This is a genomic window from Streptomyces sp. NPDC002309 (genome assembly GCF_053593375.1).
This window is the reverse complement of the sequence record NZ_JBSFCI010000028.1, coordinates 54,833-110,925: the sequence shown is the minus strand read 5'-3', so window position 1 is coordinate 110,925 and position 56,093 is coordinate 54,833. Positions and strand designations below refer to the sequence as shown.

50 protein-coding genes, 2 tRNA genes and 1 riboswitch (1 of these 53 cut by a window edge) are annotated in these 56,093 nt (G+C 70.7%); of the genes, 32 read left to right on the top strand and 20 right to left on the bottom strand.

Annotation, left to right across the window (positions count from 1 at the left end; all coding sequences use genetic code 11):
- Nucleotides 1-77 precede the first annotated feature (77 nt).
- Complete coding sequence (locus ACWCPM_RS23665) at nt 78-287, top strand: hypothetical protein (RefSeq protein ID WP_450978230.1); 210 nt, start codon at nt 78-80, stop codon at nt 285-287.
- A 25-nt stretch (nt 288-312) separates the two neighbouring features.
- On the opposite strand, the gene ACWCPM_RS23660 is transcribed toward ACWCPM_RS23665, so the two are convergent.
- Nucleotides 313-1,698 carry an ABC1 kinase family protein gene (locus ACWCPM_RS23660; protein ID WP_450978229.1) on the bottom strand — a complete coding sequence of 462 codons (1,386 nt, stop codon included), beginning with the start codon at nt 1,696-1,698 and terminating at the stop codon, nt 313-315.
- A complete protein-coding gene (locus ACWCPM_RS23655) occupies nt 1,691-2,917 on the bottom strand; it encodes a TOMM precursor leader peptide-binding protein (RefSeq protein WP_450978228.1) in 1,227 nt (408 codons plus the stop codon). Before ACWCPM_RS23655 ends, ACWCPM_RS23660 begins: the two co-directional genes overlap by 8 nt.
- A gap of 253 nt (nt 2,918-3,170) precedes the next feature.
- On the opposite strand from ACWCPM_RS23655, the gene ACWCPM_RS23650 reads away from it, so the two are divergent.
- From ACWCPM_RS23650 to ACWCPM_RS23635, 4 genes are all read left to right on the top strand, one after another.
- Nucleotides 3,171-3,767 (top strand): M48 metallopeptidase family protein, encoded by a 597-nt coding sequence (locus ACWCPM_RS23650; RefSeq protein ID WP_450978227.1) that lies wholly within the window; start codon nt 3,171-3,173, stop codon nt 3,765-3,767.
- Between the two features lie 150 nt (nt 3,768-3,917).
- Nucleotides 3,918-5,645, top strand: coding sequence for a TerD family protein (locus ACWCPM_RS23645; RefSeq protein ID WP_450978226.1), 1,728 nt, complete (start codon nt 3,918-3,920; stop codon nt 5,643-5,645).
- 13 nt (nt 5,646-5,658) lie between these two features.
- Entirely contained in the window at nt 5,659-6,339 is a 681-nt protein-coding gene (locus ACWCPM_RS23640) for an AIM24 family protein (RefSeq protein ID WP_450978225.1), read from the top strand.
- A gap of 16 nt (nt 6,340-6,355) precedes the next feature.
- A complete protein-coding gene (locus ACWCPM_RS23635; RefSeq protein ID WP_450978224.1) occupies nt 6,356-7,111 on the top strand; it encodes an AIM24 family protein in 756 nt (251 codons plus the stop codon).
- A gap of 56 nt (nt 7,112-7,167) precedes the next feature.
- On the opposite strand, the gene ACWCPM_RS23630 is transcribed toward ACWCPM_RS23635, so the two are convergent.
- Nucleotides 7,168-7,683 carry an NUDIX hydrolase gene (locus tag ACWCPM_RS23630; RefSeq protein WP_450978223.1) on the bottom strand — a complete coding sequence of 172 codons (516 nt, stop codon included), beginning with the start codon at nt 7,681-7,683 and terminating at the stop codon, nt 7,168-7,170.
- A complete protein-coding gene (locus ACWCPM_RS23625; RefSeq protein ID WP_450978222.1) occupies nt 7,680-9,131 on the bottom strand; it encodes a zinc-dependent metalloprotease in 1,452 nt (483 codons plus the stop codon). Before ACWCPM_RS23625 ends, ACWCPM_RS23630 begins: the two co-directional genes overlap by 4 nt.
- Before the next feature lie 193 nt (nt 9,132-9,324).
- Here ACWCPM_RS23625 and ACWCPM_RS23620 point away from each other — a divergent pair, with 193 nt between their 5' ends.
- The 4 genes from ACWCPM_RS23620 to ACWCPM_RS23605 all read left to right on the top strand — a co-directional run bounded on the left by ACWCPM_RS23620 (nt 9,325) and on the right by ACWCPM_RS23605 (nt 12,477).
- The gene (locus ACWCPM_RS23620) at nt 9,325-10,434 is read left to right on the top strand and encodes an SDR family oxidoreductase (protein ID WP_450978221.1); all 1,110 of its coding nucleotides are present in this window, start codon (nt 9,325-9,327) and stop codon (nt 10,432-10,434) included.
- Nucleotides 10,435-10,588: 154 nt separating this feature from the next.
- Nucleotides 10,589-11,050 carry a molybdenum cofactor biosynthesis protein MoaE gene (locus ACWCPM_RS23615; protein ID WP_450978220.1) on the top strand — a complete coding sequence of 154 codons (462 nt, stop codon included), beginning with the start codon at nt 10,589-10,591 and terminating at the stop codon, nt 11,048-11,050.
- Nucleotides 11,051-11,142: 92 nt separating this feature from the next.
- Entirely contained in the window at nt 11,143-11,325 is a 183-nt protein-coding gene (locus tag ACWCPM_RS23610; protein ID WP_385376916.1) for a hypothetical protein, read from the top strand.
- 54 nt (nt 11,326-11,379) lie between these two features.
- On the top strand, nt 11,380-12,477 hold the full coding sequence (locus ACWCPM_RS23605; protein ID WP_450978219.1) for a YlbL family protein: 1,098 nt from the start codon (nt 11,380-11,382) through the stop codon (nt 12,475-12,477).
- 105 nt (nt 12,478-12,582) lie between these two features.
- Here ACWCPM_RS23605 and ACWCPM_RS23600 read toward each other — a convergent pair whose 3' ends face one another.
- Nucleotides 12,583-13,125 carry a PPA1309 family protein gene (locus tag ACWCPM_RS23600; RefSeq protein WP_450978218.1) on the bottom strand — a complete coding sequence of 181 codons (543 nt, stop codon included), beginning with the start codon at nt 13,123-13,125 and terminating at the stop codon, nt 12,583-12,585.
- A gap of 162 nt (nt 13,126-13,287) precedes the next feature.
- Here ACWCPM_RS23600 and ACWCPM_RS23595 point away from each other — a divergent pair, with 162 nt between their 5' ends.
- From ACWCPM_RS23595 to ACWCPM_RS23580, 4 genes are all read left to right on the top strand, one after another.
- Nucleotides 13,288-16,242: a UPF0182 family membrane protein gene (locus ACWCPM_RS23595; RefSeq protein WP_450978242.1), complete on the top strand. Its 2,955-nt coding sequence runs from the start codon at nt 13,288-13,290 to the stop codon at nt 16,240-16,242.
- 44 nt (nt 16,243-16,286) lie between these two features.
- Nucleotides 16,287-16,360 (top strand) — tRNA-Met (locus ACWCPM_RS23590).
- A 225-nt stretch (nt 16,361-16,585) separates the two neighbouring features.
- Nucleotides 16,586-18,538, top strand: a complete 1,953-nt coding sequence (locus ACWCPM_RS23585) for a tetratricopeptide repeat protein (RefSeq protein ID WP_450978217.1) — start codon at nt 16,586-16,588, stop codon at nt 18,536-18,538.
- 90 nt (nt 18,539-18,628) lie between these two features.
- Nucleotides 18,629-18,702: transfer RNA gene (locus tag ACWCPM_RS23580), tRNA-Met, on the top strand.
- A gap of 160 nt (nt 18,703-18,862) precedes the next feature.
- On the opposite strand, the gene ACWCPM_RS23575 is transcribed toward ACWCPM_RS23580, so the two are convergent.
- Nucleotides 18,863-19,279 (bottom strand): Fur family transcriptional regulator, encoded by a 417-nt coding sequence (locus ACWCPM_RS23575; protein WP_450978216.1) that lies wholly within the window; start codon nt 19,277-19,279, stop codon nt 18,863-18,865.
- Between the two features lie 163 nt (nt 19,280-19,442).
- On the opposite strand from ACWCPM_RS23575, the gene ACWCPM_RS23570 reads away from it, so the two are divergent.
- Complete coding sequence (locus tag ACWCPM_RS23570; protein WP_450978215.1) at nt 19,443-20,897, top strand: catalase; 1,455 nt, start codon at nt 19,443-19,445, stop codon at nt 20,895-20,897.
- A 122-nt stretch (nt 20,898-21,019) separates the two neighbouring features.
- On the opposite strand, the gene ACWCPM_RS23565 is transcribed toward ACWCPM_RS23570, so the two are convergent.
- Together ACWCPM_RS23565 and hisN are read right to left on the bottom strand one after the other, a co-directional pair.
- Nucleotides 21,020-21,412, bottom strand: a complete 393-nt coding sequence (locus ACWCPM_RS23565; protein ID WP_450978214.1) for a CBS domain-containing protein — start codon at nt 21,410-21,412, stop codon at nt 21,020-21,022.
- 111 nt (nt 21,413-21,523) lie between these two features.
- Nucleotides 21,524-22,324 carry a histidinol-phosphatase gene (gene hisN, locus ACWCPM_RS23560; protein WP_450978213.1) on the bottom strand — a complete coding sequence of 267 codons (801 nt, stop codon included), beginning with the start codon at nt 22,322-22,324 and terminating at the stop codon, nt 21,524-21,526.
- Between the two features lie 251 nt (nt 22,325-22,575).
- Between hisN and ACWCPM_RS23555 the strand changes: the two genes are divergently transcribed.
- Nucleotides 22,576-23,187 carry a TetR/AcrR family transcriptional regulator gene (locus tag ACWCPM_RS23555; protein WP_450978212.1) on the top strand — a complete coding sequence of 204 codons (612 nt, stop codon included), beginning with the start codon at nt 22,576-22,578 and terminating at the stop codon, nt 23,185-23,187.
- Between the two features lie 92 nt (nt 23,188-23,279).
- Here ACWCPM_RS23555 and ACWCPM_RS23550 read toward each other — a convergent pair whose 3' ends face one another.
- The 5 genes from ACWCPM_RS23550 to ACWCPM_RS23530 all read right to left on the bottom strand — a co-directional run bounded on the left by ACWCPM_RS23550 (nt 23,280) and on the right by ACWCPM_RS23530 (nt 30,384).
- Nucleotides 23,280-23,603 (bottom strand): DMT family transporter, encoded by a 324-nt coding sequence (locus ACWCPM_RS23550; RefSeq protein ID WP_450978211.1) that lies wholly within the window; start codon nt 23,601-23,603, stop codon nt 23,280-23,282.
- A 136-nt stretch (nt 23,604-23,739) separates the two neighbouring features.
- A complete protein-coding gene (gene rsgA, locus ACWCPM_RS23545) occupies nt 23,740-24,750 on the bottom strand; it encodes a ribosome small subunit-dependent GTPase A (RefSeq protein WP_450978210.1) in 1,011 nt (336 codons plus the stop codon).
- 10 nt (nt 24,751-24,760) lie between these two features.
- Nucleotides 24,761-26,077 carry a 3-phosphoshikimate 1-carboxyvinyltransferase gene (gene aroA / locus ACWCPM_RS23540; protein ID WP_450978209.1) on the bottom strand — a complete coding sequence of 439 codons (1,317 nt, stop codon included), beginning with the start codon at nt 26,075-26,077 and terminating at the stop codon, nt 24,761-24,763.
- Between the two features lie 85 nt (nt 26,078-26,162).
- Nucleotides 26,163-26,876, bottom strand: a complete 714-nt coding sequence (locus tag ACWCPM_RS23535; protein ID WP_450978208.1) for a M50 family metallopeptidase — start codon at nt 26,874-26,876, stop codon at nt 26,163-26,165.
- Between the two features lie 313 nt (nt 26,877-27,189).
- The gene (locus tag ACWCPM_RS23530; RefSeq protein ID WP_450978207.1) at nt 27,190-30,384 is read right to left on the bottom strand and encodes a helix-turn-helix transcriptional regulator; all 3,195 of its coding nucleotides are present in this window, start codon (nt 30,382-30,384) and stop codon (nt 27,190-27,192) included.
- Between the two features lie 265 nt (nt 30,385-30,649).
- Between ACWCPM_RS23530 and ACWCPM_RS23525 the strand changes: the two genes are divergently transcribed.
- From ACWCPM_RS23525 to ACWCPM_RS23470, 12 genes are all read left to right on the top strand, one after another.
- A complete protein-coding gene (locus ACWCPM_RS23525) occupies nt 30,650-31,300 on the top strand; it encodes a hypothetical protein (RefSeq protein ID WP_450978206.1) in 651 nt (216 codons plus the stop codon).
- Between the two features lie 47 nt (nt 31,301-31,347).
- Nucleotides 31,348-32,103: a dienelactone hydrolase family protein gene (locus ACWCPM_RS23520; protein ID WP_450978205.1), complete on the top strand. Its 756-nt coding sequence runs from the start codon at nt 31,348-31,350 to the stop codon at nt 32,101-32,103.
- A gap of 157 nt (nt 32,104-32,260) precedes the next feature.
- Nucleotides 32,261-33,076, top strand: coding sequence for an SOS response-associated peptidase (locus ACWCPM_RS23515; protein WP_450978204.1), 816 nt, complete (start codon nt 32,261-32,263; stop codon nt 33,074-33,076).
- Nucleotides 33,077-33,197: 121 nt separating this feature from the next.
- Complete coding sequence (locus ACWCPM_RS23510) at nt 33,198-33,881, top strand: alpha/beta hydrolase family protein (protein WP_450978203.1); 684 nt, start codon at nt 33,198-33,200, stop codon at nt 33,879-33,881.
- Between the two features lie 256 nt (nt 33,882-34,137).
- Complete coding sequence (gene sigR / locus ACWCPM_RS23505; protein WP_450978241.1) at nt 34,138-34,821, top strand: RNA polymerase sigma factor SigR; 684 nt, start codon at nt 34,138-34,140, stop codon at nt 34,819-34,821.
- Nucleotides 34,818-35,120, top strand: coding sequence for a mycothiol system anti-sigma-R factor (rsrA, locus tag ACWCPM_RS23500; protein WP_450978202.1), 303 nt, complete (start codon nt 34,818-34,820; stop codon nt 35,118-35,120). The genes sigR and rsrA overlap by 4 nt, the downstream gene beginning before the upstream one ends.
- Nucleotides 35,121-35,299: 179 nt before the next feature.
- Nucleotides 35,300-36,613 (top strand): HD-GYP domain-containing protein, encoded by a 1,314-nt coding sequence (locus tag ACWCPM_RS23495; protein WP_450978201.1) that lies wholly within the window; start codon nt 35,300-35,302, stop codon nt 36,611-36,613.
- Nucleotides 36,610-37,848: an HD-GYP domain-containing protein gene (locus ACWCPM_RS23490; RefSeq protein ID WP_450978200.1), complete on the top strand. Its 1,239-nt coding sequence runs from the start codon at nt 36,610-36,612 to the stop codon at nt 37,846-37,848. The genes ACWCPM_RS23495 and ACWCPM_RS23490 overlap by 4 nt, the downstream gene beginning before the upstream one ends.
- Before the next feature lie 105 nt (nt 37,849-37,953).
- Entirely contained in the window at nt 37,954-38,934 is a 981-nt protein-coding gene (locus tag ACWCPM_RS23485; RefSeq protein WP_450978240.1) for a tetratricopeptide repeat protein, read from the top strand.
- A gap of 125 nt (nt 38,935-39,059) precedes the next feature.
- Entirely contained in the window at nt 39,060-39,710 is a 651-nt protein-coding gene (gene def / locus ACWCPM_RS23480) for a peptide deformylase (protein ID WP_450978199.1), read from the top strand.
- Between the two features lie 280 nt (nt 39,711-39,990).
- Nucleotides 39,991-41,076 (top strand): epi-isozizaene synthase, encoded by a 1,086-nt coding sequence (cyc1, locus tag ACWCPM_RS23475; RefSeq protein WP_450978198.1) that lies wholly within the window; start codon nt 39,991-39,993, stop codon nt 41,074-41,076.
- On the top strand, nt 41,073-42,452 hold the full coding sequence (locus ACWCPM_RS23470) for a bifunctional albaflavenone monooxygenase/terpene synthase (RefSeq protein ID WP_450978197.1): 1,380 nt from the start codon (nt 41,073-41,075) through the stop codon (nt 42,450-42,452). Before cyc1 ends, ACWCPM_RS23470 begins: the two co-directional genes overlap by 4 nt.
- A 15-nt stretch (nt 42,453-42,467) precedes the next feature.
- Here ACWCPM_RS23470 and ACWCPM_RS23465 read toward each other — a convergent pair whose 3' ends face one another.
- On the bottom strand, nt 42,468-43,430 hold the full coding sequence (locus ACWCPM_RS23465) for a GlxA family transcriptional regulator (RefSeq protein ID WP_450978196.1): 963 nt from the start codon (nt 43,428-43,430) through the stop codon (nt 42,468-42,470).
- A gap of 93 nt (nt 43,431-43,523) precedes the next feature.
- Between ACWCPM_RS23465 and ACWCPM_RS23460 the strand changes: the two genes are divergently transcribed.
- Nucleotides 43,524-43,766 (top strand): hypothetical protein, encoded by a 243-nt coding sequence (locus tag ACWCPM_RS23460; protein ID WP_450978195.1) that lies wholly within the window; start codon nt 43,524-43,526, stop codon nt 43,764-43,766.
- Here ACWCPM_RS23460 and ACWCPM_RS23455 read toward each other — a convergent pair.
- From ACWCPM_RS23455 to ACWCPM_RS23430, 6 genes are all read right to left on the bottom strand, one after another.
- Nucleotides 43,679-44,692: a ribonucleotide-diphosphate reductase subunit beta gene (locus ACWCPM_RS23455; RefSeq protein ID WP_450978194.1), complete on the bottom strand. Its 1,014-nt coding sequence runs from the start codon at nt 44,690-44,692 to the stop codon at nt 43,679-43,681. The genes ACWCPM_RS23460 and ACWCPM_RS23455 overlap by 88 nt on opposite strands.
- Nucleotides 44,692-47,061 (bottom strand): ribonucleoside-diphosphate reductase subunit alpha, encoded by a 2,370-nt coding sequence (locus ACWCPM_RS23450; RefSeq protein WP_450978193.1) that lies wholly within the window; start codon nt 47,059-47,061, stop codon nt 44,692-44,694. Before ACWCPM_RS23450 ends, ACWCPM_RS23455 begins: the two co-directional genes overlap by 1 nt.
- 124 nt (nt 47,062-47,185) lie before the next feature.
- Nucleotides 47,186-47,362: riboswitch (cobalamin riboswitch) on the bottom strand.
- A gap of 16 nt (nt 47,363-47,378) precedes the next feature.
- Nucleotides 47,379-47,885: a GNAT family N-acetyltransferase gene (locus ACWCPM_RS23445; RefSeq protein ID WP_450978192.1), complete on the bottom strand. Its 507-nt coding sequence runs from the start codon at nt 47,883-47,885 to the stop codon at nt 47,379-47,381.
- Between the two features lie 285 nt (nt 47,886-48,170).
- Nucleotides 48,171-49,781: a monocarboxylate uptake permease MctP gene (mctP, locus tag ACWCPM_RS23440; RefSeq protein ID WP_450978191.1), complete on the bottom strand. Its 1,611-nt coding sequence runs from the start codon at nt 49,779-49,781 to the stop codon at nt 48,171-48,173.
- Nucleotides 49,778-50,041, bottom strand: coding sequence for a DUF3311 domain-containing protein (locus tag ACWCPM_RS23435; RefSeq protein WP_450978190.1), 264 nt, complete (start codon nt 50,039-50,041; stop codon nt 49,778-49,780). Before ACWCPM_RS23435 ends, mctP begins: the two co-directional genes overlap by 4 nt.
- Before the next feature lie 444 nt (nt 50,042-50,485).
- Nucleotides 50,486-51,250, bottom strand: coding sequence for a GntR family transcriptional regulator (locus ACWCPM_RS23430; protein ID WP_450978189.1), 765 nt, complete (start codon nt 51,248-51,250; stop codon nt 50,486-50,488).
- 394 nt (nt 51,251-51,644) lie between these two features.
- Between ACWCPM_RS23430 and ACWCPM_RS23425 the strand changes: the two genes are divergently transcribed.
- The 4 genes from ACWCPM_RS23425 to ACWCPM_RS23410 all read left to right on the top strand — a co-directional run.
- A complete protein-coding gene (locus tag ACWCPM_RS23425; protein WP_450978188.1) occupies nt 51,645-52,946 on the top strand; it encodes a sugar ABC transporter substrate-binding protein in 1,302 nt (433 codons plus the stop codon).
- A gap of 143 nt (nt 52,947-53,089) precedes the next feature.
- The gene (locus ACWCPM_RS23420) at nt 53,090-54,079 is read left to right on the top strand and encodes a carbohydrate ABC transporter permease (RefSeq protein WP_450978187.1); all 990 of its coding nucleotides are present in this window, start codon (nt 53,090-53,092) and stop codon (nt 54,077-54,079) included.
- Nucleotides 54,076-54,954 carry a carbohydrate ABC transporter permease gene (locus ACWCPM_RS23415; protein ID WP_450978186.1) on the top strand — a complete coding sequence of 293 codons (879 nt, stop codon included), beginning with the start codon at nt 54,076-54,078 and terminating at the stop codon, nt 54,952-54,954. The genes ACWCPM_RS23420 and ACWCPM_RS23415 overlap by 4 nt, the downstream gene beginning before the upstream one ends.
- Nucleotides 54,955-54,963: 9 nt before the next feature.
- Nucleotides 54,964-56,093: the 5' portion of a glycoside hydrolase family 3 protein gene (locus ACWCPM_RS23410; protein ID WP_450978185.1), read on the top strand. The gene runs 376 nt beyond the window's last position; the window shows 1,130 of its 1,506 coding nt (coding positions 1-1,130); the start codon lies at nt 54,964-54,966; its stop codon lies beyond the right edge, outside the window.

The following is a 56,093-nucleotide window of genomic DNA, read 5'->3' as shown; positions in this document are numbered from 1 at the left end:
CGGTCCGTCCGCACGGACCGGCCCCCGCGGTGCGTTGTATCCCGGGTTCAGCCGGTCACGGGGATATCGTCGGCGAGGTGACGAGTCCTCCCGGAGACAGCGACAGGGGCGGCTCCGCCCCGGAACCCCGCCCTTTCGTGTGCGCCCGCTGCGGCACCCAGGCCCGCACTCCCCAGCCGACCTGGACCTGCTCCGTGGAGAACAGCACGCGCCAGTACTTCTGCGAAGGCTGTTCCCGGCAGAACCTCCGCGCCATCGAGGGACGCCTGGACTCGGCGTGGTGGTGAGCGCCTTCCCCTGCGGGCGCTGACCTCACGCCTCGACCGCCGCCGGGTCCCCTTCCTCCAGGTCCGCCGGCAGGTCGTCCTCCAGCACGAAGCCCGGCAGCCACTCCTCCAGTTCCTCGCGCAGGCGGACCGTCGCGTTCAGCTGACACAGGACGCCGATGGTGCTCAGGGTCACCCGGTGTATCAAGAGGTAGGCGGGGGGAAGGTTGAGCTGCTTGCCGAGCTGGTAGGCGGGGGAGCGGATGTCGGCCACCCGGGCCGCCTGGCTGCGCATCCAGCCGCGGGTGAAGGTGAACTCCTCGACGCGGGCCGGCTCGATGATCGGCAGGAGGTAGTCGAGGACCGCGTCGGGGTCGAGCTCGATGGACTCCTTGACGAAGCCCTCGATGCGGAGCAGGTCGTAGACGGCCTGTGCCTCGCCGTCCAAGGTCATACGCAGGGAGTCGCCGATGGGGGTCGGCAGCCCGCCCGAGAGACGGTCGACCGTGCCGAAGTCCAGGACGCCGAGGCGCCAGTCGTCCCCCTCCTCCGGGTCGCCGGGCAGGAGGCGGAAGTTCCCGGGGTGCGGGTCGGCGTGCAGCAGTCCCGTGCGGGCGGGGCCGGAGAACAGGAAGCGGGCGAGGAGCTGGCCGGCGCGGTCGCGCTGCTCCTCGGTGCCGTCCGTGATGATCTCCGAGAGCGGGATGCCGTCGATCCACTCGGTGATCAGGATCTGGTCGCACTGGTGGATCACGGCGGGCACCAAGAAGTCCGGGTCGTCGGCGAACTCCTCGGCGTGCTCCTGCTGGGCCTGCGCCTCCAGTCCGTAGTCCAGCTCCTCAGAGACGCGGTCCTTCAGCTCCGCGATCAGGGGCTTGATGTCCATGCCGGGGATCAGCGGGCCCAACAGGCGTGCGAAACGGCTCAGCTGGTTGAGGTCGGAGAGCAGGGCCTCGCCGGCTCCCGGGTACTGCACCTTCACCGCCACCTCGCGGCCGTCGTGCCACACCCCGTGGTGCACCTGACCGATCGAGGCCGCGGCGGACGGCTTGTCCTCGAACTCCTGGAACAGCGTCCGCCAGTCCTTTCCGAGCCGCTCGGAGAGCACCTTGTGCACCGTGCGCGTCGGCATCGGCGGCGCCGCGTCCTGGAGCCTGGTCAGGGCCGCCCGGTAGGGCCCGGCGATCTCCTCGGGCAGGGCGGACTCGAAGACGGACAGCGCCTGCCCGAACTTCATCGCGCCGCCCTTGAGCTCGCCCAGCACCTTGAAGAGCTGCTCCGCGGTGCGCTGCTGCAGTTCGCGGCCGACGAGATCCGCGGACTCGCCGACGATCCGCTTGCCGAGACCCCAGGTCGCCCGCCCGGCGAAGCCGAGCGGTAGCGCGGCGAGCTTGGCGGTCCGGGTGACCGCCTTGCGGGGAAGATCAGACATGCGCCCTCCAAGTCACAGCCGGGCGCGCCGCGCCTGCCCGACGGCGTACCTCCGTTGACGACCGTTCCACCGCCATTGTCTCGTGCGCCGTCCCGTCCTCGGCGGCGCGTTCCCTGTCGGTTTTCTCCGTACCCCTCTCCGCCGCGCCGCACGGGCATTCCGGATGTGCCCAGACGGGTCGGGCGTGCCACTGCAGAGTGGGGACGGAGATCTCCCAGCGGGCTCCCGCGCTGGTGGGAGGGTGGCCGTCGAGGAAGACGAGGGCGTGCGCGGCCGTCAGGCCGGCGACCGTGGTGGCCAAGGTCACGTCACATGCGCGGACCGAGCGCCGGCGGCCCGAGTGCCACTGGGCGACCAGGCGGGGCCATGTCGGGTCCCGGTCGGTCCTGCCTTCGTGCAGACAGCGTGCGCAGCTCGTCTCGCCCGGCAGGACGAACGGGCCGACCATGCCGGTGCCCTCGACCACCCCGGCGTACAGGTGGGGCGTACCGGAGGTGATCAAGGGCTCTGCCGTGTCCGGGGCGGGGGCGTGCACGGCGACGTCGTCGCGCGGGGTGAGGATCACCAGGGAGAAACCCGGGTCGGCGGCCCGCGCCGGGTTCTGCCGGTCGCGGCGCGGGGGGCCGTCCGGGGCGGCCCGGCGGACCAGGCGGCGGGCGGCTTCGTCGCGGCGCTCGCCGACCGAGTCGGCGGGCAGCCCGCCGGGCGCCACGTCCCAGGGCTCCACATGGCCGCCGTCGCGGACGTCCACCTCACCGATGCCCGCAGCCGCCAGCAGGGCGGAGACCGTGGCGCCGACGCGGCCGGCCCCCCGTACCTGCACGCGCAGGGAGCGGCGGGCGGCGAGGCGGTCCATCGCCTCGCCCGGTTCGGTGGTCGTCAGGGACAGCGTGGCCAGATCCGGGCGGAGCCGGTCGAGGACGGCCTGCTTGCCGCGCAGGGCGTCGGCGTCGGGTCCACCACCCTTCGCGTCGTCCAGGATTCCGGACCGGGCGAGCCGCCGGACCAGTTCGTCCACATGGCCGTCGGGAAGATCCATCCGGCGGCCCTCCTCGCGCAGGAGCGGCATTCCGCGGGTGCCGTTGAGCAGGTCCAGGAAGTTGCCGGTCGCGATGTCCATCGGGCCCAGCGTCATTGCGTGCGCCGGCGTCATACCGAACTGCACCGTGCTGAGATCGCGCCAGCCGCGCCGCAGCGCGGGTTTCACCATCGGATGCATGACAGGCCCCCGTAGCCAGGAAAGTTCCGAGAGTTCCGGAACGTTGCTGTTCGTCGACGAAGGCGGCCGGGCCGGTGCGGCCCGGGCGGGTCTTCGGCGCCGGGTGTCAGCATGCCCGCCCCGGACCCGCGGCGCCGAAAGTTGTCCACAGGCGGGGGATGTTTGTCCTACAAATCAAACGCATGGTGGGCGATCGGAATCGAACCGTCCCGGACTCGGGACTTCCCCCATGTGCAGCGGGTAACGTCGGGGCGTGTCCGCCGACCCACTGCATCGCGCCGGAAATCCGAAGCGCAGCACGACGAGCCCGCCGCCGGGCGGCTCGGGGGCGCGCGTGATCGAGGTGCGCCGGAGTACCCGTCGACGCCGGACGGTCTCCGCGTATCGAGAGGGCGATCGCACCGTCGTGCTGATCCCCGCCCGGATGTCGGAGGCGGAGGAGCAGCGCTGGGTGACCGTCATGCTCGACAAGCTGGCCGCCCAGGAGAGCAAGCGGGTGCTGGGCGACGTGGAGCTGGCCGAGCGGGCCGAGCGGCTGTCCGCCCAGTACTTCGACGGCCGCGCGCGGCCGAAATCGGTGCGCTGGGTCACGAACCAGAACACACGCTGGGGCTCGTGCACCCCGTCCGAGGGCAGCATCCGTCTGTCGCACCGTCTGCAGGGCATGCCCGAGTACGTCGTCGACTACGTGCTGGTCCATGAGCTGGCGCATCTGCTGGTGCCCGGGCACGGGCCACGCTTCTGGCGGCTGCTGGACGCCTACCCCCGTACGGAACGGGCCCGGGGCTACCTCGAAGGGGTGGTCGCGGCGGACCGGTTGCCGCATCTGCCCACCGCGCGCGGGGAGTGATCGGCCCGCGCGATCCGGGAGGCGTGTGCCGCGGGCATGGCCCGGAAAGTGGTTGTGTACCGGCTCTGTACCGACCTCGTCCGGTGTCCGAGTTTGCCGTTAGCCTGGCGCGACGCACTTGTACTTCGTGATGGGGGACGGTCGTTACGCATGGCCAGGGAATTTCAACGCGGCCACAAGGCCAGGATCAGTGACCTGACGGCGGGCACGGATCTGTACGTGGGTGTGCAGATCTCGGGCCCCGGACTGACGTTCGACATCAGCTGCTTCGGCCTGGACGCCGACGAACGGCTCTCGGACGACCGGTACTTCGTCTTTTTCAACCAGCCGAAGTCCCCCGAGGAGTCCATCCAGCTCCTGGGCGCACAGGCGGGTGACGCGGAATCCTTCCGGGTCACGCTCGACAAGATTCCGTCGCGGATCCACAGGCTCTCGTTCACGGCGACCCTCGACGGCGCCGGGCAGATGTCACAGATCGCCCCCGGCTACATCCGTATCGTCGCGGGCGGCCAGGAAGTCGCCCGGTACGCGTTCGACGGTTCGGAGTTCTCCACCGAACGGGCCGTGATGCTGGGCGACTTCTATCTGAAGGACGTGTGGCGGTTCGCCGCCGTCGGCCAGGGTTTCGACGGCGGCCTGGACGCGCTGCTGAAGAACTTCGGCGGCGAGGTGCTCGAAGAGGAGGCGCCCGCGCAGCCGCAGCCCCAGGCCGGCGGCGCCCCCGGTTTCGCCCCGCCGGCGCAGGCTGCCGCGCCGCCCGCGTTCGGAGCCCCGTCCGGACCGGCCCCGACGCCGGCTCCCGTACCGCAGCCCGCCGCACAGGGATTCGCGCCGCCCGCCGGCGCCACCCCGCCTCCGGCTCCCGCCCCGACGCCCGCGCCGCAGGTGCACACCGCGCCCACCGTCGTCGCGCCCATGACGCCGCCCGGCGGTGCCGCCGTACCGCCGCCCGCTTCCCCACCCGCGCCGCCGTACGGCGGCCAGCCGCAGCCCGCGTACGGCCAGCCGCCCCAGCAGCCCCCGTACGGCCAGGGCGTACCGGGCCAGACCGCCCCGATGCCCCCTGGCTACGGACAACCGCCCGCGCCCCAGGCATCGGCCCCGGGTCACGGACAGCCGACCACGCCCCCCGGTTACGGGCAGCCGACGCCGCCCCCCGGCTACGGGCAGGCCCCCTACGGCGCGCCGCAGGCCGCGCCCCAGGGGGTCGCCAAGGCACCCGGTGTCGCCGGTGCGCTCCAGCAGTTCAAGGAGACGCCGACCGGTCAGCGCTGGACGCAGCAGAACAAGAAGCTCGTCCGTGTGGACCTCGGCATCGGCGGTCAGCCCGTGCTCGCCCGGCAGGGCAGCATGGTGCTCTACCAGGGCAAGGTCGAGTTCAGCTACAAGGGCGCCGGGTTCAGCGGCCGGATCGCGGGCAGCGCGACCGGCCAGGAGATGCAGCTGATGCGCTGCACGGGCCAGGGGCAGGTGTTCCTCGCCGAGAGCTCCACCATGCTGCACCCCATCGAACTCCAGGGCGACGGCATCTGCGTCTCCGCCGAGAACGTCCTGGCCTTCGACGAGAGCCTCCAGTACGAGGTGCGCCGCGTCGAGGGCCACGGCATCCCCGGCGGTGCGCTGTTCACGATGCAGTTCACCGGCACCGGCACCATCGTCGTCAAGACGCACGGCACGCCCGTGGTGCTGCCCGTCACGCCGACGACGTTCGCCGACTGCAACGCCGTCGTCGCCTGGTCCGCGGCCTCCCAGGTGATCGTCTCCAGTCAGGTGCGGATGCGCCGCAACGCCTACCCCGGGGACACCGGGGAGAGCGTCAATCTGCAGTTCCGGGGCGCGCCCGGGAACTTCATCGTCGTCCAGCCGTACGAGATCTGAGGGAGAGCCCGTCATGAACCAGCCGCTCGCGGGCTACGCTCCCGCACCCGTCACCGCCCGCATGGAGAACCACGGCAACCACATGCTGAAGGTCGCCATGCAGACCGGCAACGACATCCTCGCGCGCGTGGGCTCGATGGTCGCCTACGAGGGCTTCATCCAGTACGAGCCCAACCCGCCGGCGGTACGCCAGATCGCGAAGGACTGGCTCACCGGCGAGGGCGCGCCCTTGATGAAGTGCTCCGGTGACGGACTGCTCTACCTCGCCGACTACGGCGCCAACGTCGTCGTGATCAACCTGAGTGGCGACGGCATCTCCGTCAACGCCACCAACCTGCTCGCCTTCGACGCCCACCTCACCTGGGGCGTCGAGCGGGTCAAGGGGCTCGCGAAGTTCGCCGGACAGGGCCTGTGGAACACCAGGATTTCCGGGCAGGGCTGGGTCGCGCTGACCTCCCGGGGCAAGCCGATCGTCGTCGACTGCGGCGGCGGCGAGAACGAGACCTACGTCGACCCTGACGCGCTCGTCGCCTGGTCCCCGAACCTGAAGGTGAAGGGCAAGCGCAGCTTCAAGGCGCAGTCGCTGATCGGCAGGGGCAGCGGCGAGGCCTACCAGATGGCCTTCTCCGGCGAGGGCATCGTCGTCGTCCAGCCCAGCGAGGACAGCACCGACCGCCTCCGGTTCCGGGGCTGAGGGGGAGCACCGCACCATGCAGAGTCCGATTTTCGCCTTCAACGACCAGCAGAGCCAGGAGCGCTGGAGCCTGCAGAACAAGCAGATGCTCCGCGTCGTCCTGGAGGGCCACGACGACATCCTGGCCCGCAAGGGCACCATGGTCGCCTACCAGGGGCTCGTCGAGTTCGACGCCGAGTTCCAGGGCAACAGCGCCACACGCGCGCGTGCGCGCACCGGTGAGGGACTGGACCTGATGCGCTGCCACGGGCAGGGCACGGTCTATCTCGCCAACCTCAAGCAGCACGTCCACCTCGTGGACGTGGACCACGAAGGGCTGACCGTCGACAGCAGCTACGTGCTGGCGATGGACTCCGGGCTGCACCACGAGGTCATCGCCGTCGACAGCCTCTACGGCATCTCCGGCTCCGGGAAGTACCAGCTCAACATCACCGGCCGTGGCAAGGTCGCGCTGATGACCTCGGGCGCGCCTTTGATGATGCAGGTCACGCCGGACAAGTACGTCAACTGCGACGCCGACGCGATCGTCGCCTGGTCCACCGCGCTGCGCGTGCAGATGCAGGCCCAGACGCACTCCTCAGGAGTGTGGCGGCGGCGGGGCAACACCGGCGAGGGCTGGGAACTCAGCTTCATGGGCACCGGCCATGTGCTGGTCCAGCCCAGCGAGCTGCTGCCGCCGCAGAACGCCGTCATCGGGCAGGGCGCCGCCGCGCAGTTCGGCATGGGCCAGCACGGGGCGCGCGGACAGAACCAGGGCAACGCCTGGGGCTGACTGTCCGACGAGCAGACAGGTAAGGGGTGCCCGACTGGAGGGCACCCCTTACACGTTCACAGCCTGTCGCGGGTCGCCCGCATCAGCCGTACGACTGACTCGTCGGCGACCTCCGCGACCTCGTCGTACCCGAACCAGCGCAGGTCCAGGGACTCGTCGCTGATCGCGGCCACGGCCTCGGCCGGGGCCAGTGCCGCGTACTGGACGTCGAGGTGCCAGGCGCACGGCGTGAGGTGGCGGTCGAGGCGAACCGGGCCGCCGGGCAGCAGGGACAGCCCGGGGATTCCCGACTCCTCGGTGCCCTCGCGCAGGGCTGCCGCCGCCAGGGAGGCGTCGCCCGGCTCGCAGTGGCCCCCCATCTGGAGCCACATGCGCAGCTTGCGGTGGAGGGTCAGCAGCACCCGTTCCTGATCCGGGTCGATCACCAGGACGCTCGCCGTGACGTGGCCGTCCGCGCAGGACTTCCACATGCCGTCGGGGTGAGCCGCCAGATGGTCCAGATACGTCTGACGCAGTTCTTCCTGGCCCTCGTGACCCTTCAGTACGAGGACCGCGTCGGCGTGCAGGTTCACTCGGCTTTGCCCTCCGTGCCCTTGCCGCCCTCGGGACCCTCGTCCTGGCCTTCCTTGCGAAGGCCGGGCCCTTCCGCGGCCTCCCCGAGCATCTTGTCCAGCTCGGAGAAGTCCAGCTGCTCGCGGTGCACGAAGCCGTCCGGATCGTCGAGGTCGTGCGCGGTCGGCAGCATGTCCGGGTGGGCCCACAGACCGTCCCGGCCGTCGACACCGCGTGCGTCCGTGAGGGACGCCCACAGCCGGGAGGCGTCGCGCAGCCGGCGCGGGCGCAGCTCCAGGCCGATCAGCGTCGCGAAGGTCTGCTCGGCGGGGCCGCCCGTGGCACGGCGGCGGCGCAGGGTCTCGCGCAGCGCGTCCGCGGACGACAGGCGGGGCTTGGCGGCGGCGTGCACCACGGCGTCCACCCAGCCCTCGACGAGCGCCAGAGCCGTCTCCAGACGGGCCAGCGCCGCCTTCTGCTCGGGCGTGTCCTCCGGCTGGAACATGCCCTGCTGCAGCGCGTCCTGCAGCTGCTCGGGGTTCTGCGGGTCGAACTGGCCGACCACGTCCTCCAGCTTGGCCGTGTCGACCTTGATCCCACGCGCGTACCCCTCGACCGCGCCGAACAGGTGCGAGCGCAGCCACGGTACGTGCGCGAAGAGGCGCTGGTGGGCGGCCTCGCGCAGGGCGAGATACAGCCGCACCTCCTCCTTGGGGACGCCCAGGTCCTTGCCGAACGCGGCGATGTTCACCGGCAGCAGCGCCGCCTTGCCCGCCGGGCCGAGCGGCAGGCCGACATCGCTCGAACCGACGACCTCGCCCGCGAGCACGCCCACGGCCTGCCCGATCTGCGTACCGAACATCGCGCCGCCCATCGAGCGCATCATGCCGATCAGCGGGCCGGCCATGGCCTGCATCTCCTCCGGCAGGACGTCGCCCATGGCGGCGCCGACGCGCTCGGCCACCGGGTCGACGAGCTCCTGCCACGCGGGCAGGGTCGCCTCGACCCACTCCGCGCGGCTCCAGGCCACCGCCGAGGCGGCGCCGGACGGCAGGGACGTCGCGTCGTCCAGCCACAGGTCGGCCAGGCGGACGGCCTCCTCGACCGCGGTGCGGTCGGAGGGACCCACGCTCGCGTCCTTCGTCCCGTCCGACGTGCCCTGGGAGACCGTCTGGCGGGCGATCTGCTTGGCCATGTCCCAGTTCACCGGGCCGCCCTCGTAGGAGAGCATCTGGCCCAGCTGCTGGAACGCGGCGCCCAGGTCGGTGGGGTTCAGCGAACCGAACATGGCAGCGAGCGGATTGTCCGCACCGGGGCCGCCAAAGCCTCCGGCACCGGGCAGCCCGCCGAATCCGAACGGGTTGGCCGGCCCCTGACCACCACCGCTCTGCTGGTCCTTCTTCTTGCCCTCGTCGCCGTCTTCCGGCTCCTCCGGCGGAAGGCCGAATCCGAATGGGGTGTCACTCACGGGATTCCTCGGCTGGTAAGGCCGCCGGTCTCCGCCGGCGGCACGACTGCCCGACAACACCACCCAGCCTAGACACCCCGGACGGATCGGGCCTCGGTGCTTCGCCGACTCACGGGCTGCGGCAGGATGGATGCCACCTGGTACGTACGCGTCCCTCGCGCTCGTATGTGAAGACAACCGCTGGAGACACCTGGTGAGTTCCCCAGATCCGCAGGTTCGCGCAGCGCGAAACCACGCGGCCCCCGCCCCGCGCGGTCCCGTCGTCGCCGTGACGGGCGCCGCGTCCGGCGTGGGAGCGCTGCTCACCGCGCGGCTGGCGGCGTCGGAGGAGATCAAGCAGGTCATCGCCATCGACGAGCGGCGTGGGGAGTGCGCTCAGGCGCAGTGGCACATCCTCGACGTACGGGACCCGGCGATCGCGGAGAAGCTGCGGGGCGCGGACGTCGCGGTCCACCTGGCGCTCGACCTGGACCTGGAGGCGGACGCGGCGGCCCGGACGGCGTACAACGTGCGCGGCACGCAGACGGTGCTGACGGCCGCCGCGGCGGCCGGCGTGCACCGTGTGGTGCTGTGCACGTCGGCGATGGTCTACGGGGCGCTGCCGGACAACGAGCTGCCGCTGTCGGAGGACGCCGAGCTCCGGGCGACGGCGGAGGCCACCGGGGTCGGGGACCTGCTGGAGATCGAGCGGCTGGCGCGGCGGGCGCCCCGCGCGCATCCGGGCCTGAACGTCACCGTGGTACGGCCCGCCGTGCTCGTGGGCGGCACGGACACGGCGCTGACCAGGTACTTCGAGTCACCTCGGCTGCTGGTCGTCGCCGCTTCGCGGCCGGCCTGGCAGTTCTGCCACGTCGAGGACCTGTGCAGCGCTCTGGAGTACGCCGTCCTGGAGAAGGTCGACGGGGAGCTCGCCGTGGGGTGCGACGGGTGGCTGGAGCAGGAGGAGGTCGAGGAGCTGAGCGGGATCCGGCGGATGGAACTGCCGTCGGCGGTGGCTCTCGGGGCCGCAGCCCGGCTGCACCGCATCGGGCTGACGCCCTCCCCGGCGGGGGATCTGGCCTACACGATGTATCCCTGGGTGATCAGCGGGAGCCGGCTGCACGACGCCGGGTGGCGGGCTCGGTGGACCAACGAGGAGGTCCTCGCCGAGCTGCTGGAGGAGGTCTCCGGGCGGCACACCGTGGCCGGACGGCGGCTGGGCCGCAAGGACGCGACGGCGGCGGGCGCCGCGGGAGCGACGGTCGCGCTGCTGGGCGCGGCGGCGGTGGTGCGCCGGGCCCGGAAGGCGAGACGCAGGATCTGAGCAGGGCCCGGCCTGCGGTGCGCGGACCGGCGCGGCGGCGCCCTCCCGGCTCCGTGACCACGTCCGTTCCTGGAGGAGGCTGCGAAGCCCCCGCACGCGCGTACCGGGCGAACGCGCTATTCCGTGCCCCGCGCGCGTGGGGCACGATGGACGCATGGCAGCCAGTGACGATCACCCGGGGGAGCAGGGCGCCCACGACCCCGTCAAGCTGATCGGCGTCCGCGAGACGCCGCTCTCCCTCGATGAGGTCTTCCGCGCCGTCGGGGACGACGCCGCGGGCGGGACGGCCCTGTTCGTGGGGACGGTGCGCAACCACGACGGAGGCGCCGACGTCGACGGGCTCGGGTACTCCTGTCACCCCGGCGCGGAGGACGAGATGCGGCGCGTCGCCGAGAAGGTCGTCGCCGAGTTCCCGGTGAGGGCGCTGGCCGCCGTCCACCGTGTGGGGGATCTGAAGGTCGGTGACCTCGCCGTCGTGGTCGCCGTGTCGTGCCCGCACCGAGGTGAGGCGTTCGAGGCCTGCCGGAAGCTGATCGACGACCTCAAGCACGAGGTGCCCATCTGGAAGCACCAGAGGTTCTCGGACGGCACCGAGGAATGGGTCGGCGCCTGCTGAGCCCAGCCGGGCGACTCCGGTTGCGTAACCACACCCCTGGTATGAGCGTTGTCAGTGTGAACGGTTAATCTGCTGATCAGTCAGTTGCGCTCATGGGGTTGGAGGTCGGCATGGCGGCACTCGCCTGGTTGCTGATTCCGCTTGTCGCTGCTGTCGGCGCGGGTCTGTGGGGCACCTGGGCCAACAGGACCCGTAGGGCCCGCAGCGACGGCCCGGAGCTGGACGGTTACGCGCGCTTCCGCGCTGCCATGGAGAAGTCCCACACCGGTCCCTGAAACGGCAGGCGGCCCTGACAGTGCTCCGACACGCCCGTCCCGTACTGTCGTGACATGCCACGCCGCACCGCGACGATGCTCGCCTCCACCCTGATGCTCATCACGCTCCTGTGCGCGGGTGTGCTCATCCGCGTCCCGTACGCGGAGATGTCCCCGGGGCCGACGGTGAACACGCTCGGGGACCACGACGGCGAGCCGGTGCTGCAGATCGCGGGGCGCAAGACCTACCCGACGGACGGCCACCTCAACATGACCACCGTCCGCGTGACCAGCGCCGACTACCGGATGAACCTCGTCGAGGCGGTCTACGGCTGGCTGGCCCACGACAACAAGATCGTCTCGCACGACACGCTCTACCCGGACGGCAAGACGGAGGAGCAGTCGACCCAGGAGAACGCCGAGGAGTTCAGCCAGTCCCAGGAGAGCGCCAAGGTCGCGGCCCTGAAGGAACTGGGCGTCAAGGTCTCCTCCTGGGTGATCGTCTCCACCGTGGTGAAGGACTCCCCGGCCGAGGGCAGGCTGCACGCGGGCGATGTCGTCAAGGCCGTCGACGGTACGGAGGTCAAGGCACCCGGCGACGTGGCGAAGCTGGTGACCAGGCACAAGCCCGGCGAGAAGGTCGTCTTCACGATCGTGCCCGCCAAGGAGCAGGCCGCCGCCGAGAAGGAGAAGCGGGACCCGGTGCGCACCGAGAAGGTCACGATCACCACGACGACCTCGGACGACACCGGCGAGAAGCGCGCCATCGTCGGGATCTCCGCGGGTACGGACCACACCTTCCCGTTCAGCATCGACATCAAGCTCGCCGACGTCGGCGGCCCGAGCGCCGGCCTGATGTTCGCGCTCGGCATCTACGACAAGCTCACCCCGGGCTCCCTCACCGGCGGCTCGTTCGTCGCCGGCACCGGGACGATCGACGACGACGGCACGGTCGGCCCGATCGGCGGCATCGAGATGAAGACGGTGGGCGCGCGCGACAAGGGCGCCGAGTACTTCCTGACGCCCGCCGACAACTGCGCGGCCGCCGCGACCGACACCCCGGACGGCCTCACCCTGGTCAAGGTCGACACCATCGACGACGCCCTCGCCGCCCTGAAGGACATCCGGGCCGGGGACACCGCCGACCTGCCGCAGTGCACGGCCAAGGGCTGACCGGCGAACCGGCCGGTACGGCGCCGGGGGCGCCCTCGATCATGAGGGCGCCCCCGGCGCCGTTCCCGGGACACGCGCGCGTACCCGGTGTCGTACCGCGGTGGCTCAGTCCGCGAACGTGGCCTTCAGCGCCTCGGCGAGGCCCGGGACCAGCTCGGGCCCGGTGAGCACCTCCGTCGGGGAGTCCTTCTCACGCAGCCGCAGGGCCGCGTCACGGGTGCCGTCGCGCAGGACGGCGACGGTCATGCGCACCTCCTGGCGCTCGGGATGCCGGGCGACCCACTTGGCGAGGGCCGCCTCGTCCAGCTCGTCCGGGACCTGGGCCTCGGCGGTCGGCGGAAGCATCAGACGCTCCACCGTGAGCGCGCAGCCCGCGACCGCTCCGGGCCAGGCGATGGTGCCGAGGAACTCGTCGAGCGGCTTGTCCGCCGGGATCTCGTCCTGCTCGATCGGGGTGAGACCGGTCGCGTCCGCCTCGTCACCCAGGCCGAGCTGCCTCGCCAGCGCGGGTTCCTGGGCCCGCAGCTGCGCGGTGTCTACGAGGGCGAAAAGGCGTGCGGGCTGGTCCCAGCCGAGGCCGGAGGCGTACTCGTCGATCTCGAGTACGGCCCGGGTGAGCGGGTTCGCCGCCATGGGTGTGTTGGACATGGTCACAATCCTGCCTCGTTCCCACCCGGAACCGGGAACCGAGTAAAGCGTGAGTAAGTTGCATAGGTGAGGCCCTACGATCACGGGGCCCAAGGACGGCCCACGAAAACGGGGGCCCGACAGACCAACAGCGATTTTCGAGGTGCCACCTTGGCTTTCCAGATGCCGGACCGCGGCGGAGGCCCGACGGGGCCACGGATCAGAGTGGGCCGCCCGTCCCGGCGTGTCCGGACCCTGCTCATGACACTGGGTGTCCTTGCCGTGCTCGCCATGGCGTTCACCATGTTCGCGGGCTTCTGGACGGACTGGCTCTGGTACCGGTCGGTGAACTACTCGTCCGTCTTCACCACCACTCTGCTGACCAAGATCGGGCTCTTCTTCGTCTTCGGCCTGCTCATGGCCGCCGCTGTCGGGTTCAACATCTGGCTGGCCCACCGGCTGCGACCGCCGCTGAGCGCGATGTCGATGGAGCAGCAGAGCCTCGACCGCTACCGGATGGGCATCGCGCTGTACAAGAGGTGGCTGCTGTTCGCGATCACCGCCCTGGTGGGCCTGATCGCGGGCGCCTCCGCCTCCAGCCAGTGGCGCACCTGGCTGATGTGGGTCAACGGCGTGCCCTTCGGACAGAAGGACCCGCAGTTCGATCTGGACGTCGCGTTCTACGCGTTCGACCTGCCCTGGTACCGGTTCATGCTCGGCTTCGGCTTTGCCGCCGCGATCCTTTCGCTGATCGCCGCCGCGCTCACGCACTACCTGTACGGCGGACTGCGCGTCACCAGCCCGGGCGCGCGCGCCACGGCCGCCGCGACCGGACATCTGAGCGTGCTCATCGGGATCTTCGTCGCGCTGAAGGCCGTCGCGTACTGGCTCGACCGGTACGGCCTGGCGGTCAAGTCCAGCGACTTCAAGGCGACGGACAACTGGACGGGCCTGCGCTACGTCGACGCCAACGCCTATCTGCCGGCCAAGACGATCCTGTTCTGCATCGCCGTCATCTGCGCCCTGCTGTTCTTCTCCACCATCTGGAGGCGCACCTGGCAGCTGCCGCTGATCGGCTTCGGCCTGATGGTGCTGTCGGCGATCCTGATCGGCGGGCTGTACCCGGCCATCGTGCAGAAGTTCCAGGTCCAGCCGAACGAGCAGGCCAAGGAGTCCCCGTACGTCGAGAAGAACCTCGCGGCCACGCGTGAGGCGTACGGCATCGACGGCACGCAGGTCACCGAGTACTCGGGCACGGCGAACACCGAGGACACCACCAAGCTGCGGGACGACGTCGACTCCACGGCGAGCATCCGCATCATGGACCCGAACATCATCTCGCCGACCTTCCAGCAGCTCCAGCAGATGCGGAAGTACTACGCCTTCCCGACCAATCTGGACGTCGACCGCTACGTGGTGGACGGCAAGGAGCAGGACACCGTCATCGGTCTGCGCGAGCTGAACTACGCGGGCATCGACAAGAAGAACTGGATCAACAACCACTTCCGCTACACCCACGGCTACGGCGCGGTCGCCGCGAAGGGCACCTCCGTGGACTCCGAGGGCCGCCCGGTCTTCACCGAGTCCGACCTGCCGTCCAAGGGCGAGCTCGGTGAGTACGAGCAGCGGATCTACTACGGCGAGAAGACCGACACCTACTCGATCGTCGGCGGTCCCCAGAAGGAGATCGACTACTCCGACGACAGCGGCGAGAGGACCTACAGCTACAGGGGCAAGGGCGGGGTCGACCTCCAGAACCCGATAAACCGGGCCGCCTACGCCGTCGCGCTCAACGAGCCGCAGATCCTCTACTCGGGCGCGATCGGGGACGGGTCGAAGATCCTCTACAACCGCACGCCCAAGGAGCGCGTCGAGGCGGTCGCCCCCTGGCTGACCATCGACGGCGACGCCTACCCTGCGGTCGTCGGCAACCGGATCCAGTGGATCGTCGACGCGTACACGACGACGAACGGATACCCGTACGCCTCGCGTACGACCCTCGGCGACACCACCGCCGACTCGCTGACCGCGACCAACGACCAGCGCGCGGTGGTGGCCCAGCAGAACCAGGTCAACTACATCCGCAACTCGGTGAAGGCGACGGTCGACGCGTACACCGGTGAGGTCAAGCTCTACCAGTGGGACACCAAGGACCCGGTCCTGAAGACCTGGATGAAGGCGTTCCCGGACACCGTCGAGCCCAAGACCCAGATCTCGGCCGACCTGATGGCCCACATGCGGTACCCGCAGGACCTGTTCAAGGTCCAGCGTGAGCTGCTGACCCGCTACCACGTGAAGGACGCCGACACCTTCCTCAGCGGCAGCGAGGTGTGGCAGGTGCCGGACGACCCGACCAACAAGTCGGGCGACGCGGTGCCGCCGTACTACCTGAGCATGCGGATGCCCGACCAGACGGAGCAGGCGTTCTCGCTGACGACGACGTTCACGCCCAACGGACGCGACAACCTCAGCGCGTTCATGGCGGTCGACGCCGAGGCGGGCAAGAGCGACTACGGCAAGATCAGAATCCTGAAGCTGCCGACGAGCACGACGGTCAACGGACCCAAGCAGGTGCAGAGCCAGTTCAACTCCGAACAGGACATCGCCGAATCCATCCGGCTGCTGAGAGGCGGCGACTCGGAGGTGGAGTACGGCAACCTGCTGACGGTGCCACTGGACGGCGGACTGCTGTACGTGGAGCCGGTGTACGTACGCGGCGGCGGGCTCCAGTACCCGCTGCTGCGCAAGGTGCTGGTGAGCTACGGCGGCAACACCGCGTTCGAGGACACCCTCGACGAAGCCCTCAACAAGGTGTTCGGGGCGCAGAGTTCGGCTCCGCCGCCGGGTGAGGGCACCGGCGAGGGCGACGGCACCACCAAGCCGCCACCGCCGACGTCCGACAATCCGACGGTCCAGGAAGCGCTGAAGGACGTCCAGAAGGCCTTCGATGCCGGCCAGGAGGCGTTCAAGAAGGGCGACTGGGAGGCGTACGGCAAGGCCCAGGAGGACCTGGAGGCGGCGCTGAGGCGGGCCGAGGAGGCTCAGTCGCGGGCCGGCGGCACCGGCGAAGACGGCGCCACCAGCAGCCCTGGCCCGAGCGGCAGCCCGAGTCCGAGCGGAAGTCCACAGAGCAGCTGATCGAAAGGCACCCCCCGCGCCGTGATACGGTTGCAGAACAACGGCGCGGGGTGGAGCAGCTCGGTAGCTCGCTGGGCTCATAACCCAGAGGTCGCAGGTTCAAATCCTGTCCCCGCTACTGAAGTCGACGTGACGTCGACCGCGGCGAAGGCCCGGATCCTCCAAGGATCCGGGCCTTCGTGGTGTGCGAACGCATGTGCCGACAGCCGAAATCGCCGTGCCGCCCTGGGGAGTTGGGGGATCTGTGTTTGACTTGTCTCTCTGTGGGCATGTCGACAAAACGCTGAAGTGACCTCACTGGCTGCGGTATACGAGGTGTACCCAGGTTGCGGGTGGTGCGACGATGGACGTTATGGGGGACAAGGCAACTCTGTTCGAGACAGGGCGATTTGTGCAGCCTGCCGGCCAGGAGGAAAGCCGGGACGAAACGGGCGAGGAGGTCGAGGAGGCGCGTCGGCGGCTCGCGGCCGAGGCCGGTGACGTCGAGGCGATGAGCGTCCTCGGGGCCCTGCTGCTGCGCCGTGGCGATCTCGACGGAGCCGAACCCCACCTGCGCGCCGCGACCGCCGAGGGCGACCGCGCCGCCGCGAACAATCTGGGTGTCCTGCTGCACCAGCGGGGCTATGCGGACGAGGCCGCCGGATGGTGGCGGATCGCCGCCGTGGCCGGTAGCGCGGCCGCCGCGCACGCCCTCGGGCGGTATCACCGGGAGCGCGGCGACGAGCCGGCCGCCGAGTACTGGCTGCGGCAGTCCGCCGAGCAGGGGCACGTCCTCGGGGCGTACGCGCTGGCCGATCTGCTGGAGCACCGGGGGGACGCGGGTGCCGGGCAGTGGATGCGGGTGGCGGCCGAGCGGGGGCACCGCGAGGCGGCGTACCGGCTGGCCCGCGCCCTCGATCGCCGGGCGGTGCACGAGGGCGGGGCCGACAACGGTGTCGTGATCACGGGCGGGTCCGTCGGCAGGGCGGGCGGCGTGGTCGTCTCCGGGGTCGGCGCGGCTGTCTCGGGTGCCGCTGCGGGCGCTTTCGCGGGGGCCGCCTCGATCAGGTCCCGGGGCGCCCCGGCAGGTGCTTCCCCGGGCGTTTCCCCGCAGGAGGAGGCCGAGCAGTGGTACCGGCAGGCCGCCGCGCGCGGGCATCGGCGGGCGGCGCTCCATCTCGGGGCGATCCTGGAGAGGCGCGGGGAGCTGAAGGAGGCGGGGCGCTGGTATCTGACGTCCGCCAAGGACGGCGAGCCGCGCGCGGCCTGCGCGCTCGGGTTCCTGCTGCGCGACGCGGGGGACGAGGACAGTGCCGCCGTGTGGTGGCTGCGGGCCGCGCAGGACGGCGACGGCAACGCGGCGAACGCGCTGGGCGCGCTGCACGCGGAGCGGGGCGAGACGCAGACGGCCGAGCGGTGGTACCGGGCCGCCCTGGAGGCCGGCGACGTCAACGGGGCCTACAACCTCGGACTGCTCTGCGCGGAGCAGGGGCGGATCGCGCAGGCCGAGCCGTGGTACCGGCGTGCGGCGTACGCCGGGCACCGGGAAGCGGCGAACGCGCTGGCGATCCTGCTGCTGCAGGGGGGCGACGAGAGCGGGGCGGAACCGTGGTTCTCCAAGGCCGCCGAGGCGGGGAGCGTCGACGCCGCCTTCAACCTGGGGATTCTGCGCGCCAAGCGGGGTGAGGACGAGGCCGCGCTGCGCTGGTACGGCCGGGCGGCGGCCGCCGGGCACATCGAGGCGGCCCTGCAGGTCGGGATGGCGCGGCTGCGGGACGGCGACGAGCGCGAGGCGGAGCGGCATCTGCGGTGCGCGGCGGGGGGCGGCAGCGCGGAGGCGGCCTATCGGCTGGCGGCCGTGCTCGACGCGCGGAGGCCGCCGGTGTCGCCGCACGAGCTGGGGGAGCCGTCGCACGAGAAGTCCGAGTGCGAGGAGTGGTACGAGCGGGCGGCGACCCAGGGGCACCGACGGGCGCAGGTGCGCGTGGGGATGCTCGCGGCCGCGCGAGGTGATGTCGTCGAGGCGGCCCGGTGGTACCGGGAGGCGGCCGAGGCGGGGTCGCGCAACGGCGCGTTCAATCTGGGGCTGCTGCTGGCCAGGGAGGGGAGTGAGCCCGAGGCGGCGGTGTGGTGGACCCGGGCGGCCGACGCGGGGCACGGGCGGGCGGCGTTGCGGCTCGCCCTCGTCTACGCGCGTCGTGGTGAGCTGGCGGAGGGGCAGCGGTGGGCCGACCGCGCGGTGTCGATGGGTCCTCGGGAGGTCGCCGAGCGGGCGGCGCGGTTGCGGGACGCGCTGCGGCAGGAGCTGTCGGCCTGATCGCCGGCTCGCCGGTGGTCGCCGCCGCGTGGGCGCCACTCAAGGGATTTGCTTCTGTCCGCGTCCTTGACGTAACGTTGCATTCACCGACGCGGGGTGGAGCAGCTCGGTAGCTCGCTGGGCTCATAACCCAGAGGTCGCAGGTTCAAATCCTGTCCCCGCTACTCAAGGCCGAGGGCCGGAGTCCAGTCACTGGATTCCGGCCCTCGGTGTTTGTGCTGTCAAGGGTGCTCATGGTGTGCACCGGCGAGCCGAGGAACGTGAAAGCCCCCGGCGGTCGATCGGTGCCGGGGGCTGTTCGTCGTTCAGGTGACGGGGGCGGGATCAGGCCGCCGCGCAGTTCGGGCACACACCGCGGTAGGTGACCTCGACGTCCGAGACCGTGAAGCCGAAGCGCTCCGAGTCGGGGAGGTCGGCCAGCGGGTTGCCCGTGGGGTGGACGTCGCGGATCGCGCCGCACCGCGCGCAGACCAGGTGGTGGTGCGGCATACGCGCGTTCGGGTCGTAGCGCTTGGCGCGCTTGTCCGTGCTGACCTCGAGCACCTCACCGAGGGAGACCAGTTCGCCCAGGGTGTTGTAGACGGTCGCCCGGGAGATCTCGGGCAGCTTGGCGACAGCCCTGGCGTGCACCTCGTCGGCCGTCATGTGGACGTGTTCGCCGTCGAGGACCTCGGCCACCACGCGCCGCTGCGCGGTCATCCGCCATCCGCGTCCGCGCAGCCGTTCCAGAAGGTCACTCATGCCAACCACCTTAGCAGCAAGGGGAATAATTTCCGAACAGGTGTGACTTTGGAGCCGTGCTTGACTTGGACTAAGTCCATTGTAGGATCTGACTCTGCTCTGGCTAAAGGACAGGAATCCGGCCAAGGAGCGAAAACACGCAAGGATGACGCAGGAGGCGCACGTGACCCAGGGACCGCTCACGACGGAGGCCGGTGCTCCGGTCGCCGACAACCAGAACAGCGAGACCGCGGGCGCGGGCGGCCCGGTCCTCGTCCAGGACCAGCTGCTGCTGGAGAAGCTGGCCCACTTCAACCGTGAGCGCATCCCGGAGCGTGTCGTGCACGCCCGTGGTGCCGGTGCCTACGGCACGTTCACGGTGACCGCCGACGTCACCCCGTACACGCGCGCCAAGTTCCTCTCGGAGGCCGGCAAGCAGACCGAGGTCTTTCTCCGCTTCTCGACGGTGGCCGGAAACCTCGGTGCCGCGGACGCCGTCCGTGACCCGCGCGGCTTCTCGCTGAAGTTCTACACCGAGGAGGGCAACTACGACCTCGTCGGCAACAACACCCCGGTCTTCTTCGTCAGGGACGCCATCAAGTTCCCGGACTTCATCCACACCCAGAAGCGCGACCCCTACACGGGCTCGCAGGAGGCGGACAACGTCTGGGACTTCTGGGGGCTGTCTCCCGAGTCCACGCACCAGGTGACCTGGCTGTTCGGCGACCGCGGCATTCCCGCCTCGTACCGGCACATGGACGGCTTCGGCTCGCACACCTTCCAGTGGAACAACGAGGCCGGCGAGGTCTTCTGGGTCAAGTACCACTTCAAGACGGACCAGGGGATCAAGAACCTCACCGCCGAGGACGCCGCGGTCCTCGCCGGTCAGGACCCCGACTCCCACCAGCGTGACCTGCGCGAGTCCATCGAGCGGGGCGAGTACCCGTCGTGGACCGTGGGTGTGCAGATCATGCCGGCGGCCGACGCGGCGTCCTACCGCTTCAACCCGTTCGACCTGACCAAGGTCTGGCCGCACGCCGACTACCCGGTCGTCGAGATCGGCAGGCTGGAGCTCAACCGCAACCCGCAGAACGTCTTCGCCGAGGTCGAGCAGTCGATCTTCAGCCCCTCCCACTTCGTGCCCGGCATCGGCCCCTCCCCGGACAAGATGCTCCAGGGCCGCCTCTTCGCGTACGGCGACGCCCACCGCTACCGCGTCGGCATCAACGCCGACCACCTGCCGGTGAACCGCCCGCACGCCACCGAGGCGCGCACCCACTCCCGGGACGGCTTCCTGTACGACGGCCGGCACGGCGGTGCGAAGAACTACGAGCCGAACAGCTTCGGGGGCCCGGCGCAGACCGGTCGCGCGCTGTGGCAGCCGTTCGACGCCTTCACCGGTGGCACCGGCAGCCACCCGACCCCGGCGCACGCCGAGGACGACGACTTCGTCCAGGCGGGCGACCTCTACCGGCTGATGTCGGAACAGGAGCAGGAGCGGCTGATCGGCAACCTGGCCGGCGCCCTCTCGGGTGTCTCGCGCGACGACATCGCCGCACGCGCGATCGACAACTTCCGCCAGGCGGACGCCGACTTCGGCAAGCGGCTGGAGGCCGCGGTCCAGGCCCTGCGCGGCTGACACCACCAGCACCGGACCGCTTGCCGAGAGCGGGCCGGATCTCCCGTGGGGGGAGATCCGGCCCGTTCGCCTGTCCGTGCGGACGTGCCTCCGTGCGCCTCGGTGCGCCGGGAACCCTGGGCTCAGGCGGGCACCTGCTGACGTTGCGGTGCCCAGCAGCGGATGATGTCGCGGACCGAGACGATGCCGGCGGGTTCGCCGCCGTCCAGGACGATGAGGTGCCGGAAACCGCCGTGCGCCATGGCGCCGGCCGCCTCCTCCAGGGTCCATGACGGAGCCGCGAACACCACGTCGTTGGTCGTGTGGTCGTGGGCGTGTTCGGTGTCGGGGTTCTGGCCGAGGCCTACGGAGTTCAGGATGTCGCGCTCGGTGAGGATGCCGATGCCGCCGGCGTCGGGGTCGTGGACGATGGCCGCGCCGACTCTGCGGGCGGACATCAGCGCGGCGGCCTGGCGCAGGGTGTGGGCGGGGCCGATCGTGAGAACGACTGTGCTCATGGCGTCACGTACGAGCATGGATGGAGCCACCTCCTGGAGTGACCCCCGCCGCTTGTTCATCGTTTCACACATTCACAAGTGGGGGGACTCTCAGGGTGGCAGGTCAAGCACGGGTCAACAAGTGGGCCTTCAGTAGCGCTGGTTGAGGTAGCTCAGCAGTTCGTCGTGGAGCATTCCGTTCGACGCGGCCGCGTTGCCGCTGTGCGGGCCGTGACGGCCGTCCAGGCCGGTGAAGATGCCACCCGCCTCCGTGACGATGATCGCGTTGGCCGCCATGTCCCACAGGGAGAGCTCCGGCTCCGCGCACATGTCGACGGACCCCTCCGCGACCATCATGTACGGCCAGAAGTCGCCGTACGCGCGCGTGCGCCACACCTCGCGGCCGAGGTCCAGGAAGCCGCTGAGACGGCCCTGCTCCTCCCAGCCGGAGAGCGAGGAGTACGCGAAGGACGCGTCGGAGAGCTTGGAGACCCGGGAGACCTGGAGCCGGCTCGCGGAGGTGAGGCTGCGGCCGCTGAAGGCGCCGTTGCCCTTCGCGGCCCACCAGCGGCGGCCCAGGGCGGGGGCGGAGACCAGGCCCACGACAGGCTGGTAGCCGCCCTCCGCGGCCTCCATCAGGGAGATCAGGGTCGCCCATACGGGGACGCCGCGCACATAGTTCTTGGTGCCGTCGATGGGGTCGACGACCCAGCGGCGGGGGCCCGTGCCCTGGAGGCCGTACTCCTCACCGAGGATCGCGTCCCGTGGGCGGGCGCGCTGGAGGTGGCCCCGGACGAGTTCCTCGGCGGCCCGGTCCGCCTCGGAGACCGGCGTCATGTCGGGCTTGGTCTCGACCTTGAGGTCGAGGGCCTTGAAGCGGTCCATCGTCGCGGCGTCGGCGGCGTCCGCGAGGACGTGGGCCAGACGCAGATCGTCGAGATAGTCGGGCATGTGAGGAACCGTATCTGTCATGGTCCGCGCGGAGCCATAGGGGGCCGCTGTGGCGAGTTGCGGTCTGCGCCCGCGCGCTCGGCGGGGCGCGCGTCCCCACGCGAGGGTCACGCCCCGCGTCCGCCCGCGCGCCGCGCACGCCGGCGGATGACGTCCGTTTCGCCACCTCACCCCGACGACCTGCGCGAACCCTTGACAGTGCGCGCGTACGCGTCAAATCTGGGCGCAGATTCCGTCCCCCCAGGGAGGCGATGATGCCTGCTGCCCGGGAGTCCCTGCTGGACGCCGCCTACACGGCGCTCGCGCGGCGGCCGTGGGCCGCGGTGCGGATGGTGGACGTGGCCGCGGCGGCCGGGGTGTCCCGGCAGACGCTGTACAACGAGTTCGGCAGCAAGGAAGGGCTGGCCAGAGCCTTGGTACGCCGGGAGGCCGACGGCTTTCTCGCAGGCGTCGAGCGGGCCCTCGTCACGCACGGCGACGCCCGCGACCGGTTGACGGCGACGGCCGAGTGGACCACTTCGGCCGCCCGGGACAACGCGCTCGTCCGCGCCATGCTCACCGGCTGCTGGGGTGAGCGGCTGCCTTCGCCGACGCTGTCGGCGGTGCCCTCCTCCTCCGCGGTCCCGGCGCAACGCCGGGCGGACGGTCCCCTGCCCTCGCCCGGCGACTTCGTGGCGCTGGTCCGCGATCGCGCCGTGACGCTGCTGGCCGGGCCCGGCGTGCCCCGGGCGGACCACGGGGAACTGGCCCGGTCCTGCGAGCTGGTCGTCCGGCTCGCGCTGTCCTGCGTCGCGGCGCCGCCTCCCGCCGAGGGCGGCGTCGTCGACCTGGTGCGTGGCGCGCTGCACCGGCAGCCGGTGTGACCGCGCACCTCAGCGCACCTCAGTGGCGCATAGCAGCGGTTCGTGTCAACGCGCCTTGGCGGCCCGCCCCGGCCGGCCCAGCTCGGCGCACCTCAGTGCGTCGAGCCCGACAGCTGGAGGCCGATGACGCCGATGATGACCAGGCTGATCGAGACGATCTTCAGCGTGGAGACCAGGTCGCCCAGGAAGACCATGCCGTAGATGGCCGTACCGGCCGCCCCGATGCCCGTCCACACCGCGTAGGCGGGACCCACGTCGAGTTTCCGCAGCGCGAGGGTCAGCAGACCGAAGCTGCCGAGCGCGAAGACGGCGAACGCGAGGGTCGGCCAGAGCCTGGTGAAGCCGTGCGACAGCTTCAGACAGACCGCGAAGCCGGTTTCGAGCAACCCGGCCACGATGACCAGCAGCCACGCCATGTGCTGTCCTCCCCGTTTCTCCACGTACTGTGACCGCTTGCGGGCGTTTGTCAGGGTCGGCATCCGGCTTTTGCGATTATGCCCTTACCTGTGCCGCACGCGGACAAACCCCGCGTGAAGAGAAATATCGAAACGGTCAGTCTCCCTCCGACTGCTCCCGCGTCGCGAGCAGCCGGCGCAGCGAGTACAGCCGGGCCGGGTCGGCGTGACCGTCGGTCACCCACTGGTCCAGCGCGCAGTCCGGCTCGTCGTGACTGCACGCGCGCGGGCAGCCCTCGGTGCCGGGCTCCAGGTCGGGGAAGGCGTGGATGACCCGGGACGGATCGACGTGCGCGAGCCCGAACGACCGTACGCCCGGCGTGTCGACCACCCAGCCGTCCGCGCCGTTCAGCGGCAGGGCGAGTGCCGACGTGGTGGTGTGGCGGCCGCGGCCGGTCACCGCGTTCACATGCCCGGTCGACCGCCGCCGCTCCTCCGGCACCAGCGCGTTGACCAGGGTCGTCTTGCCGACGCCCGAGTGCCCGACGAAGGCCGTGATCCTGCCGTCCAGCTGGGCGGACACCCGCTCCACCGCCTCGCCGTTCTCCAGTTCCGCGCGGCTGGTCACCACGTAGGGGATGTCGAGGTCGCCGTAGAGCTCCAGGAGCTTGTCCGGCGGGGCGAGGTCCGACTTGGTCAGCACCAGGAGCGGTTCCAGGCCGCCGTCGTACGCCGCCACCAGGCAGCGGTCGATCAGGCGCGGTCGGGGCTCGGGGTCGGCGAGGGCCGTGACGATGGCGAGCTGGTCGGCGTTGGCGACGACCACGCGCTCGTACGGGTCGTCGTCGTCCGCGGTGCGGCGCAGTACCGAGGTGCGTTCGGCGATGCGCACGATCCGCGCGAGGGTGTCCTTCTTGCCGGACAGATCGCCGACGAGCGCGACCCGGTCGCCGACCACGGCCGCCTTGCGGCCCAGCTCGCGGGCCTTCATGGCCATGACGACGGTGCCCTCGACCAGGCAGGTCAGGCGGCCCCGGTCGACGGTGAGGACCATGCCCTCGGCCGCGTCCTCGTGCTTCGGCCGGATGTGCGTACGCGGCCGGTTGCCCTTGCGGTTGGGGCGGGAGCGGATGTCGTCCTCGTCGGTGTGCTTGCCGTAGCGGCGCATGGCGTGACCCCTACGCCCCGAGCATCCCGGTCCACAGGTCGGGGAAATCGGGCAGGGTCTTCGCCGTCGTCGCCACGTTCTCGATCCGCACGCCCTCCACCGCCAGGCCGATGATCGCGCCAGCGGTGGCCATGCGGTGGTCCTCGTAGGTGTGGAAGATCCCGCCGTGCAGAGGGCGCGGCCGGATGTGCAGGCCGTCGGCGGTCTCGGTGACGTCGCCGCCGAGTTCGTTGATCTCCTTGGTGAGCGCGGCGAGGCGGTCCGTCTCGTGCAGGCGCAGATGCGCCACACCGCGCAGTGTGGAGGGGGAGTCGGCGAGGGCGGCGACCGCCGCGACGCCGGGGGTCAGCTCGCCGACGTCGCCGAGGTCCACGTCGATGCCGTGGATACCGCCCGATCCGGTGAAGGCCAGGCCGAGTTCGGTCAGTTCGCAGGAGCCGCCCATCTCGGTGAAGATCTCCCGCAGCCGGTCGCCGGGCTGGGTGGTACGGGACGGCCAGTCCGGGATCAGCACCTTGCCGCCGGTGACCAGGGCCGCCGCGAGGAAGGGCTGGGCGTTGGACAGGTCCGGCTCGACGGTCAGGTCCCGGCCGAGCAGGGCCCCCGGCGTCACCCGCCATACGTTGGGCTCGCCGCCCGCCTCCGGGGTGTCGACCTGCGCGCCGACCGCGCGGAGCATGTCGACGGTCATGCGGATGTGCGGCACGGACGGCAGCGTGGAGCCGATGTGGCGGACCTCGACGCCCTGGTTGTAGCGCGGGCCCGAGAGCAGCAGGGCGCTGACGAACTGGGAGGAGGAGGAGGCGTCGATCTCGACCGGTCCGCCGTCCAGGGCGCCCCCGCCGTGCACGGTCAGCGGCAGCGCGCCGCGGCCGTCGTCGTCGATCCGGGCGCCGAGCACCCGCAGCGCGTCGACGACGCCGTTCAGAGGACGCTCGTAGGACCTCGGGTCCCCGTCGAAGCGGACCGGGCCGTCGGCGAGCGCGGCGACCGGCGGCAGGAAGCGCATCACCGTGCCGGCGTTGCCGACGTCGACCGCGGCCGGGCCGCGCAGGCCCGCCGGGAGGACGCGCCAGGCCTCGCCGGTGCCGTCGGGGCCGACGCCCTCCTCGATGCCGACGCCCATCGCCCGCAGGGCACCGGCCATCAGCAGGGTGTCGCGGGAGCGCAGCGGCCGGCGCAGCCAGCCGGGCTCGGAGGCGAGGGCGGCGAGCACCAGGGCGCGGTTGGTGACCGACTTGGATCCGGGCACATGAACCGTCGCGTCGACGGCTCCGCTCGCGTGCGGGGCGGGCCAGAGGGCGGTGTCTGCGGGGTTCTGCGCCATGGGCCCCACTCTAGTGGGCGGCGGTGGATCGGGTGCGGGTGCGTTGTGGCTGGTCGGGCAGTTCGCGGCGCGCCCCGCGAGCCGGTCACACCTCCAGGAGCCAGCGCCCGCCACCGACGAGGGAGCTCAGCGACACCGCGTGGAAGAAGAACAGCCACAGCCCCGCCGGTACGTGCGTCAGCCGCGACAACTGGTCGGCGTCCGAGTCGCCCGCCCCGCCCCGGCGCCGTTTCGCCTGGAGCTCGAACGCCGGGCGCACCCCGCCCAGCAGCAGGAACCACACCACCAGGTACGCGAACGCCGCCTGCACCTGGGGCCCGGCCAGCCAGGAGACCAGGAGGAACGAGCCGCCGGCCAGGACGACCGTCAGCACGCCGTAGGCGTTGCGGATCATCACCAGCATCGCCAGCAGCAGGGCCGTCGCCACCCACAGCAGCAGCGTGATGTGCCCGGAGCCGAGCAGCGCGGCGCCGCCCAGGCCGAGCAGCGGGGGAGCGGTGTAGCCGGCGGCGGCCGTGAGGATCATGCCGATGCCGTACGGCTTGCCGCGGCTGACCGTGAGGCCGCTGGTGTCGGAGTGGAGGCGTATGCCGGTCAGGGTGCGGCCGGTGCACAGCGAGATCAGGCCGTGGCCGCCCTCGTGGGCGATGGTGATCGCGTTGCGGGCGAGCCGCCACAGCCCGTGCGGGACCATCACGGCGACGGCGGCGGCGAGCGTCGCGAGAACGACCCAGAGGTCGGGGTCGGGCTGGGTGCCGATGAGTTCGCCCCAGAGAGACGTGGCTGTCGTACTGTCCATGTTTCCGGGGCGCTCCCTCTGTTCGGCGGGGTCTGGCAGTGTGGCATGTGCGCGCGGACCGTTCGAGGCCGAAGGCGCGAACCTCTTCTTCCGGCGCGTGCTTCCGGTTCGGTAGCGGAGACGCCGACTCGACAGCCAACGTTCCTGACGGCGAACACTCAGGTCACGGAGCCGGCGCCCGGGAGCGACCCGGGGCGCTGACTCCGCCTGCGCAGTGCGGGCAAGTCCGGGGAACCGGCGATCACCCGTGGAGACCCGTCCGGTGCCGGGCCGAGCCCTCCGCACGGGGGAGCGGCCCCCGGCCGGCCGGGGGTCATCGCCCGTCCGCGTACCGGCGGGCCAGGGCGATCAGCGCGGCCCGGCTGCCTCGGCCGGTGCGGTTCCTGAGGCTCGCCAGGTGTTTCTCGACGGTGCGCGGCGAGAGGAAGAGGTGCTCGGCGATCTCCTGGTTGCCCAGTCCCCGGCCGAGCAGGCGCAGCACCTCGTACTCCCTGGCGGTCACCCCCTCGCGCCGCAGCTCCTGCGGAATCGTGTCGTGGCCCTCGCGGCGGCGGGGGACGGGAGAACCGGCGTCCCGCAGCAGGGCGCGGCAGGCGGCCGACACCCTTGTCGTGCCCCGGTCGTGGAAGAACTGCTCGGCGGCGCACAGCCACTCCACGGGGCGCCCCCAGCCGTCGGCGAGCGCCGCGAGAGCACCCAGGCGCAGACACAGGTGACGGGCCAGGGGGATGGCGTCCGTCCCGGCCAGCGCTTCATCGGCCGCCTTGGCGGCCTCGGCGGCCCGGCCCTCGCGGCCCAGCAGCACGGCCCGGGACCACCCCACGAAGGGCCGGTCCCAGTGGACCTGGGTGAGCCGGTCCGCGACGGCCCCGTCCAGCTCCGCCCAGTCGGCTGTGCCCCGTACGGTGCGCAGCAGCAGATACGGGCCCAGGAAGCCGGCGGCCCCGCGTGTGCTGGGCAGTGCGCGCATGGCCCGGTCCGCCTCGGTGAACTCGGCCATCGCACGGTCGGGTTCCTCCCGCAGAAGGGAGCACATGCCCTGCGCCCAGCCCCACACAGAGGTGTCGGCGTAGCCCCAGAGGGCTCCGGCGCTCCGTCCGGCCAGCGCGCTCTCCACGGCGTGCAGCGCGGACTGGAGTTTCTCCCGCTCGCCACGGGAGGCGGCGATGATGGCGTCCACTCCGACGCCGATCAGTTCCACCTCGCGCAGCCGCAGTCTGCGGGCCGTCGTACGGAGCCGCCGTGCGGCCTCCAGGGCCAGATCCTGCTCGTCGCGCAGCACATGGGCCTGGGCCAGATGCATGTCGGCCCAGGCCGTCATGAGGACGGCACCGGTCTCCTCGGCCGCCTTGCGCGCGGCCAGCAGCCGCTCGGTCCCGGTGAACCGGAGCCGGTCCACCGCGCCGAGTTCCAGCAGGCCGCGTATCCGCCAGACCGGCAGCGCGTGGGTGTCGGCCACGGCCACCAGGCGTTCGAACACCCTCTCCGCCTCGGTCAGATCCCGGGGCCTCAGGCAGTACCCCAGCATGTTCAGCGCCTTGCAGCTCACCTCCGGCAGCCCGACCGCCTCGGCGGTCGCCACCGCACCTTCGGCCAGCGCCCTGGCGCTCTCCAGCCGGTCCGGGCGCTGCGAGTTGAGCACCAGATGCGCGGCGACCGAGTCCAGGGCGGCGCGGGAGGCCGGGTCCGGTGCGGCCCCGAGCAGCTCCCGTGCCCGCCGTACGGCGGTCAGGCCCTCCTCCCACTGCTGCGCGGTGGCCGCGGCCCTGGCCCGGATTAGAAAACCCGCGGCGCGGCGGGCGGGCGGCGCGCCCCACGCGGTCAGGACACGGTCCAGGCGGTCGCCGAGCTCCGGGACGCGCTGGACGTCGCCCGTGAGGACGAGCGTCCCCAGCAGTTCCTCCAGCAGCCGGGCCACCGCCTCGGGCGGGGCGTCCGCCGCGTCGGCGGTCAGCTCCAGGCCCCGGTCGAGGAGTTGCACCGCGGTCAGCAGAGCGCCCCGCAGGACCGCCTGCCGGCCGGCCCGGGTGAGCAGCACGGCCGCCCGCGCCCGCTGCCCGCCGGCGACGCACAGCTCCGCGGCCAGGCGGTACAGGTCGCCGCCCGGGTCACCGCCGATCAGACCGTCGGCATGCGCGCCCCGCCGGACACGGCGGTCGCCGCCCGGCGGCCGAGGTCCTGTCGCGTCCGCGGACCGGATCGTGTCGGCGGATCGGGTCGTGTCGGTCGTCTGGATGGCGTGGACGGACCGGGTCGTGTCGGCGGCATCGACCGCGTCGGTGGACTCGATCGCATCGGTTGACCGGATCGTGGTGGCGGACTCGGCGGCATTGACGGACTCGACCACGTTGACGGACCGGACCGTATGGACGGACTCGATCGCGTCGGCCGCGGCGAGGCAGAGCGCCGCCCGCTCCGCGGGCAGCAGTCGATGGGTGATGGCGTCGGCGGTCAGGGCGTGACGGAAGGAGTGCCAGCCGGGCTCCTCCGCGGTGGCGCCGTCGGTGACCAGATGGGCGCGTGCCGCCTGCCGCAGCTGACGGAGCGCCGTCGTCCGGTCGACACCGGCGACGCGCGCGGCGATGTCCACGGGGAAGCGCCGGCCCAGGACGGACGCCGCTTCCAGAAGCGCGACACCCGGCGGTTCCAGGTGGTCCACACGCTGGAGGACGGCGGCGGCGACCGTCGCGGGCACGCCGGCGTCCAGCGAACCGGTCACCGTCCAGCCGCCGTCGCCCTGCCGCTGGACGAGGCTGCCGCTGTCGACCATGGCGGTCAGCAGTTCCTCGACAACGAAGGGGACGCCCTCGGACACGGCGTGCAGCCGGTCCAGTACGGCGGCCGGTACCTTGCCCGCGTCGTCGTGGCCCAGGCAGCGGGCCGCCAGTTCCGCGGTGTCGGCGCGGCCGAGACGGTCGAGACGCAGGGTACGGGCCGTACGGCGGGACGCGGCGGCCTCGGCGAGGTCGAGCGCCGGACCCGGCCCACCGCGCAGGGTGGCCAGCAGAACGGCCCGCTGGCCGGGAAGGTTGTCCGTGAGGTAGTCGACGATGGTCAGCGTGTCGGCGTCCGCGTCGTGCAGGTCCTCCAGCACCAGGACACAGCCGCGGGCGCGTCCGAGGGTCCCCAGCAGCCGCAGCACCGCCTCGGCGTAGCCCACCAGCGGCGCACCGTCCTGCGGCGCCAGCCCGCACAGCCGTGTCAGCAGCGGCTCGTAGGGGCCCATGTCCCCGTCCGCGGGCGACCCCTCGCCGCGCAGTCCGGAGAACACGGCCTCCGCCAGCGGACGCAGCGGCACCGCGCGCCCGGCGGACGCGGCGCGCCCGCGCAACACCCGTAATCCGCTGTGTACGGCGGCGGTCGCGGTCTCCTCCACGAGACGTGACTTGCCGATGCCCGGCTCGCCCAGCACGAACACCGAGGAGCCCCGCCCCTCACCGGCCGAGCGGACGGCCGCGGTCAGAAGGTCCCGCTCCGGTTCTCTGCCGATCAGTGCCGATGACGACAACGACGACACTCAGGCCCCCTGCGCCCTCTTCCGGGATGTCCCCACGGAACCTGTCGAATGCTTCTTCGAGTCCCGTACAGCGTAGTACCCATGAGCCACAGAGGCCGCACCACTACATGGGGGCTGTTCCCCGATGTCCGCGGGACCGACGGACGGCACTCTCTTCTTCAGCAGGGCAGGGGGGACAGGGCATGCCTCGGGGGACATGCCCTGCCTGCCGCTCCTTCATCGCCCGCTGTTCTTTCTCCTGTGAGGGGTCGTCACCATGTCTTCGACGCCGGCAACGCCGCGTGCCCTGAGATGGATCACCGCCGGACTTCTGGGCGTGGCGCTGTGCGGGTGCTCGTCGCTCACCGGGAGCACGGGAGGGAGCACCGGCGGGTCGCCGTCGAAGGGCCCGACGGAGGACGGACCGGACGTGCCGGCGTTCGCCACGGACCTGGAGCGGGTGTGCACGGACGGGCTCGGCTACTCGGGAATGCCCGCCTACGACCGTACGAAGAAGACCGTGCACCCGGCAGTGATCATGAACAACCCCGGTGACGGCTGGTCGCAGAGCGAGCCGTCCGCCGGTGACTTCCCCAAGGGCTGGTTCCTCGGCTACTCGGGCAAGCCGGCCGAGGCCGAGCTGGTCGTCTGCGTCGAGCGCACCAAGGCGACCGAGACCGGCAAGGTGTGCGAGATGGAGACCGACGACGGCAAACCGTTCAAGGTGCGCACGTTCAACACCTCGTACCGTCTGACGGTCGTCGAGGCGCGCACCGGCAAGGAACTGTACGAGCACACCGGGGAGGCCAAGTCCGACGAGTGCCCGGCGTACATCTTCACCTCGGAGGGCGAGGACAAGGACAAGTACTACAACGAGGTGCGGCCCAAGGACTACCGCAAGAACGTGCAGCCCTTCATCGCGCCGTAGGCTGCACGACGGTCCGTCCCGTCCCCGCCCCTCCTCCGGAGTCCGGCATGCCTGCCAAGACCACCACCGTCGATCTCACCGAGTTCAGCGCGGCCCTCGGAGGCTCCCGCCGGCTCACCGGCCATCTCACCCGGCCTGCCGGGCCGGGCCCTTGGCCCGGTGTTGTCGTGGTCCACGAGGCGCTGGGCGTCAATGACGTGATGCACCGCCAGGCAGAGCGGCTGGCGGGTGCCGGGTATCTCGTGGTGATGCCGGACCTGTTCACCGACGGAGGGGCCGTACGCTGCCTGGTGCCCACCTTCCGGGCCGCCCTGTCGGGACAGGGCCGCGCCTTCCGCGACATCGAGGCGGCACGGACCCGCCTGGTCCAGGATCCCGACTGCACCGGGCGGATCGGCATCATCGGCTTCTGCATGGGCGGTTCCTTCGCCCTCCTCGCGGTGGGGGACGGCGAGTTCGACGCCGCCTCCGTCAACTACGGCCGTCCGCCGAAGGATCTCGACGCGGCGCTGAACGGCTCCTGCCCCGTCGTCGCGAGCTACGGCGCCCGCGACCGTACGCTGCGGGGCGTGGCCCCCGGGCTGGAGGCCTCGCTCGACCGGCTCGGCATCGTCCATGACGTCAAGGAGTACCCGGAGGCCGGGCACTCCTTCCTCAACGACGCCGAGGTCGGTCCGCGCGCGCTGCGTCCGCTGATGCGTGTCGCCGGGATCAGGCCGCACCCGGAGTCCGCCGTCGACGCCTGGCGGCGCATCGACGACTTCTTCGCCACGCACCTCTCGGCGGACGGCGACAAGGGCTGATCGCGACCGCGGTGCGCCGCGCCCGACCCTCATCGCGCCGTGACCACGCGAAGGCGTACGCCTCGCCCGCCTTCGGCAGCGGTCTGCCACTCTTGGACCGGCTGCCGACTGCGGCGGCATGATCTGGGGTCTGCGCGGGTCGGAGGGGTGGTTACAGATGTGCGGGCGGTATGCGGCCAGTCGTGGGCCCGAGGATCTCGCGGGAATCTTCGAGATCGAGAAGTGGGAGCCGGAGGAGACCCTGGAGCCCGATTTCAACGTGGCTCCCACCAAAGAGGTCTACGCCGTCCTCGACCGTCCGCTGAAGGACGCGGCCGACCCGCGACCTGTTCGGCAGCTGCGCAGGCTCAGGTGGGGGCTCGTGCCGTCCTGGGCCAAGACCCCCGAGGGCGGCGCCCGGATGATCAACGCGCGCGCCGAGACGGTGCACGAGAAGCCGTCGTTCCGCCGTGCCTTCGCCACCCGGCGCTGCATCCTGCCCGCCGACGGCTACTACGAGTGGGTCACCGGGACGCAGGAGCGGGAGCTGGAGGTCGAGGGGAGGAAGAAGCGGCCGCGCAAGCAGCCGTACTTCGTGCTGCCGGCCGACGGCTCGGTGTTCGCGATGGCCGGTCTCTACGAGTTCTGGCGGGACCGGACGCTGCCCGACGACCACCCGCAGGCATGGTGGGTCACCTGCTCGGTGATCACCACCGAGGCCGAGAGCGCGGAGCTCGCGGTGGCTCCCGCCGAGGGCCCGTACGCGCTGGCCGACATCCACCCCCGGATGCCGCTGATGCTCACGCCGGACCGCTGGGACGACTGGCTCGACCCGTCCCGCACCGACCCGGACGACCTGCGCGGTCTGCTGGCCCCGCCCCCGCCCGGTCTGATGCGCGCCTATCCGGTGACCACGGCGGTCTCCCACGTCCGCAACAACGGGCCGGAGCTGCTGAAGGAGCTGGAGGGGCCGGTGGAGGGCACACTCTTCTGATGTGAGTCGAGCTTCTGATGTGAGTCGAGCTTCTGATGTGAGTCGAGCTTCTGATGTGAGTCGAGCTTCTGATGTGAGTCGAGCTTCTGATGTAAGTCGAGCTTCTGATGTGAGTCGAGATGTGACGGAAAAGAGCTCTGGGGCCCCGGGGACTTCCGGTGCCGCCGAGACCGCCGAGACCGCCGAGACAGTCGAGACCGAGGCGGGTACCGCCCGCGTCACCTGGCACCGGGCGAACCGGGCGAGGCTGGTCCTGGCCGTCGGCCACGGCGCCGGCGGCGGCATCGAGGCCCGCGATCTCAAGGCCCTCGCCGAGGTCCTGCCCCGGCACGGCGTGACCGTCGCCCGGGTGGAGCAGCCCTGGCGGGTGGCCGGGAAGAAGCTCGCCCCGGCACCGAGGACGCTGGACGCCGGCTGGCGTGGCGTCTGGCCCGCGCTGGCCGGGGAGGGGCTGCCGGTCGTCTCGGGCGGGCGCAGCGCGGGCGCCCGGGTCGCCTGCCGGACCGCGGCGGAGCTGGGCGCGGCGGCCGTTCTCGCCCTCAGCTTCCCGTTGCACCCGCCGGGCAGGCCGGAGAAGTCCCGTGCCGCCGAACTGCTCGGCGCGGGCGTGCCCACCCTCGTCGTGCAGGGCGGGAACGACCCGTTCGGGAGGCCCTCCGAGTTCCCGGACGGTGACTACGAGCTGGTCGAGGTGCCCTGCGGCGATCATGGGTTCGCGGTGCCGAAACGGGCGGAGACCGGCCAGGAGGAGGCTGTCGGGATCATCACGGACGCGGTGGCCGGCTGGACCGGGTCACTGGGCTGACCTTCCGGGAATGCCGCGACGCCGATCCCTGTTGAGGTCCACACAAGCGCTGGTGACCAGCACCGACGTCCGAGGAGAGGAAGTCCGCCGCATGGGTTCGACCTTCTGCCGGAGCCGTGGCAGCCGTGCCGACCTGGACTGGACGGTGCTGCACGCGGCCAAGATCGCCCCCGTCCGAGCGGCGGTGGGTGCGGATCGTCGTCTATCCTCCGATTCTGGTGGGACCGGGTTCGGCCCTGCCCAGATTCTCGAGGAGGTGGGTCCGGTCACCGGTAACGACGCAGGGACCGACAACGGCCAGGCGGAGCTGCCCGAGGGCCAGGGCAACAGCGCGGAGACGACCGAGGAGCGCAGTGCGCGCTTCGAGCGGGACGCGCTCGAATTCCTCGACCAGATGTACTCGGCGGCGCTGCGCATGACGCGTAACCCCGCCGATGCCGAGGACCTGGTCCAGGAGACCTACGCCAAGGCGTACGCGTCCTTCCACCAGTTCCGCGAGGGCACCAACCTCAAGGCCTGGCTGTATCGGATCCTCACGAACACCTTCATCAACTCGTACCGCAAGAAGCAGCGTGAACCCCAGCGCAGCGCGGCCGAGGAGATCGAGGACTGGCAGCTGGCCCGCGCCGAGTCGCACATGTCGACGGGTCTGCGTTCCGCCGAGTCGCAGGCGCTCGACCACCTGCCCGATTCGGACGTGAAGGAAGCGCTGCAGGCGATCCCGGAGGAGTTCCGTATCGCCGTGTATCTCGCGGACGTAGAGGGCTTTGCGTACAAGGAGATCGCGGACATCATGGGGACACCCATCGGTACGGTGATGTCCCGGCTGCACCGGGGCCGCCGTCAGTTGCGCGGCATGCTCGAGGACTACGCGCGTGAGCGCGGGCTGGTCCCGGCCGGCGCCGGAGAGTCGAACGAAGCGAAAGGCTCGGGCTCATGAGCTGCGGAGAGCCGCACGAGACGGACTGCAGTGAGGTACTCGACCACCTGTACGAGTTCCTCGACAGCGAGATGCCGGACCTCGACCGCGAGAAGTTCCAGCAGCACTTCGAGGAGTGCTCGCCGTGCCTGGAGAAGTACGGCCTGGAGCAGGCCGTGAAGAAGCTGGTCAAGCGGTGCTGCGGTCATGACGACGTACCCGCCGACCTGCGTGCCAAGGTGATGGGGCGGCTCGACCTCATCCGCTGCGGGGAGACCGTGCCCGAGCACGAGGTGACGGCCGCTCCGCAGGAGTCCTAGGGCCGGACCGGCCCTGAGCCGGGCTCCCCGGCTCACCGGCCCCGGACTTCCCGCTCCACGGCGGGTGCGGGGTCCCGTCACCCGAATGCGTTAATCCATGGGCCTTCGCCCCGTTCCCTCCTGTCCTCGCCCTAGGCTCCGAAGCCGGTACAGGTACGGGACTGGGGAGGGCGTCGTTCATGGAGGCGGTTCCGGCGCAGGCACGCGCGTACGTGGCCTGTGTGGTCCTCGGGGCGCTGACATGCCTGCTGCCGCTGCCCATGCTGCGGACGCCCTGGTGGGCGATGACACTCCTGGCCGTGCTGTACGCCGGCGGGGAATGGCTCGCTCGCAGGCGCTTCCCCGGCACCTTCTACCCGGTCCTGCTCGCCGCGGTGTTCCTGCTGCCCCCGCCCGCCGCCGCGCTGGTCGCGCTGCCGGGGGCGCTGCTGGCGCCCGTCGAGCGGCGGCCCGCCGGGCTGCGGCGGATCTGGCGGGCGGCCGAGCTGGCCGTGACCGTGTGGGCGGCCGGGCGGGTGTTCTGGACGCTGGGCGGGCGGGACGCCGTGGTGGCGCCGGACGTCCCTCACGCGCTCGGGCCGGCCGCGGCCGCGGTGCTGACCTTCTGCGCGGTGCAGACCCTGCTGGACGGCGGCATCCTCGTGCTGGCCGAGCGGGTGCCCGTACGGCGTGCCTGGCGCGGGCTGTTCCTGCGAACGCTGGCGCCGGTCGGTGTGCACGGGCTCGCCGGGCTGATGATGGCGGTCCTGTGGCGCAGCCCGTACGGACCCGTGGCCGCCCTGCTGGTACTGCTGCCGATGGGGGTGTCGTGGTGGGCGTTCGTCCAGTACCACCGGGAGCGCGGGGCCCATCAGGCCACCATCCGGGCGCTGGTGCAGGCCGTCGACATCAAGGACGAGTACACGCGCGGGCACAGTGAGCGGGTCGGACAGGCGTCGGTGCTGATCGCGCGCGAGCTGGGCATGGACGACGGGCGCGTCGAGGTGCTGCGGTTCGCCGGGATCCTGCACGACGTGGGGAAGCTGGGAGTGCCCACGCGTCTGCTGCGCAAGGACGGGCCGCTCACGCCCGAGGAGCGCCGCGTGATCGAACTCCATCCGGAGTACGGGCACGAGATGGTGCGGGGGATCGCCTTCCTCGGCGAGGCCCGGGCAGCCGTCCTGCACCACCACGAGCGGCTGGACGGGAGCGGGTACCCCTACGGTCTCGTGGGGACGCAGATCCCGGAGTCCGCACGGGTGGTCGCGGTGGCGGACGTGTTCGACGCGATGACGTCCAACCGCTCCTACAGCAGGGCCCGGCCGGTCTCCGTGGCCCTGGAGGAGCTGGAGCGGTGCGCGGGGCGGCACTTCGACCCGGTGATGGTCGACGCGCTGGTCCGGGTCGTCCGGCGGTCCGGGTGGGACCCCGTCGTCACCGCCCAGGGTGTGCGCTCACGCGGTCTACCCGCACCCCTGTCGCCCCTCTTCAGCAGGGCGGGAGCCGACCGTTGACCCGCGTCCGGGCCCTCCCCCTGATCCGCGGCTCCGCCGCGCTCCTCGCCGCCGTCTGTCTCGGCGCCACCCTCTGGGCCGGGCTGGAGCAGCGGGGCATCGCGCTGGCCTTCGGGGTGTTCGTCGCCCTCGGGGAGCTCACCCGCTGGACGGGCCCCGGGGTCAGGGAGGCCGCGCCGCTCGGAGCGGCCGGTGCCCTGTCGTACGCGCTGCTCGGCGAGGTCGCCGGGCGGCCCAGCGACCACGGGGTCGCCCAGGTGGTGAGTGTCGTGCTCGCCGCCTCGCTGGCCGGGTGCGTGCCGAACATCGCGCGCGGGCGCGGGCCCGTGATCGACCATCTGGCCAGGCGGGTGCTCACCGTCGGGTTCGCCGCCGTCTGCTTCCAGCCGCTCTACAACCTCGGCACCTTCACGGACTGGAGCGGACCGGCCTACGCGCTGTTGCTCGTCGCGGTGCTCGCCCTGACCGCGATGTGCGACGCCCTGCTCGCGGCCGCGCTGGCCTACTCCCGCACCGGGTGGCCGTTCGGACCGCTGCTCCGTGACGAGCTGCACCGCATGGTCGGCATCGGGTCGGCGGTCGGCGCGACGGGGGCCGTGATGGCGCTGGCGGTCGCGGTCGTCGGTCTGTGGGCGCTGCCCGTGTTCTGTCTGCCACTGCTGCTGACGCAGGTGTCCCTGCGCCGCTACGCCGCCGTCCGCAAGACGTACCGGCAGACCATCGCCTCCCTGGCCCGCGCCACCGAGATCGCCGGGTACACCCCGGCTGGCCACGCCCGCAGGGTCGCCGCGCTCAGCCGGGCCGTCGGCCGGGACATGGGCCTGACCGGGCCGGAGCTCACCGTGCTGGAGTACGCGGCGCTGATGCACGACATCGGGCAGCTGAGCCTGGTCGACCCGGTGCCGGCCGGTGCCACGGCCGGGCTGCCCGGCGCCGAGCAGCGGCGGATCGCGCTGCTGGGCGGCGCGGTCGTACGGCAGACGGGGGTGGACTCCGAGGTCGCCGTGGTGGTCGAGCGGCAGGCGGATCCGTACGCCGAGCAGCCGCCCGCCGCCCGGATCGTGCGGGCGGTGAACGCGTACGAGGAGAAGGTGCGGGACGCGGGCCCCGGTGGGCCGCTCACGGCGCTGGAGGAACTGCGGCTCGGGACCGCCGGGGACTACGCTCCCGAGGTCGTCGAGGCGCTGGCCCGGGTGCTGTCGAGGGAGGGTCTGACCCTGCCCTCGGCTGGGTAACCCATGGGTAATGAGCGCCCCTCCAGCCGCACGTGGTTGGATGCGAAGGAGAGGGTGTCCGGGGGCACAGGCCAGCCCACTCCACGGAACTGGCAGGCGGGAATCGTGAGGATCTTCGGCAAGGGACGGCACCGGCCCTCCGCCTCCTGGCGGCAGGCCACCGACCGGGCATTCACGCTCATCGGGGACGGTCGTTACGAGGACGCGGGCGCGCTGCTGACGCGGGCCGCCGATCTGGAACCCTGGCTGTCGGAGTCCTGGTTCAACCTGGCCCTGCTGCACAAGTTCCGGCACGACTGGGAGCAGGCCAGGGCGGCCGGTCTGCGGGCCGTGGCCCTGCTCGACCGGGAGACCGGCGCACCCGACTGGTGGAACGTCGGCATCGCCGCGACCGCCCTGCAGGACTGGCCCCTGGCCCGGCGCGCCTGGCAGGCGTACGGGCTGCACATGCCCGGCGGCGCCACGGACTCCGGCGAGCCCCTCGGCATGGACCTGGGCAGCTCGGCCGTACGGCTGTCGCCCGAGGGTGAGGCCGAGGTGGTCTGGGGGCGGCGGCTGGATCCGGCGCGGATCGAGGTGCTGTCCATCCCGCTGCCCTCGTCGGGGCGGCGCTGGGGCGAGGTCGTACTGCACGACGGGGTGCCGCACGGCGAGCGGACCACCGCCGCCGGGCACTCGTATCCGGTGTTCGACGAGATCGAGCTGTGGGCGCCCTCGCCCGTGCCGACCTGGGTGGTCCTCCTGGAGGCCGCCACCGAGGCCGACAGGGACGCCCTGGAGCAGCTGGCCGCCGACGCCGGGTTCGCCGCGGAGGACTGGTCGTCCTCCGTGCGGCTGCTGTGCCGGCTGTGCTCGGAGTCACGGATGCCGTCGGACGAGGGCGACGGGGAGCATCTCGACCCGCACGACCACAGCGAGCCGGGGCATCCGGGGCCGCTCGGCCATCGCACGGACGGGCAGCTGTGGGTACCCGAACGTGAGTGCGGGGTGGCGGCGCCGGCGTCGCTGGTCCGGGGGCTGCTGGACGGGTGGGTCGCGGACTCGCCCGACTCCCGGGACTGGCGGGACCTCGAAGAGGTCTGCTGAGGCCGCGGGCCGGTCGCGGCCCCGTCGTGGCTGGTGGCGTACTTCTCCGCGCCCCCCGGAGGGCGCGCTCCCCGTACCCTGTATCAGCATCACCCCCCGTTTTTCCAGGAAGGCATACGTCGGTCATGGCGCAGCAGGACACCGATCAGCAGCACGTGGGCGTGCTCCCCGTCGACGACGAGGGCTTCGTCGTCGACTCGGAGGACTGCGAGGAGCGCGAGCAGGCGTACCGCGACCGTGGCACCTCGCGGCCGATCACCGTGGTCGGCAATCCGGTGCTGCACAAGGAGTGCAAGGACGTCACCGATTTCGGCGAGGAGTTCCAGCAGCTGGTCGCCGACATGTTCGCCAGTCAGCACACGGCCGAGGGCGTGGGCCTGGCGGCCAACCAGATCGGCGTCGACCTGAAGGTGTTCGTCTACGACTGCCCGGACGACGACGGCGTCCGGCACACGGGCGTGGTCTGCAACCCCAAGCTCGTCGAACTGCCCGCCGAGCAGCGCCGGCTGGACGACAGCAACGAGGGCTGCCTGTCGGTGCCCACGGCGTACATGGCGCTGGCCCGCCCGGACTACGCCGAGGTCACCGGGCAGGACGAACGGGGGAACCCGATCAAGGTCCGCGGTACCGGGTACTTCGCTCGGTGTTTGCAGCACGAGACCGACCACCTCTACGGCTATCTCTACATCGACCGGCTGTCCAAGCGGGAGCGCAAGGACGCGCTGCGGCAGATGGCCGAGAACGAGCCTCGCTACCCCGTGGTCGCGAACGACTGACACCTCTCCTTCCCCACCCGCACGGCGTCCGGTCAGGCTCCTCAGCCCGACCAGGCGCCGTTCGTCTGTCCGTCGCACATTCGATCGGATGTGTGCCCCGAGTGATCCCGAACCAGTCAGGTAGCAGGGGGATCTCGGCACTGTGGGGTAGTGAATGAAGCAAATCCGTTCCCAGAACGGTCAGTTGTGGTGCTGAATGGGAAGTGCGGGGTTACGCAACGGCGCACGCCCGGCACAGCGCGAGGGGCGTGCCCGACTGGCGGCTGAGAGGGGTTTGTCCGTGCCTGCTTTCCCACACAGCACCACAGCGACCGCAACCGCGATCGCAGTCCCACCCTCGCTGTCTCTCCCGGTGATCGAGGCGGCGTTTCCCAGGCAATTGCACCCGTATTGGCCCAGGCTCCAGGAGAAGACCCGTACCTGGCTCCTGGAAAAACGGCTCATGCCGGCGGACAAGGTCGAGGAATATGCCGACGGCCTGTGCTACACCGATCTCATGGCCGGGTACTACCTAGGTGCCCCCGACGACGTCCTCCAGGCGATAGCGGACTACAGCGCGTGGTTCTTCGTCTGGGACGACCGGCACGACCGCGACATCGTCCACCACCGCCCCGCGGCCTGGCGCCGGCTCCGGGTCCGGCTGCACGAGGCGCTCGACTCCCCCGAGGAGCATCTGCACCACGAGGACACGCTGGTGGCGGGGTTCGCGGACAGTGTGCTGCGGTTGTTCTCGTTCCTCCCCGGGACCTGGAACCGCCGCTTCGCCCGGCACTTCCACACGGTGATCGAGGCGTACGACAAGGAATTCCGCAACCGCACCGAAGGGATCGTCCCGACGGTCGAGGAATACCTGGCGCTGCGTCGGCTCACCTTCGCGCACTGGATCTGGACCGATCTGCTGGAACCGAGCGCCGGGCAGGAACTTCCGGACGCCGTGCGAAAACACCCCGCCTTTCGGCGGGCCGCATTGCTGAGTCAGGAATTCGCCGCCTGGTACAACGACCTCTGCTCGCTCCCCAAGGAACTCGCGGGCGATGAGGTGCACAATCTCGGAATCAGTCTCGTCACCCATGAGGGGATGAATCTCGAAGAAGCGGTCGTCGCCCTGCGGCGGCGTATCGAGGAATGCATCGCGGAATTCCTGGTAGTGGAACGGGAAGCCTTACTTTTCGCGGACGCTCTCGCCGACGGCACGGTACGCGGAAAGGAACTGGGCGCCGCCGTGCGTGCCTGCGTCGGGAACATGCGGAACTGGTTCAGCACCGTCTACTGGTTCCACCACGAGTCCGGCCGCTACATGGTCGACAGCTGGGACGACCGGTCCACGCCCCCGTACGTCAACAACGAAACGGCAGGTGAGAAATGACCGTCGAGTCCGTGCGGCCCGAGGCCGCGAACCGGGAGCAGACGTCGGAACTGCGTGAGCCGCCCGTCGCGGGCGGCGGTGTGCCGCTTCTGGGGCACGGCTGGAAACTCGCGCGAGATCCCCTGGCCTACATGTCCCAGCTGCGCGACCACGGCGACGTGGTCCGGCTGCGGCTCGGCCCCAAGACGGTCTACGCCGTCACCGCCCCGGCGCTCACCGGCGCCATCGCGCTGAGTCCCGACTACGAGATCGCCGGCCCCCTGTGGGAGTCCCTGGAGGGCCTGCTCGGCAAGGAGGGCGTGGCCACCGCCAACGGGCCCCGCCACCGGCGCCAACGCCGCACCATCCAGCCCGCGTTCCGGCTCGGCGTGATCCCCGCCTACGGCGCGATCATGGAGGAGGAGGCGCACGGGCTCACCTCCCGCTGGCGGCCCGGCGAGACGCTCGACTGCACATCGGAGTCCTTCCGCGTCGCCGTGCGCATCTCGGCCCGCTGCCTGCTGCGCGGCGAGTACATGGACGAGCGCGCGGAGCGGCTGTCCCTCGCGCTCGCCACCGTGTTCCGCGGCATGTACCAGCGGATGGTGATCCCGCTCGGACCGCTGTACCGGCTGCCGCTGCCCGCGAACCGTGAATTCAACAGGGCGTTGGCCGATTTGCATCTCCTGGTCGACGAGATCGTGACCGAACGCCGGGCATCCGGTCAAAAGCCGGACGATTTGCTGACGGCATTGCTGGAGGCGAAGCAGGACAATGGCGAGCCCATCGGGGATCAGGAGATCCACGACCAGGTGGTCGCGATACTCACCCCCGGCAGCGAAACCGTGGCCTCCACGATCATGTGGCTGCTCCAACTGCTCGCGGAGCATCCGGAACACTCCGACCGGATCCGGGACGAAGTCGAATCCGTGACCGGTGGCCGGCCCGTCGCATTCGGGGACGTCCGGAAGCTCACGCACACGAACAATGTCGTCGTGGAGGCGCTGCGTTTGCGTCCCGCCGTGTGGATACTCACCCGGCGGGCGGTCAGCGACACCGAACTCGGCGGCTATCGCATTCCGGCGGGCGCGGACATCATCTACAGTCCGTACGCGGTACAGCGCGATGCGCGATCGTTCGCGGACAACCTGGAGTTCGACCCCGACCGCTGGCTTCCTGAACGCGCCAAGGACGTGCCGAAATATGCCATGAGTCCGTTCGGCGTGGGTAATCGGAAGTGCCCGAGCGACCACTTCTCGATGGCCCAGCTGACGCTGATCATGGCGGCGGTCGCGGTGAAGTACCGCTTCGTGCCGGTGTCCGGCTCCAACGACGCGACCCGGGTCGGCATCACGCTGCGTCCGCACAAGCTCCTGCTCACGCCCGTGCCGAGATGACGGGCGCGGTCGCGGTCAGGCGGCCTCCGGGCCCCTGAACGTGCGTCGGTAGGCGTGGGGGGTGGTCCCCAGCGCCCGGACGAACTGGTGGCGCAGCGCGGCCGCGTTGCCGAACCCCGTTCGGCCGGCGACCGCGTCCACCGTCTCGTCCGTCGCTTCCAGCAACCGCTGGGCCAGCAGTACCCGCTGGCGCAGGATCCAGCGGTACGGAGTGGTCCCCGTCTCCTGCTGGAAGCGGCGGGCGAAGGTGCGCGGCGACATCAGGGCGCGGGCGGCGAGCTGCTCGACCGTGACCTCCTGGTCGAGGTGGTGCTCCATCCACACCAGCACCTCGGCGACCGCGTCGCCCTCCGACCGGGGCAGCGGGCGCTCGATGTACTGGGCCTGCCCGCCGTCCCGGTGCGGCGGCACCACCATCCGCCGGGCGATCTTGTTGGCCACCTCGGGCCCCTGCTCCTTGCGCACGATGTGCAGACAGGCGTCGATGCCGGCGGCCGTCCCGGCGGACGTGATGACCGGGTCCTCGTCGACGTAGAGCACGTCCGGCTCGACGATCGCCCGCGGATACCGCCGCCCCAGCTCGTCGGCGTGCCGCCAGTGCACGGCGCACCGCCGTCCGTCCAGCAGGCCGGCGGCGCCCAGCACGAAGACGCCGGAGCACACGCTGAGCACCCGCGCGCCGCGCTCGACGGCCCGGGACAGGGCGTCGAGCAGCTCGGGCGCGAAGGTCCGTGTCTCGTAGCACGAGCCGGCCGGCACGGCGATCAGGTCGGCCGTCTCCAGACGGTCGAGGCCGTGCTCGACGTGCAGGGAGAAGCCGGCGTTCGAGCGGAGCACCGGCCCCTCGGCGGAGGCGACCGCGAAGTCGTAGACCGGCAGTCCGTCGTCGCTCCGGTCGATACCGAAGACCTCGCAGACCACGCCGAGTTCGAAGGGGTTCACACCGTCGACGAGGACGGCGGCCACGTTCTGCAGCATGCCCCCAGTGTGCCTCAGGGCTGGCAGTAAATCGAGGTTCTACGGCAGTCCTGCCACTGTCGGTAAGGAGCGTACGGCGCGACAGTGGTGTTCATGAACACGAACCAGATCGAAGCACTCATCGGAATGCTGGCCGTCGCGGGACTCTTCGTGATCATGGTCCTCCCCGCGCTCATCGGTATCGCGCGCGACCGGCGCGTCGACCGTGAGATCAGGGAGGCCCAGGACCATCGCGGGGGGAAGGAGGATCAGAAGTCCTCGTCCAGGTCGACCGTGCCCTCCACGGCCACCTGGTACGCCGAGGGGCGCCGCTCGAAGAAGTTGGTCAGCTCCTGAACCCCCTGGAGCTCCATGAAGGAGAAGGGGTTCTCGGAGCCGTACACCGGGGCGAAGCCGAGGCGCGTCAGACGCTGGTCGGCGACGCACTCCAGGTACTGCCGCATCGAGTCGGTGTTCATGCCCGGGAGGCCGTCACCGCACAGGTCGCGCGCGAACTGCAGCTCGGCCTCGACGGCCTCCGCCAGCATGTCGGTGACCTCCTGCCGGAGCTGGTCGTCGAAGAGTTCCGGCTCCTCCTTGCGGACGGTGTCGACCACGTCGAACGCGAAGCTCATGTGCATGGTCTCGTCGCGGAACACCCAGTTGGTACCCGTCGCGAGACCGTGCAGCAGACCCCGGCTGCGGAACCAGTAGACGTACGCGAAGGCGCCGTAGAAGAACAGGCCCTCGATGCACGCGGCGAAGCAGATCAGGTTGAGCAGGAAGCGGCGGCGGTCGGCCTTCGACTCCAGGCGGTCCAGCTTCTCGACCTCGTTGATCCACTTGAAGCAGAACTCGGCCTTCTCGCGGATGGACGGGATGCTCTCCACCGCGTCGAACGCCGCCGCCCGGTCCTCCGGATCGGGGAGGTAGGTGTCCAGCAGCGTCAGATAGAACTGGACGTGCACGGCCTCCTCGAACAGCTGACGGCTCAGGTAGAGCCGCGCCTCGGGGGAGTTGATGTGCTTGTAGAGCGTCAGCACCAGGTTGTTCGCCACGATCGAGTCGCCCGTCGCGAAGAACGCCACCAGGCGGCCGATCAGGTGCTGCTCCATCGGGGACAGCTTCGCGAGGTCGGCCACGTCGGAGTGGAGGTCGACCTCCTCCACGGTCCAGGTGTTCTTGATGGCGTCCCGGTAGCGCTCGTAGAAGTCCGGGTAGCGCATCGGACGGAGAGTCAGCTCGAAGCCGGGGTCGAGAAGGTTCTGGGTACGGCTGGACATCACTGGCAGGCCTCGCAGGACTCGGGGTTCTCCAGGGAGCAGGCGACCGCTTCGGGGTCCGCCGTCGCCTGTACGGGGATGGTGGCCTGGGCTCGGCCCTGGGCCGCGCGGGCGATCCGGGTGGCCGGACGCGAGCGCAGGTAGTACGTCGTCTTAAGGCCCGACTTCCAGGCGTAGGCGTACATCGAGGAGAGCTTGCCGATGGTCGGCGTCTCCAGGAACAGGTTCAGCGACTGGGCCTGGTCGAGGTACGGCGTGCGCGCGGCGGCCATGTCGATCAGCCCGCGCTGCGGGATCTCCCACGCCGTGCGGTAGAGCCGCCGTACGTCCTCGGGGATCCAGGCGAAGTCCCGCACCGAGCCGTTCGCCTCGCGCAGTGCCTCACGGGTGCGGGCGTCCCACACGCCGAGGGCCTTGAGTTCCCGCACCAGGTAGGAGTTGACCTGGAGGAACTCGCCGGACAGGGTCTCGCGCTTGAAGAGGTTCGAGACCTGCGGCTCGATGCACTCGTAGACACCGGCGATCGAGGCGATGGTCGCGGTCGGGGCGATGGCCAGCAGCAGGGAGTTGCGCATGCCGACCGCGGCGATCCGCTCGCGCAGCGCCGCCCAGCGCTCCGGCCAGGCCGGCTCGACACCGTAGTGGTCGGGGTGCAGCACGCCCCGGGCGGTACGGGTCTTGGCCCAGGCGGGCAGCGGGCCGTTGCGCTCGGCGAGGTCGGCGGACGCCTCGTACGCGGCGAGCATGATCCGCTCGGCGATCCGGGTGGACAGCGCCTTCGCCTCGGGCGAGTCGAAGGGCAGCCGCAGCTTGAAGAAGACGTCCTGCAGGCCCATCGCGCCGAGGCCGACCGGGCGCCACCGGGAGTTGGAGCGGCCCGCCTGCTCGGTCGGATAGAAGTTGATGTCGACCACGCGGTCCAGGAAGGTCACGGCGGTGCGGACGGTCTGGTCCAGCCGGTCCCAGTCGATGTCGCCGCCCGTGACGAACGCGCCCAGGTTGACCGAGCCCAGGTTGCACACGGCAGTCTCGCCGTCGTCCGTGACCTCCAGGATCTCCGTGCAGAGGTTCGAGGAGTGGACGACGTGGCCCGGCTCGGCGGTCTGGTTGGCGGTGCGGTTGGCGGCGTCCTTGAAGGTCATCCAGCCGTTGCCGGTCTGCGCGAGGGTGCGCATCATCCGGCCGTACAGCTCACGGGCCGGCATGGTCTTCTTCGCCAGGCCCTTCTCCTCGGCCCGGCGGTAGGCGGCGTCGAACCCGTCGCCCCACAGGTCCACCAGCTCGGGCACGTCCGAGGGGGAGAACAGCGACCACGGGGCGTCCGCGTTCACCCGGCGCATGAACTCGTCCGGGACCCAGTGCGCCAGGTTGAGGTTGTGCGTACGGCGGGCGTCCTCACCGGTGTTGTCGCGCAGCTCCAGGAACTCCTCGATGTCGGAGTGCCAGGTCTCCAGGTAGACGGCGGCCGCGCCCTTGCGCCGGCCGCCCTGGTTCACGGCGGCCACCGAGGCGTCCAGGGTCTTCAGGAACGGGACGATGCCGTTGGAGTGGCCGTTGGTGCCGCGGATCAGGGAACCGCGCGAGCGGATCCGGGAGTACGACAGGCCGATGCCGCCGGCGTGCTTCGACAGCCGGGCGACCTGGTGGTAGCGCTCGTAGAGGGAGTCCAGCTCGTCCTTGGGGGAGTCGAGGAGGTAGCAGGACGACATCTGGGGGTGCCGGGTGCCGGAGTTGAAGAGGGTGGGGGAGGAGGGGAGGTAGTCGAGGCGGCTCATGAGCCCGTAGAGCGCGGCGACTTCGTTCACCGCGCGCGGGGTGTCGTCCTCGGCGAGACCCGCGGCGACACGCAGCATGAAGTGCTGGGGCGTCTCGACGACCTTGCGGGTGATCGGGTGCCGCAGCAGGTAGCGGCTGTACAGGGTGCGCAGACCGAAGTAGCCGAAGCGGTCGTCGGCGTCCCGGTCGATCAGGGCGTCCAGTCCGTCGGCGTGCAGCCGCACGAACGCGGCCGTGCGGTCGGCGATGAGCCCTTCCCGGTGGCCCACGGCGACGGACTCCGTGAAGGACGTGACGCCCTGGGAGGCGGCCTCGGCGGCGATGGAGACCGTCAGCAGGCGCGCGGCGAGCCGGGAGTAGGCGGGGTCCTCGGAGATCAGGCCGGCGGCGGCCTCCGTGGCCAGCTCACGCAGTTCGCTCTCGTCCGCCCGGGCCGAGCGGCCGCGCAGCGCGGCGGCGGCGACCCGGCCGGGGTCGGCGTCGGGGAGGTCGGCGGTCAGCTCGGTCAGGGTCCGCAGCAACGCGGTTCCGGGACCGTCGGCTTTCCCATCCACCGTTGTCGCTGCGGCCGGTTCGGCTGGCGCGATGGTCACGTGGGGCTCTCCCTCGCTCGGCACAGGGACCTCGCGGAGGGCAGGGGGGAACACACGAGCGCACGGGGCGTCGCGTCCACCGGCCCATTCCACGAGACCCGGACGTCAGGGCACCCGGGCCGGACGGCCGGGCGCGCTGTCGGCAGGTCCTCGGACTGAACAGGCGTGCGCACCCGATTCCGGGCAGATACACGCAAGTACACCGTTGCGGGACAGTTCCGGATTCGCACCGGATTCCCCTGCGTCGACAACGAGCATGAGCATACATCTAGTGCCGGGTGCCGAAGGCGCCCCCATATGTTGTGTCGCGGATGACTTCAGAGCGTCAACTTGTAGGTGAGGAGCGTGATGTCGTCGAGGTGCGGGACGGGGTTCCAGTCGCGCTCGGGGGTGCGGGTGAAGCCCAGCCGCTCGTAGACGCGGTGGGCCGCGCGCATGGTCCGCTGGGTCGACAGGACGACCCCGGTGCAGCCCTCGACGGCGCGGGCGCGATCGAGACAGGCGCGCACGAGCGCCTCGCCGACGCCTCGGCCGCGGGCCTCGCGGGCGACGGCGAGCATCCGGATCTCGGCCTCCCCGGGAGCGGCGATGTCGGCCATCGGGCCGCCGGACGGGACGAAGGTCACTCCGCCCAGGACCTGTCGCTGTTCGACGGCCACGAGCACCTGCGCGACGGCGGCGCGCGCCGCGACGCCTCTGAGCGTGCCGAGGTACTCGTCGCTCTCGCCGAAGTCGAGCAGGCCGTCCTGGAGGTAGGCCTGGGCGGTGATCTCGCCGAGGTCGGTGTACTCGGCGGGGTGCGCGGGGCGGATGACGATGTCCATGAGGGCAGTGTGCATCAGGCGGTGAGTACGACAGCGGGCCGCCGGGGTGCTGTGGCCTCGGTGGCCCGGTGTGTGCGGTGGCGGGTCGCCGGGGTGCTGTGGGCCGGGTGGCTCGGTGGCCCGGTGTGTGTGGTGGCGGGTCGCCGGGGGTGCTGTGGCCTCGGCGGCCCGGTGTGTACGACAGCGGGCCGCCGGGGTGCTCTGGCCTCGGCGGCCCGCTGCATGCTGTGTCGCTGGTCGCGCGGTTTCCCGCGCCTTGCGGGACGGGCCCCTACGGGGCGCGCCTCAGTGGGCGGCTCCGGCGGTCGCCGGGGGGAGCTCCGTCTGGACGCCAGGATCGCCGGCGTCCGCCGTGTAGTCCTCGGGCTTCGTCTCGTCGACGCCCTCGGGAGCCTTCATCGCCTTCAGGACGAAGGTGAGGACGACCGTGACCACCAGGTTGAGGACGAACGCCGTGAGGCCGATGTAGCCGATCTCACCGATGCCGGGGATCTCCGCCGAGGAGCCGCCGAAGTGCTTCTGCGTCGGCGAGGCGACACCGTACGCCGCGACCGTGCCGTAGAGCATGCCGACCGCCCAGCCGGCCAGCAGCGCCCAGCGGTGGAACCAGCGCGTGAACAGGCCGCCGACCAGGGCGGGCATGGTCTGCAGGATCCAGATGCCGCCCAGCAGCTGGAAGTTGATCGCGACCGTCTTGTCCATCCCGAGGACGAAGACCAGGGCGCCGACCTTCACCAGCAGGGACACCAGCTTGGAGACCTTGGTCTCCTCGGCGGGCGTGGCGTCCGGCTTGAGGAAGTCCTTGTAGATGTTGCGGGTGAAGAGGTTCGCCGCCGCGATCGACATGATGGCCGCCGGGACCAGCGCGCCGATGCCGATCGCCGCGAACGCGACGCCCGCGAACCAGTCCGGGAACATGTTCTCGAACAGCTGGGGGATCGCCAGCTGGCCGTTCTCCACCTTGACGCCGGCCGCGATCGCCATGAAGCCGAGCAGGCCCAGCAGGCCCAGCATCAGCGAGTACAGCGGCAGGATCGTGGAGTTACGGCGGATGACGTCCCGGCTGCGGCTGGAGAGCACGGCCGTGACGCTGTGCGGGTACATGAACAGGGCGAGCGCCGAGCCCAGCGCCAGCGTGGCGTACGTCCACTGCGAGGCGGCGTCCGGCACCAGTCCGCCCTTACCGGTCTCCGTGTACTTGTCGCTCGCGGCGGCGAAGATGTCGTCGAAGCCGCCCAGCTTGATCGGGATGTAGATGATGGCGACGGCGATCACGATGTAGATCAGCGTGTCCTTGACGAACGCGATCAGGGCCGGCGCCCGCAGTCCGGACGAGTACGTGTACGCGGCCAGCACACCGAAGGCGATCAGCAGCGGCAGGTCCTTGATGAACCAGTTGGTGTTCTCGCCGCCGCCGATGCCCATCACGTCCAGCACGGCCTGGATGCCGACCAGTTGCAACGCGATGTACGGCATGGTCGCGAGGATGCCGGTGACCGCGACGGCGAGGGACAGGCCCTTGGAGCCGAAGCGGCCCCGGACGAAGTCCGAGGTGGTGACGTAACCGTGCTTGTGGGAGACCGACCACAGCCGCGGCAGGAAGACGAACATCAACGGGTAGATGAGGATCGTGTACGGCACGGCGAAGAAGCCGGCCGCACCCGCCGCGTAGATCGCCGCCGGTACGGCGACGAAGGTGTACGCCGTGTAGAGGTCGCCGCCGAGCAGGAACCAGGTGATCCAGGTCCCGAAGGACCGGCCGCCCAGGCCCCACTCGTCGAGGCTCTGCTCGTTCTCGGCCCTGCGCCAGCGCGCGGCCAGGAAGCCCATCACCGTGACGGCGACGAAGAAGAGGATGAATACGGCGAGTGCGACGCCGTTCACACCGTCCTTCATGCTCCGGCACCCCCCTTCGTCCTGCGGGCGCGCTGGTCACGCTGCCACAGCCAGTAGGCGGTCATGGTGAGGGCGGTGGAGATCACGACCCAGGCCATCTGGTACCAGTAGAAGAACGGGATGCCGATGAACGTCGGGTCCGTCTTCGCGTACGAGCCCACCCAGAGCATGGCCACGAACGGTGTTATCAGACAGAGGGCGATGACGACGCGCACAGGCGTCACCACCGGCCCTCCCTTCACTTCTGAGGCTTCTGGCATCGGGCGGCTCCGTCCCCTCGCTGATTACCTGCCGTAACGCGCAGGCAATGTAGATCACGGTGTCCCGCTACCGGAAGCCCTTGTTCAGCATGTTCTTGTGAGGAACCCTGGGACTTACCGCTACCTCGGCAGTGGCGGAAACCGCGCAGCCGGTCGTTTTCCTGGTGGTCCGTCCGCATCCGCACGAACCGCCGCCAGTCGGCGCCGCCGTTTCCGAAGGGCCTTCACGGACGACTGTGCGACATGACTGTCGCGGGGTGACTCGCCGGTCGGCCCGCGGGCGTGCGGTGTGCGCACGGGCTGTCGCGCGGTGTGCTCCGGGGTGTGCGCACGGGCCTTCGTGCGTGTGCTCCGGGGGTGTGCGCACGGGCCGTCCTCCCGGCGTGTGCGTCACGGGCGGACGGCGGGACGGGCGGTGCGGCCCGAGACGTACCGTGAACGCGGCTACGGCATCGGCCGCTTGAGCCGTGCCACGAACTTGTAGCGGTCGCCGCGGTACACCGAGCGCACCCACTCCACCGGCTTGCCCTCCCGGTCCAGCGAGTGCCGGGACAGCATCAGCATCGGCAGGCCGACATCGGTGCCGAGGAGGCCGGCCTCCCTCGGCGTGGCCAGCGAGGTCTCGATGGTCTCCTCGGCCTCCGCGAGATGGACGTCGTAGACCTCGGCGAGCGCGGTGTAGAGGGACGTGTACTTGACCAGGCTGCGGCGCAGGGCCGGAAAGCGCTTGGCGCTCAGGTGGGTGGTCTCGATGGCCATCGGCTCGGCGTTGGCCATCCGCAGCCGCTCGATGCGCAGGACCCGGCCGCCGGTGGTGATGTCGAGCAGCCCGGCGAGCCGGTCGTCCGCGGTGATGTAGCCGATGTCCAGCAGCTGCGAGGTGGGCTCCAGGCCCTGAGCGCGCATGTCCTCGGTGTACGAGGTGAGTTGCAGCGCCTGCGACACCTTGGGCTTGGCGACGAACGTGCCCTTGCCCTGGATCCGTTCCAGCCGGCCCTCGACCACCAGCTCCTGAAGGGCCTGGCGCACGGTCGTGCGGGACGTGTCGAACTCCGCGGCCAGCGTGCGCTCGGGAGGTACCGGAGTGCCGGGCGGCAGGGTCTCCGTCATGTCGAGCAGATGCTTCTTCAGGCGGTAGTACTTGGGTACGCGTGCGGTACGGACGGGTGCCCCGCTCTCGTTCTCCGCACTGCTGACCTCAGTGCTCATGCTCCGCCTTCCCGGCTGACATACCGACAGGACCGACGTCCGCCGGTCACGGTTCACATCGTGGCACGACCGCGTACGAGAGTTCCCCGCACGCTCCGTGATGCCCCCTGTATACCGTCGGCGCTCCCGATGGTCTAGTCCACGAAGGTCGTGTGGTCTACCCCTGGGTGAATGAGGGACTCACTGTTTTCGAGGGGTTCTTACTTAAAGGTTCCTGCATATGTAGGTCCCATAACGGCTGGTCGGGCCCTATACGAGACCCTTGACACGTCCTATGGTCTGGGCCAAGCTCCCCGGTACTGGTCTACACCATTGGTCCAGGTCCCGGCCCCAGGGCGGTACGTCAGTCACCGCGGGGACGAGGGGGGTTTGTGGCATCCCTGAGGAGGGTGGCGTGAAGCGCAAGCTGATATCCGCGATCGGTGTCGCGGCGATGATGGTCTCCATTGCGGCGTGCGGCGGGTCCGATGACAAGGCGTCCGACCAGGACCCGAAGGACCGCAAGGGTGAACTCACTGTCTGGCTGATGGTCGACGCCCAGTCCACCTGGCCCGAGTTGGTCAAGCAGGCCAACACCGACTTCAACAAGAAGTACCCGGGTGTCAAGGTCAACGTCCAGTACCAGCAGTGGGCCGACAAGACCAAGAAGCTCGACGCGGCGCTGTCGGGCGACAGCTTCCCCGACGTGGTCGAGCTGGGCAACACCGAGACGATGACCTACATCCTCAACGGTGCCCTGGGCGAGATCGACCCCAAGAAGCACGACAACTCGGACACGTGGATCGGCGGTCTGAAGGACACCTGCTCCTACGAGGGCAAGCTCTACTGCGTCCCGTACTACGCGGGTGCCCGCGTCGCGATCTACAACAAGGACATGTTCAAGGCCGGCACGGGCTCGGACCAGCTGCCGACCACCGAGGACGAGTTGGTCGCCGCCCTCGACAAGGTCCAGGGCAAGTACAAGAGCGACAACGCGTTCTCCTCGCTCTATCTGCCGGGTCGCTACTGGTACGCCGCGATGTCCTATGTCGCGGCCTACGGCGGCGAGATCGCCACCTACGACGAGGGCGGCAAGGAGTGGAAGGCCTCGCTCTCCTCGCCGGAGGCGCAGAAGGGCATCCAGCACTTCATCGACCTGGTCAAGAAGTACAACAACGGCGACCAGACGAAGGACGAGCAGGACCACGCCAACGTCATGGCCAACGAGAAGGCCGCCCTGCTCTACGGCAACGGCTGGGAGGCCGGAAGCGTCGTCGACGGCGCGAACAACGGCAACCCGAAGCTGGAGGGCAAGATCGCCACCGCGGGTATGCCCGGCCCTGAGGGCAAGGCGCTTCCCTCCTTCATCGGCGGCTCCGACCTGGCCACCATCTCCAAGTCCGACCAGCAGGACCTGGCGGAGGAGTGGATCTCGCTGTTCACCAGCGAGAAGTCCGAGGCCGCCCTGGCCGCCAAGAACATCCTTCCCAACAACACCAAGCAGCTCGAGCCGCTGAAGGCCAAGCCGGAGACGGCTCCGATCGCCAACGCCGTTCCGGACGCCTGGTTCACGCCGATCGCGCCCGGCTGGGCCGCGATCGAGAAGAAGGAAACCCTGGAGACGATGCTGCTCGACATCCTCAAGGGCAAGTCGGTCGCCGAGGCCACCAAGGCCGCCGACGCGGAGATCGACTCACTGATCAACGAGGCCTCCTGATCCAGGAGCCGAACTCTCGTTGACCTCCGGTGCCTTGTCCGGCCCGCCGCCGGGCCGGACAAGGCCGGTCGGGCGTGCCGGCCGCCCACCCAGGCTGTGCCGGCCCGCCCTCCAGGAACCCCTTCGAACGGAAGGCCAGCACAGTGAGTGCCGCCGACATCAAAGCAGCCGGCCCGGAGGTGTCCGTCGCGCGGGCCCGGGGTGACGGCCCGACACCGGCCACCCCTCGGCGCGGCCGGTGGACGAACGGGCCCCTGCTGCCCTATCTGCTGATCGCACCGGCTGTGGTGGCACTCGCCGCGGTGTTCGTCTGGCCGCTGATCAAGACCGTGATCATGTCCTTCCAGGACGTGGGCCGCCGTGAGCTGTGGACGGGCGACGCCGCGCCCTGGGTCGGCTTCGACCAGTTCACCAACATCCTCGGCGACAGCGAGTTCTACACCGTCCTGTGGCGCACCGTCATCTTCATGGTGGTGTGCGTGGTCGCCACCATGGCCATCGGACTGTTCCTCGCTCACGCCATGCAGCGCATGACGAAGGCGGTCCGGCTGCTGCTGACCGGTGCGCTCATCGCGGCCTGGGCACTCCCGCTGCTCGTCGCCACCTCGATCTTCCGCTGGTTCGCCGACTCCGACTACGGCGTCGCCAACATGGTGCTCACCAAGTACCTGGGCCTCGACTACCAGGGCCACAACTGGTGGCTCGACCCCAAGCAGGGCTTCCTCGTGATCGGCGCCGTCGTGGTGTGGGGCGCGGTGCCGTTCGTCGCCGTCACCCTCTACGCCGCGCTCACCCAGGTGCCGGCCGAGCTGGAGGAGGCCGCCGCGCTCGACGGCGCCGGGCGGTTCGGAGTCTTCCGGTACGTCACCTGGCCGGTGATCAAGCCCGTCTTCCAGATGGTGGCCACGCTGTCGGTGATCTGGGACTTCAACGTCTTCGGACAGATCTTCCTGATGCGCGGCAACAAGCCGGAGTCCGAGTACAACCTGCTCGGCCTCTATTCCTACGAGAAGGCGTTCGAGTCGAACTCCTTCAGCCAGGGCGCCGCCATCGCGCTGATCACCGTGCTGCTGCTGTCCGGTGTGGCCGTCTACTACCTGCGCCAGCTGCTCAAGATCGGAGAGGTCGAGTGAGCGACACGACCGCCACACGCGTCACCGCCGCGCCCCGGTACCGCCCCGACCGCAAGAAGCCGAGCCGGCACTTCTACAACGCCGTGGGAATCGTCGCCTTCGTGGTGATGGCGTTTCCGGTCTACTGGCTCGTGGTCAGCGCCCTGCGCCCCAACATCGAGATCCGGTCCTACGACCAGAAGCTCTGGCCGACGTCCCTCACGCTCGACAACTTCCGCCGGGCCGTCGAGGAACCCAACTTCGGCACCGCGATCCAGTCCAGCCTGATCATCTGCGTGACCGCCGTCGTCGGGGCGATCCTGCTGTCCACGATCGGCGCCTTCGCCATCGCGCGCTTCCGCTTCGCCGGCCGCAAGATCTTCATGATCGCGCTGCTGGTGGTGCAGCTGCTCCCGCCCACCGCCATGCTCATCCCGCTGTACATCCAGCTGAACGACCTGGGCGCGATCAACGAGTACTGGGGCGTCATCGTCATCTACCTCGTCACGACGCTGCCCTTCGCCACCTGGATGATCCGCGGATTCGTCGTGAACATCCCGCTGGAGCTGGAGGAGGCGGCGCTGGTCGACGGCTGTTCCCGCATGGGTGCCTTCTGGCGCGTGGTGTTCCCGCTGCTCGCCCCCGGACTGGCGGCCGCGTCGATCTTCTCCCTGATCAACGCGTGGAACGAGTACCTGCTCGCCTACATCGTGCTGCAGGACAACGACAAGTACACGCTCAACGTGTGGCTCATGAACTTCACCACCTCACGCGGGACCGACTACGGCGCCCTCATGGCGGCCTCGACGCTGATCGCGATACCGGTCGTCGCGTTTTTCATGATCGTGCAAAAGAAGATGGCCGCCGGTCTGACCTCCGGCGCCGTGAAGGGATAACGGCCCTCGATGACCACATTCGCCAGCGATACCGACACGCTCACCCGTGACGCGCTGACGGTCCTCCAGCCAGGCTTCACGGGCACGGCGGCCCCCGACTGGCTGCTGCGCCGGCTCGGCGAGGGCCTCGCCTCCGTCGGACTGTTCGGCCGCAACATCTCCTCGCCCGACCAACTCGCCGCCCTGACCGCCCAGTTGCGCGCGGAACGCGGCGACGTCCTGGTCGCCGTCGACGAGGAGGGCGGCGACGTCACGCGCCTGGAGGTGCACACCGGGTCCTCCTTCCCCGGCAACCACGCGCTCGGCGCCGTGGACGACGTGGAGCTGACGCGGGAGGTGGCCGCCGAACTGGGCCGCCGCCTCGCCGCCTGCGGGGTCAACTTCAACTGGGCACCGTCGGCGGACGTGAACTCCGACCCCGGCAACCCCGTCATCGGCGTCCGCTCGTTCGGCGCCGACCCGGCGCTGGTCGCCCGGCACACGGCGGCCTACGTCACCGGCCTCCAGTCGGTGGGCGTGGCGGCCTGCACCAAGCACTTCCCCGGCCACGGCGACACCAACGTCGACTCGCACCACGCGATGCCCCGCATCGACGCCGACCCGGCCGTGCTGGCCGAGCGGGAACTGGCGCCGTTCCGTGCCGCGATCGCGGCGGGCACGCGTGCGGTGATGAGCGCCCACATCCTCGTCCCGGCCCTCGACACGGACCGTCCGGCGACGCTGTCGGGCAGGGTCCTCACGGAACTGCTGCGCGGCGACCTCGGCTACGACGGCCTGATCGTCACCGACGGCATGGAGATGCAGGCCATCACCGGCACCTACGGCATCGAGCGGGGCAGCGTCCTCGCCGTCGCGGCCGGTGCCGACGCCATCTGCGTGGGCGGCGGCCTCGCCGACGACGAGACGGTACGACGGCTGCGTGACGCCCTCGTCGCGGCGGTGCGCGCCGGTGAACTTCCCGAGGAGCGGCTGGCGGACGCGGCCGAGCGGGTGCGCAGGCTGGCGGCGTGGTCGGCGTCGGCGTCGGCGTCGTCGCCGGCGGCAGCCGAGGCCGGCGAGCCCGGGGCGGACGACGAGGTGGGCCTGCGCGCCGCCCGCCGGGCGCTGAGGGTCACCGGCACCGACGCCTTCGCGCCGCT

Excerpts from the sequence above, each read along its gene's own strand:
- ACWCPM_RS23660 (WP_450978229.1), bottom strand. The coding sequence starts at position 1,698 with ATGTCTGATCTTCCCCGCAAGGCGGTCACCCGGACCGCCAAGCTCGCC.
- ACWCPM_RS23655 (WP_450978228.1), bottom strand. The coding sequence starts at position 2,917 with ATGCATCCGATGGTGAAACCCGCGCTGCGGCGCGGCTGGCGCGATCTC.
- ACWCPM_RS23645 (WP_450978226.1), top strand. The coding sequence starts at position 3,918 with ATGGCCAGGGAATTTCAACGCGGCCACAAGGCCAGGATCAGTGACCTG.
- ACWCPM_RS23640 (WP_450978225.1), top strand. The coding sequence starts at position 5,659 with ATGAACCAGCCGCTCGCGGGCTACGCTCCCGCACCCGTCACCGCCCGC.
- ACWCPM_RS23635 (WP_450978224.1), top strand. The coding sequence starts at position 6,356 with ATGCAGAGTCCGATTTTCGCCTTCAACGACCAGCAGAGCCAGGAGCGC.
- ACWCPM_RS23615 (WP_450978220.1), top strand. The coding sequence starts at position 10,589 with ATGGCAGCCAGTGACGATCACCCGGGGGAGCAGGGCGCCCACGACCCC.
- ACWCPM_RS23610 (WP_385376916.1), top strand. The coding sequence starts at position 11,143 with ATGGGGTTGGAGGTCGGCATGGCGGCACTCGCCTGGTTGCTGATTCCG.
- ACWCPM_RS23605 (WP_450978219.1), top strand. The coding sequence starts at position 11,380 with ATGCCACGCCGCACCGCGACGATGCTCGCCTCCACCCTGATGCTCATC.
- ACWCPM_RS23600 (WP_450978218.1), bottom strand. The coding sequence starts at position 13,125 with ATGTCCAACACACCCATGGCGGCGAACCCGCTCACCCGGGCCGTACTC.
- ACWCPM_RS23595 (WP_450978242.1), top strand. The coding sequence starts at position 13,288 with ATGCCGGACCGCGGCGGAGGCCCGACGGGGCCACGGATCAGAGTGGGC.
- ACWCPM_RS23585 (WP_450978217.1), top strand. The coding sequence starts at position 16,586 with ATGGACGTTATGGGGGACAAGGCAACTCTGTTCGAGACAGGGCGATTT.
- ACWCPM_RS23575 (WP_450978216.1), bottom strand. The coding sequence starts at position 19,279 with ATGAGTGACCTTCTGGAACGGCTGCGCGGACGCGGATGGCGGATGACC.
- ACWCPM_RS23565 (WP_450978214.1), bottom strand. The coding sequence starts at position 21,412 with ATGCTCGTACGTGACGCCATGAGCACAGTCGTTCTCACGATCGGCCCC.
- hisN (WP_450978213.1), bottom strand. The coding sequence starts at position 22,324 with ATGCCCGACTATCTCGACGATCTGCGTCTGGCCCACGTCCTCGCGGAC.
- ACWCPM_RS23555 (WP_450978212.1), top strand. The coding sequence starts at position 22,576 with ATGATGCCTGCTGCCCGGGAGTCCCTGCTGGACGCCGCCTACACGGCG.
- ACWCPM_RS23550 (WP_450978211.1), bottom strand. The coding sequence starts at position 23,603 with ATGGCGTGGCTGCTGGTCATCGTGGCCGGGTTGCTCGAAACCGGCTTC.
- rsgA (WP_450978210.1), bottom strand. The coding sequence starts at position 24,750 with ATGCGCCGCTACGGCAAGCACACCGACGAGGACGACATCCGCTCCCGC.
- aroA (WP_450978209.1), bottom strand. The coding sequence starts at position 26,077 with ATGGCGCAGAACCCCGCAGACACCGCCCTCTGGCCCGCCCCGCACGCG.
- ACWCPM_RS23535 (WP_450978208.1), bottom strand. The coding sequence starts at position 26,876 with ATGGACAGTACGACAGCCACGTCTCTCTGGGGCGAACTCATCGGCACC.
- ACWCPM_RS23525 (WP_450978206.1), top strand. The coding sequence starts at position 30,650 with ATGTCTTCGACGCCGGCAACGCCGCGTGCCCTGAGATGGATCACCGCC.
- ACWCPM_RS23520 (WP_450978205.1), top strand. The coding sequence starts at position 31,348 with ATGCCTGCCAAGACCACCACCGTCGATCTCACCGAGTTCAGCGCGGCC.
- ACWCPM_RS23515 (WP_450978204.1), top strand. The coding sequence starts at position 32,261 with ATGTGCGGGCGGTATGCGGCCAGTCGTGGGCCCGAGGATCTCGCGGGA.
- rsrA (WP_450978202.1), top strand. The coding sequence starts at position 34,818 with ATGAGCTGCGGAGAGCCGCACGAGACGGACTGCAGTGAGGTACTCGAC.
- ACWCPM_RS23495 (WP_450978201.1), top strand. The coding sequence starts at position 35,300 with ATGGAGGCGGTTCCGGCGCAGGCACGCGCGTACGTGGCCTGTGTGGTC.
- def (WP_450978199.1), top strand. The coding sequence starts at position 39,060 with ATGGCGCAGCAGGACACCGATCAGCAGCACGTGGGCGTGCTCCCCGTC.
- ACWCPM_RS23470 (WP_450978197.1), top strand. The coding sequence starts at position 41,073 with ATGACCGTCGAGTCCGTGCGGCCCGAGGCCGCGAACCGGGAGCAGACG.
- ACWCPM_RS23465 (WP_450978196.1), bottom strand. The coding sequence starts at position 43,430 with ATGCTGCAGAACGTGGCCGCCGTCCTCGTCGACGGTGTGAACCCCTTC.
- ACWCPM_RS23460 (WP_450978195.1), top strand. The coding sequence starts at position 43,524 with ATGAACACGAACCAGATCGAAGCACTCATCGGAATGCTGGCCGTCGCG.
- ACWCPM_RS23455 (WP_450978194.1), bottom strand. The coding sequence starts at position 44,692 with ATGTCCAGCCGTACCCAGAACCTTCTCGACCCCGGCTTCGAGCTGACT.
- ACWCPM_RS23445 (WP_450978192.1), bottom strand. The coding sequence starts at position 47,885 with ATGGACATCGTCATCCGCCCCGCGCACCCCGCCGAGTACACCGACCTC.
- mctP (WP_450978191.1), bottom strand. The coding sequence starts at position 49,781 with ATGAAGGACGGTGTGAACGGCGTCGCACTCGCCGTATTCATCCTCTTC.
- ACWCPM_RS23435 (WP_450978190.1), bottom strand. The coding sequence starts at position 50,041 with ATGCCAGAAGCCTCAGAAGTGAAGGGAGGGCCGGTGGTGACGCCTGTG.
- ACWCPM_RS23430 (WP_450978189.1), bottom strand. The coding sequence starts at position 51,250 with ATGAGCACTGAGGTCAGCAGTGCGGAGAACGAGAGCGGGGCACCCGTC.